General features: G+C 41.6%; 57 protein-coding genes and 2 tRNA genes (2 of these 59 cut by a window edge). 30 read left to right on the top strand and 29 right to left on the bottom strand.

The window, feature by feature from the left end; all coding sequences use genetic code 11:
• The 3 genes in view from ABIN91_RS06055 to ABIN91_RS06065 are tightly spaced (at most 31 nt apart) and all read left to right on the top strand, a layout consistent with a single transcriptional unit that may run on beyond the window.
• Positions 1 to 60: the final stretch of a hypothetical protein gene (locus tag ABIN91_RS06055; protein ID WP_348049523.1), read on the top strand. The gene continues 177 nt to the left of window position 1, outside the view; the window shows 60 of its 237 coding nt (coding positions 178-237); its start codon lies off the left edge, out of view; it ends in the stop codon at positions 58 to 60.
• Between the two features lie 31 nt (positions 61 to 91).
• On the top strand, positions 92 to 787 hold the full coding sequence (locus ABIN91_RS06060; protein ID WP_348049525.1) for a Crp/Fnr family transcriptional regulator: 696 nt from the start codon (positions 92 to 94) through the stop codon (positions 785 to 787).
• Between the two features lie 29 nt (positions 788 to 816).
• Positions 817 to 1,101, top strand: coding sequence for a 2Fe-2S iron-sulfur cluster-binding protein (locus tag ABIN91_RS06065; protein WP_348049527.1), 285 nt, complete (start codon positions 817 to 819; stop codon positions 1,099 to 1,101).
• 123 nt (positions 1,102 to 1,224) lie between these two features.
• Here ABIN91_RS06065 and ABIN91_RS06070 read toward each other — a convergent pair whose 3' ends face one another.
• The 4 genes from ABIN91_RS06070 to ABIN91_RS06085 form a co-directional block, all read right to left on the bottom strand.
• Positions 1,225 to 1,911 (bottom strand): N-acetylmuramoyl-L-alanine amidase, encoded by a 687-nt coding sequence (locus tag ABIN91_RS06070; RefSeq protein WP_348049529.1) that lies wholly within the window; start codon positions 1,909 to 1,911, stop codon positions 1,225 to 1,227.
• Positions 1,912 to 2,006: 95 nt separating this feature from the next.
• Complete coding sequence (locus ABIN91_RS06075) at positions 2,007 to 2,195, bottom strand: hypothetical protein (RefSeq protein ID WP_348049531.1); 189 nt, start codon at positions 2,193 to 2,195, stop codon at positions 2,007 to 2,009.
• A 152-nt stretch (positions 2,196 to 2,347) separates the two neighbouring features.
• Positions 2,348 to 2,418: transfer RNA gene (locus ABIN91_RS06080), tRNA-Cys, on the bottom strand.
• Positions 2,419 to 2,426: 8 nt separating this feature from the next.
• The gene (locus ABIN91_RS06085; protein WP_348049533.1) at positions 2,427 to 3,065 is read right to left on the bottom strand and encodes a redoxin domain-containing protein; all 639 of its coding nucleotides are present in this window, start codon (positions 3,063 to 3,065) and stop codon (positions 2,427 to 2,429) included.
• A 418-nt stretch (positions 3,066 to 3,483) separates the two neighbouring features.
• Between ABIN91_RS06085 and ABIN91_RS06090 the strand changes: the two genes are divergently transcribed.
• From ABIN91_RS06090 to ABIN91_RS06100, 3 genes are read left to right on the top strand one after another with little or no spacing between them, the layout of a single operon-like run.
• Positions 3,484 to 4,119 (top strand): RNA polymerase sigma-70 factor, encoded by a 636-nt coding sequence (locus tag ABIN91_RS06090; RefSeq protein ID WP_348049535.1) that lies wholly within the window; start codon positions 3,484 to 3,486, stop codon positions 4,117 to 4,119.
• 49 nt (positions 4,120 to 4,168) lie between these two features.
• Entirely contained in the window at positions 4,169 to 5,143 is a 975-nt protein-coding gene (locus tag ABIN91_RS06095) for a FecR family protein (protein ID WP_348049537.1), read from the top strand.
• An 18-nt stretch (positions 5,144 to 5,161) separates the two neighbouring features.
• On the top strand, positions 5,162 to 7,792 hold the full coding sequence (locus ABIN91_RS06100; RefSeq protein ID WP_348049539.1) for a TonB-dependent receptor: 2,631 nt from the start codon (positions 5,162 to 5,164) through the stop codon (positions 7,790 to 7,792).
• Between the two features lie 148 nt (positions 7,793 to 7,940).
• On the opposite strand, the gene ABIN91_RS06105 is transcribed toward ABIN91_RS06100, so the two are convergent.
• The 11 genes from ABIN91_RS06105 to kdsA all read right to left on the bottom strand — a co-directional run bounded on the left by ABIN91_RS06105 (position 7,941) and on the right by kdsA (position 21,557).
• A complete protein-coding gene (locus ABIN91_RS06105; protein ID WP_348049541.1) occupies positions 7,941 to 10,364 on the bottom strand; it encodes a glycoside hydrolase family 3 N-terminal domain-containing protein in 2,424 nt (807 codons plus the stop codon).
• A 661-nt stretch (positions 10,365 to 11,025) separates the two neighbouring features.
• A complete protein-coding gene (locus tag ABIN91_RS06110; RefSeq protein WP_348049543.1) occupies positions 11,026 to 11,640 on the bottom strand; it encodes a YdeI/OmpD-associated family protein in 615 nt (204 codons plus the stop codon).
• Between the two features lie 11 nt (positions 11,641 to 11,651).
• Entirely contained in the window at positions 11,652 to 12,059 is a 408-nt protein-coding gene (locus ABIN91_RS06115; protein WP_348049545.1) for a VOC family protein, read from the bottom strand.
• A gap of 80 nt (positions 12,060 to 12,139) precedes the next feature.
• On the bottom strand, positions 12,140 to 13,042 hold the full coding sequence (locus tag ABIN91_RS06120; protein WP_348049547.1) for an AraC family transcriptional regulator: 903 nt from the start codon (positions 13,040 to 13,042) through the stop codon (positions 12,140 to 12,142).
• A gap of 231 nt (positions 13,043 to 13,273) precedes the next feature.
• Positions 13,274 to 13,356, bottom strand: a tRNA-Leu gene (locus ABIN91_RS06125).
• Positions 13,357 to 13,450: 94 nt separating this feature from the next.
• Entirely contained in the window at positions 13,451 to 14,236 is a 786-nt protein-coding gene (locus ABIN91_RS06130) for a helical backbone metal receptor (RefSeq protein WP_348049549.1), read from the bottom strand.
• 15 nt (positions 14,237 to 14,251) lie between these two features.
• A complete protein-coding gene (locus ABIN91_RS06135) occupies positions 14,252 to 15,655 on the bottom strand; it encodes an undecaprenyl-phosphate glucose phosphotransferase (RefSeq protein ID WP_348049551.1) in 1,404 nt (467 codons plus the stop codon).
• A gap of 173 nt (positions 15,656 to 15,828) precedes the next feature.
• Positions 15,829 to 18,288, bottom strand: coding sequence for an SLBB domain-containing protein (locus ABIN91_RS06140; protein ID WP_348049553.1), 2,460 nt, complete (start codon positions 18,286 to 18,288; stop codon positions 15,829 to 15,831).
• Positions 18,289 to 18,426: 138 nt separating this feature from the next.
• Positions 18,427 to 19,725 carry a nucleotide sugar dehydrogenase gene (locus ABIN91_RS06145; protein ID WP_348049555.1) on the bottom strand — a complete coding sequence of 433 codons (1,299 nt, stop codon included), beginning with the start codon at positions 19,723 to 19,725 and terminating at the stop codon, positions 18,427 to 18,429.
• 120 nt (positions 19,726 to 19,845) lie between these two features.
• Positions 19,846 to 20,781: a KpsF/GutQ family sugar-phosphate isomerase gene (locus ABIN91_RS06150; RefSeq protein ID WP_348049557.1), complete on the bottom strand. Its 936-nt coding sequence runs from the start codon at positions 20,779 to 20,781 to the stop codon at positions 19,846 to 19,848.
• Entirely contained in the window at positions 20,781 to 21,557 is a 777-nt protein-coding gene (kdsA, locus tag ABIN91_RS06155; RefSeq protein WP_348049559.1) for a 3-deoxy-8-phosphooctulonate synthase, read from the bottom strand. The genes ABIN91_RS06150 and kdsA overlap by 1 nt, the downstream gene beginning before the upstream one ends.
• A gap of 747 nt (positions 21,558 to 22,304) precedes the next feature.
• On the opposite strand from kdsA, the gene ABIN91_RS06160 reads away from it, so the two are divergent.
• Both ABIN91_RS06160 and ABIN91_RS06165 read left to right on the top strand, forming a co-directional pair.
• A complete protein-coding gene (locus ABIN91_RS06160; protein ID WP_348049560.1) occupies positions 22,305 to 23,195 on the top strand; it encodes a right-handed parallel beta-helix repeat-containing protein in 891 nt (296 codons plus the stop codon).
• Positions 23,196 to 23,375: 180 nt separating this feature from the next.
• On the top strand, positions 23,376 to 24,083 hold the full coding sequence (locus tag ABIN91_RS06165) for a hypothetical protein (RefSeq protein ID WP_348049562.1): 708 nt from the start codon (positions 23,376 to 23,378) through the stop codon (positions 24,081 to 24,083).
• 55 nt (positions 24,084 to 24,138) lie between these two features.
• On the opposite strand, the gene ABIN91_RS06170 is transcribed toward ABIN91_RS06165, so the two are convergent.
• Entirely contained in the window at positions 24,139 to 25,419 is a 1,281-nt protein-coding gene (locus ABIN91_RS06170; protein ID WP_348049564.1) for a pitrilysin family protein, read from the bottom strand.
• Between the two features lies 1 nt (position 25,420).
• Positions 25,421 to 26,656 carry a pitrilysin family protein gene (locus ABIN91_RS06175; RefSeq protein WP_348049566.1) on the bottom strand — a complete coding sequence of 412 codons (1,236 nt, stop codon included), beginning with the start codon at positions 26,654 to 26,656 and terminating at the stop codon, positions 25,421 to 25,423.
• Positions 26,657 to 26,853: 197 nt separating this feature from the next.
• Between ABIN91_RS06175 and ABIN91_RS06180 the strand changes: the two genes are divergently transcribed.
• Both ABIN91_RS06180 and ABIN91_RS06185 read left to right on the top strand, forming a co-directional pair.
• Positions 26,854 to 27,699: a universal stress protein gene (locus ABIN91_RS06180; RefSeq protein WP_348049567.1), complete on the top strand. Its 846-nt coding sequence runs from the start codon at positions 26,854 to 26,856 to the stop codon at positions 27,697 to 27,699.
• A 136-nt stretch (positions 27,700 to 27,835) separates the two neighbouring features.
• Entirely contained in the window at positions 27,836 to 29,197 is a 1,362-nt protein-coding gene (locus ABIN91_RS06185; protein WP_348049569.1) for a pyridoxal-phosphate dependent enzyme, read from the top strand.
• 65 nt (positions 29,198 to 29,262) lie between these two features.
• Here the strand turns inward: ABIN91_RS06185 and ABIN91_RS06190 are convergent, their stop codons facing one another.
• Both ABIN91_RS06190 and ABIN91_RS06195 read right to left on the bottom strand, forming a co-directional pair.
• Positions 29,263 to 29,679 (bottom strand): hypothetical protein, encoded by a 417-nt coding sequence (locus ABIN91_RS06190; protein WP_348049571.1) that lies wholly within the window; start codon positions 29,677 to 29,679, stop codon positions 29,263 to 29,265.
• A 230-nt stretch (positions 29,680 to 29,909) separates the two neighbouring features.
• Entirely contained in the window at positions 29,910 to 30,380 is a 471-nt protein-coding gene (locus ABIN91_RS06195) for an Lrp/AsnC family transcriptional regulator (RefSeq protein ID WP_348049573.1), read from the bottom strand.
• A 127-nt stretch (positions 30,381 to 30,507) separates the two neighbouring features.
• Between ABIN91_RS06195 and ABIN91_RS06200 the strand changes: the two genes are divergently transcribed.
• The 4 genes from ABIN91_RS06200 to smpB all read left to right on the top strand — a co-directional run bounded on the left by ABIN91_RS06200 (position 30,508) and on the right by smpB (position 34,184).
• On the top strand, positions 30,508 to 31,164 hold the full coding sequence (locus ABIN91_RS06200) for a metal-dependent transcriptional regulator (protein ID WP_348049575.1): 657 nt from the start codon (positions 30,508 to 30,510) through the stop codon (positions 31,162 to 31,164).
• Positions 31,161 to 33,065, top strand: coding sequence for an Nramp family divalent metal transporter (locus ABIN91_RS06205; RefSeq protein ID WP_348049577.1), 1,905 nt, complete (start codon positions 31,161 to 31,163; stop codon positions 33,063 to 33,065). Before ABIN91_RS06200 ends, ABIN91_RS06205 begins: the two co-directional genes overlap by 4 nt.
• Positions 33,066 to 33,093: 28 nt before the next feature.
• A complete protein-coding gene (locus ABIN91_RS06210; protein ID WP_348049579.1) occupies positions 33,094 to 33,663 on the top strand; it encodes a hypothetical protein in 570 nt (189 codons plus the stop codon).
• Between the two features lie 68 nt (positions 33,664 to 33,731).
• A complete protein-coding gene (smpB, locus tag ABIN91_RS06215; protein WP_348049581.1) occupies positions 33,732 to 34,184 on the top strand; it encodes an SsrA-binding protein SmpB in 453 nt (150 codons plus the stop codon).
• Between the two features lie 87 nt (positions 34,185 to 34,271).
• Here smpB and ABIN91_RS06220 read toward each other — a convergent pair whose 3' ends face one another.
• The 4 genes from ABIN91_RS06220 to ABIN91_RS06235 all read right to left on the bottom strand — a co-directional run bounded on the left by ABIN91_RS06220 (position 34,272) and on the right by ABIN91_RS06235 (position 38,748).
• Entirely contained in the window at positions 34,272 to 34,928 is a 657-nt protein-coding gene (locus ABIN91_RS06220) for a protein-L-isoaspartate(D-aspartate) O-methyltransferase (protein WP_348049583.1), read from the bottom strand.
• A 209-nt stretch (positions 34,929 to 35,137) separates the two neighbouring features.
• A complete protein-coding gene (locus tag ABIN91_RS06225; protein ID WP_348049585.1) occupies positions 35,138 to 35,740 on the bottom strand; it encodes a YhcH/YjgK/YiaL family protein in 603 nt (200 codons plus the stop codon).
• Between the two features lie 138 nt (positions 35,741 to 35,878).
• The gene (gene priA / locus ABIN91_RS06230; protein WP_348049587.1) at positions 35,879 to 38,362 is read right to left on the bottom strand and encodes a primosomal protein N'; all 2,484 of its coding nucleotides are present in this window, start codon (positions 38,360 to 38,362) and stop codon (positions 35,879 to 35,881) included.
• Positions 38,362 to 38,748, bottom strand: coding sequence for a DUF423 domain-containing protein (locus tag ABIN91_RS06235; RefSeq protein WP_348049588.1), 387 nt, complete (start codon positions 38,746 to 38,748; stop codon positions 38,362 to 38,364). The genes priA and ABIN91_RS06235 overlap by 1 nt, the downstream gene beginning before the upstream one ends.
• Positions 38,749 to 38,919: 171 nt before the next feature.
• Between ABIN91_RS06235 and ABIN91_RS06240 the strand changes: the two genes are divergently transcribed.
• From ABIN91_RS06240 to ABIN91_RS06265, 6 genes are all read left to right on the top strand, one after another.
• Positions 38,920 to 40,524, top strand: a complete 1,605-nt coding sequence (locus tag ABIN91_RS06240; protein ID WP_348049590.1) for a hypothetical protein — start codon at positions 38,920 to 38,922, stop codon at positions 40,522 to 40,524.
• A gap of 149 nt (positions 40,525 to 40,673) precedes the next feature.
• Positions 40,674 to 41,165 (top strand): HAD family hydrolase, encoded by a 492-nt coding sequence (locus ABIN91_RS06245; RefSeq protein WP_348049592.1) that lies wholly within the window; start codon positions 40,674 to 40,676, stop codon positions 41,163 to 41,165.
• A 314-nt stretch (positions 41,166 to 41,479) separates the two neighbouring features.
• The gene (locus ABIN91_RS06250) at positions 41,480 to 41,827 is read left to right on the top strand and encodes a YciI family protein (protein WP_348049594.1); all 348 of its coding nucleotides are present in this window, start codon (positions 41,480 to 41,482) and stop codon (positions 41,825 to 41,827) included.
• 79 nt (positions 41,828 to 41,906) lie between these two features.
• Positions 41,907 to 42,257: a YciI family protein gene (locus ABIN91_RS06255; RefSeq protein ID WP_348049596.1), complete on the top strand. Its 351-nt coding sequence runs from the start codon at positions 41,907 to 41,909 to the stop codon at positions 42,255 to 42,257.
• 184 nt (positions 42,258 to 42,441) lie between these two features.
• Positions 42,442 to 43,677: a sigma-70 family RNA polymerase sigma factor gene (locus ABIN91_RS06260; RefSeq protein WP_348049598.1), complete on the top strand. Its 1,236-nt coding sequence runs from the start codon at positions 42,442 to 42,444 to the stop codon at positions 43,675 to 43,677.
• A gap of 217 nt (positions 43,678 to 43,894) precedes the next feature.
• Entirely contained in the window at positions 43,895 to 44,626 is a 732-nt protein-coding gene (locus ABIN91_RS06265) for a hypothetical protein (RefSeq protein WP_348049600.1), read from the top strand.
• A gap of 104 nt (positions 44,627 to 44,730) precedes the next feature.
• On the opposite strand, the gene ABIN91_RS06270 is transcribed toward ABIN91_RS06265, so the two are convergent.
• Positions 44,731 to 46,638 carry a DUF294 nucleotidyltransferase-like domain-containing protein gene (locus ABIN91_RS06270; RefSeq protein ID WP_348049602.1) on the bottom strand — a complete coding sequence of 636 codons (1,908 nt, stop codon included), beginning with the start codon at positions 46,636 to 46,638 and terminating at the stop codon, positions 44,731 to 44,733.
• Positions 46,635 to 47,336, bottom strand: a complete 702-nt coding sequence (locus tag ABIN91_RS06275; RefSeq protein ID WP_348049604.1) for a 3'-5' exonuclease — start codon at positions 47,334 to 47,336, stop codon at positions 46,635 to 46,637. Before ABIN91_RS06275 ends, ABIN91_RS06270 begins: the two co-directional genes overlap by 4 nt.
• Positions 47,337 to 47,455: 119 nt before the next feature.
• On the opposite strand from ABIN91_RS06275, the gene ABIN91_RS06280 reads away from it, so the two are divergent.
• The 9 genes from ABIN91_RS06280 (at position 47,456) to ABIN91_RS06320 (ending at position 54,086) form a co-directional block, all read left to right on the top strand.
• Positions 47,456 to 47,794: a metalloregulator ArsR/SmtB family transcription factor gene (locus ABIN91_RS06280; RefSeq protein ID WP_348049606.1), complete on the top strand. Its 339-nt coding sequence runs from the start codon at positions 47,456 to 47,458 to the stop codon at positions 47,792 to 47,794.
• Between the two features lie 8 nt (positions 47,795 to 47,802).
• On the top strand, positions 47,803 to 48,369 hold the full coding sequence (locus tag ABIN91_RS06285) for a DUF6428 family protein (RefSeq protein ID WP_348049608.1): 567 nt from the start codon (positions 47,803 to 47,805) through the stop codon (positions 48,367 to 48,369).
• A 69-nt stretch (positions 48,370 to 48,438) separates the two neighbouring features.
• Positions 48,439 to 48,879, top strand: a complete 441-nt coding sequence (locus ABIN91_RS06290; protein WP_348049610.1) for an arsenate reductase ArsC — start codon at positions 48,439 to 48,441, stop codon at positions 48,877 to 48,879.
• Entirely contained in the window at positions 48,876 to 49,958 is a 1,083-nt protein-coding gene (gene arsB / locus ABIN91_RS06295) for an ACR3 family arsenite efflux transporter (RefSeq protein ID WP_348049614.1), read from the top strand. The genes ABIN91_RS06290 and arsB overlap by 4 nt, the downstream gene beginning before the upstream one ends.
• Positions 49,955 to 50,671 (top strand): metallophosphoesterase family protein, encoded by a 717-nt coding sequence (locus tag ABIN91_RS06300; protein WP_348049616.1) that lies wholly within the window; start codon positions 49,955 to 49,957, stop codon positions 50,669 to 50,671. Before arsB ends, ABIN91_RS06300 begins: the two co-directional genes overlap by 4 nt.
• Positions 50,672 to 50,710: 39 nt before the next feature.
• Positions 50,711 to 50,920 (top strand): hypothetical protein, encoded by a 210-nt coding sequence (locus ABIN91_RS06305; RefSeq protein ID WP_348049618.1) that lies wholly within the window; start codon positions 50,711 to 50,713, stop codon positions 50,918 to 50,920.
• Positions 50,921 to 51,181: 261 nt separating this feature from the next.
• The gene (locus tag ABIN91_RS06310) at positions 51,182 to 52,393 is read left to right on the top strand and encodes a hypothetical protein (protein WP_348049620.1); all 1,212 of its coding nucleotides are present in this window, start codon (positions 51,182 to 51,184) and stop codon (positions 52,391 to 52,393) included.
• Positions 52,394 to 52,562: 169 nt separating this feature from the next.
• Positions 52,563 to 52,778, top strand: coding sequence for a cysteine-rich CWC family protein (locus tag ABIN91_RS06315; protein WP_348049622.1), 216 nt, complete (start codon positions 52,563 to 52,565; stop codon positions 52,776 to 52,778).
• 81 nt (positions 52,779 to 52,859) lie between these two features.
• Positions 52,860 to 54,086 (top strand): multidrug effflux MFS transporter, encoded by a 1,227-nt coding sequence (locus ABIN91_RS06320; RefSeq protein WP_348049623.1) that lies wholly within the window; start codon positions 52,860 to 52,862, stop codon positions 54,084 to 54,086.
• Positions 54,087 to 54,273: 187 nt separating this feature from the next.
• Here ABIN91_RS06320 and ABIN91_RS06325 read toward each other — a convergent pair whose 3' ends face one another.
• From ABIN91_RS06325 to ABIN91_RS06335, 3 genes are read right to left on the bottom strand one after another with little or no spacing between them, the layout of a single operon-like run.
• Positions 54,274 to 55,065: a molybdopterin-dependent oxidoreductase gene (locus ABIN91_RS06325; RefSeq protein ID WP_348049625.1), complete on the bottom strand. Its 792-nt coding sequence runs from the start codon at positions 55,063 to 55,065 to the stop codon at positions 54,274 to 54,276.
• Positions 55,049 to 55,747 carry a cytochrome b/b6 domain-containing protein gene (locus tag ABIN91_RS06330; protein WP_348049627.1) on the bottom strand — a complete coding sequence of 233 codons (699 nt, stop codon included), beginning with the start codon at positions 55,745 to 55,747 and terminating at the stop codon, positions 55,049 to 55,051. Before ABIN91_RS06330 ends, ABIN91_RS06325 begins: the two co-directional genes overlap by 17 nt.
• Positions 55,748 to 55,772: 25 nt before the next feature.
• Positions 55,773 to 56,597: a DUF1223 domain-containing protein gene (locus tag ABIN91_RS06335; protein ID WP_348049629.1), complete on the bottom strand. Its 825-nt coding sequence runs from the start codon at positions 56,595 to 56,597 to the stop codon at positions 55,773 to 55,775.
• Between the two features lie 48 nt (positions 56,598 to 56,645).
• Between ABIN91_RS06335 and ABIN91_RS06340 the strand changes: the two genes are divergently transcribed.
• On the top strand, positions 56,646 to 57,143 hold the full coding sequence (locus ABIN91_RS06340; protein ID WP_348049631.1) for a DUF3347 domain-containing protein: 498 nt from the start codon (positions 56,646 to 56,648) through the stop codon (positions 57,141 to 57,143).
• Between the two features lie 91 nt (positions 57,144 to 57,234).
• Here ABIN91_RS06340 and ABIN91_RS06345 read toward each other — a convergent pair whose 3' ends face one another.
• Positions 57,235 to 57,671, bottom strand: partial view of an NAD(P)/FAD-dependent oxidoreductase gene (locus ABIN91_RS06345; RefSeq protein ID WP_348049632.1) — the 3' portion only. Its footprint extends 913 nt past the window's final position; only the last 437 of its 1,350 coding nucleotides appear in the window; its start codon lies off the right edge, out of view — the gene reads right to left on this strand; its stop codon occupies positions 57,235 to 57,237.

Consider the following 57,671-nt stretch of genomic DNA (forward strand, 5'->3'; position numbering starts at 1 on the left):
ATTTTAGGAATTTTAGTTTATACAACTACCGATTTACCTAAAGGGCAAAGGTTTTCATAATTTAGCCTGTAAATTAAGCTGTATAAAAACTGTGATTGTTAAAACTAAGTTTACGTGCGATGTTGCCACCTGCTTTTTGTGTACCTTTTGTTTAAACGATTGGAAACCGGCTATTGCAGCCAATAAGCAAAATTTTAAAGTAAAAAAAGGTCAGCAGATATTTAAGGAAGGCGACCCCGTAACCGGTATTTACTTTGTTTACGATGGTAGTGTTAAAGTGCACAAAAAATGGGACAAAGAAAAAGAGCTCATTATAAGATTTGCCCATAAGGGCGATATTTTGGGACACCTTGGTTTAGAGAGTAACCATGTATACCCGGTTTCGGCCACCGCGCTTGAAACAAGTACCGTTTGCTTTATAAACATGGATTTTTTTGAGGCATCCCTTAATGTAAACAACGGTTTTGCCATCAAACTGATACGTTTTTTTGCCAACGAACTGCAAAACTCAGAAAAGCGGATGCGTAACCTTGCCCACATGCCCGTAAAAGGACGTGTGGCCCAGGCTATTATTACGCTCAAAAATCAGTTCGGCATAACGCACGATGGTTATATTGACATTGAACTGGCCCGACAGGACCTGGCTTCCTTTTCGGGAGTAGCTTACGAATCATTATTCCGCACCATTAATGATTTTGTAGGCGATGGCATTATCGAAGTTGCCGGTAAAGGCATCATGATAAAAAATGAGGATCTGCTTTTGCGGGCAGTTGAAGATAGCTATTAGCCTATAAAAACAAGCCGAAGAATTGTGATATGAGTATCGAAAAAAACACTATTCTACTTGTTGTTTACTATCGGGATGAATCTTATCCTATACAAACCTATCCCAATGAGTGTTATAGTTTAATGACACTCATTTCTGATAAACTGGCTATCCTCGGTTTTGGTTTATGCTGCGGGATGGGCAGTTGCGGTACTTGCTTAGTACAGATAAGCGATCAATACACCACCCTCAAAAAAAATGTGCTGGCCTGCGATATCCGTGTAAACGACAATCTGGCCAATACACATATTATCATACCAGATAATGGTTACTGATTACTATGGGGGCAGAAAGCTGTGCCAGCAAAAAAGTACCTATTGCCATAACAATATCACATGTAAAAACAACAAATCCGCTTCAAAATTAACGAAAGCGGATCTATTGTTTCTATATCTTAGTTAGCTTGTGGCCAACGATTCCAGCAAAGCAATTAACTCAGGTTGCGGATGGCAATCTTGTTTATCAGTTGGTTTGCGGTATGATGTATGTGTCCAGATGCCCGGTTCGCTGCCTATGGCTTTCTTGCTCACATCCCACATATCGGTATGGTAAACTTTAGGCACGGCGTAAGTATTGCACAGGTAAAGCAGCAATTCTTTTACCGATGCCAGTTGCGCTGGCGAATACTTTTCAAATGCCACATATCCCCTGAATGGTGGATCATAGATCTGAACATCGCTATCAGGTACTACAACACCTGCATAACTCACCCATTTGCCATTCTTTTTGGTTAAACCACCCCAACTGGTAATTTCAATACCTACGCTTTGTTTATGCAGTGTATCGCAACGGGTACCATAATCGGTAAAACCAAAGGTTTTAATAAAGGCGGCAGGTATCCCTAAATGGGCGGCATAATATTTAGAACCAAATGCCTGAACAATAACGCCATCTTTACCAATAACAAAGGCCGTTGCCACCTTGTCTGGCTGTGTTTTCCAATAATCAATATTCCCCTTAGCTGATGGGCCGCTCGCCGTATGATGAATCACCACTTGCTTTTTAGGAAACTCTACCTTATGATACTGATCTTCGGCCAGTGGGTACTGCACAATCTTACTGATATCCATTGTTGTATTTTTCATAAATATAATATTTAGAAAGCATATCTTATAAACCTAATGGGATATTTTTATTGACAATTATCGCCGATCATCTCATATTACATTCAATTAAACATTTATTTAAAATCTGGTATCGGGAAAATATAACCACCAAATAACAGGTACGACCATAACAATGTCCAAAAGATATTGAATATCTGCGCGCCAATAAAAGTGTATGCCGGGCGACCACCTTGCAATTTAACCAGATCGGCAAATTTGGCTTCCGGAAATTGAGATTCTGCTCCGTTTGATACTTCTGTCACAGTCGGCTTATATAGCTTTGTTAATGCCGATACTGTTAACTGCCATACAAATGCGAGCTGCACAAAATGAGCACAGTAAGAGCGCAAAATACCCTGCGTAATAGCCGATGACCAAGCACCATATGATAAATGAGGTTAAAAAAACACAATAGAGGTCACAGGCGGATTTGAACCGCCGTTGAAGGTTTTGCAGACCTTTGCCTAACCACTCGGCCATGTGACCGGTTTTGATCAGGCCGACTTGCGATCGCTAACGTAGTGCGCTGCTTCGTAAACAGCTGTCAAAATGTCGTCAGCAGCAAAGGGGCTTTCAAAATCGTAGTCAATATGGTCGTAGAGTATATTTTTTGAAGCGTTAAGCACGTAAGTGGCTAACAAGGGTACATTCTCGTCAACACCGCTAAAACGATTCCATACCGGGCTGGCTTCATCATACACCCTGAACTGTTTGGCTATCTCGTTATTCAAATCAAAATAGAAGGTTAACGACAGGTTATGCTCCCAGGCTAATTTGTTTAACAATGTTTCTTTTTGCGGACTGATCACGATCAATTGGCCCCCAGTGGCTTTAACTTCGTGCTGCAATTCGTTTAAGGATAACAATTGCTTGATGCCGTGCTGGCCCCAATGCTGCGAGTAAAAAGCGATAACAACTGGTTTACTTTTCAGCTTAGAGAAAGGGATCAACCCGTGCGAATCGGCACCGTTGGTGTATTGTTGCCATCTTCCAAAATCTTTTGAGAATGAAAAGTCGGGAATAAAGTTACCCGCTTTAACCGGGCTTAATGGCTTATAGGGTTTGAAAACGAAATCGTTTTCAAGTAAGATCTCTAATGAATCGAAATATGGGTATTTAGTTTTAAGTGACATTTTAATATGGAATAAAAAGAAAAATTGAATGGTTAATGTTTGTGCGGGGTATTAATTACAACAGCCACACATACCATAAATTATTTCGTGGTATTCAACCTGCCAGTTTTGGCTTCCTCTCTTCGTCTTATTAAACCTGTTTGTTTTCACTGTAGTAGTTTTATAGTATCAAGCATTAATTAAATGCTTATCGCGATACAAACATATAAAATATTCTATTAAATCCATAGACATTATAGAAATATGTTTATATTTTTTATAATTATCTGATTATTAATATATTAACTTCGATTAAAAACATCGATCAGATAATCAATTTGGTGTAAATGCACCGCTCAAAATAAATTACAGCAGGGTAAGTAAATCATTAGCCAAAGGTGTCCTATGTTTGCAGTACATTGCTTGCGTATACTAATTGATGGTTCCACTCAAAAAATCCATAGCCGTTTTATTCCTTGAGATACAGGGTGGTAACAAGCATGCCTTCGACGAATTATTTACTGCATATCATAAGCGGCTCATCGCCTTCGCAAGGCAATATGTTAACGATCAAAGCACAGCGCAAGAAATTGCCTCGGGTGTATTTGTGAACCTTTGGTTAAAGCGCGCTACCTTAAACGAGGTTAAAAAGCCGGAAGTTTACCTATATGTAGCGGTTAAAAACGCGGCACTTAATCATTTACGATCATCAAAAAAACGAAACCTTGTTATTGTTGAGGATAACGAGGAAACTGCCGTAGCAACCGGGCATCATTCCGGCAAACAAAACGAACTTGATCATAAAGAACTACAAGCCGAACTGCAACTGGCTATAGCGGCATTGCCTGAGCAGCGCCGCATTATTTTCAAAATGGTGAAAGAAGATGGTTTAAAATGCCGCGAAGTTGCCGAAATACTGGGCATATCAACCCGCACGGTTGAGAGCCAGCTTTATAAAGCCGTAAAATTTTTAGCCGACAGGCTGAGTATCTATTTAGGATACAACCCTCAAAAGTCTGGCTCAGGAAGATCGATATCCCCCGGCACACTCCTCAATTTATTTATTACCCTTTAGTAAGTAATTGCTCCACAAGGGGTGTCCTTACAACAATAACTGACAGATAATGAACAGGCAAAACTTTTTAGAACTATTAACCTTGAAAATTTCGGGCGAACTTTCGGCACCGCAACAGCAGCAATTTGATGAAGCTTTGGCATCAAACAAAGAGTATCAGCTTATTGCCGATGGGCTATTGTATGATGCTCCGCAAGAAGTTGCAGAGCCGGAGCAACTCCAATCAATATGGGATAATATCGCGATAGCCGAAAACGAGCCGGAGAAAAAATTCAGGTATAGTTTTCCTGTAAAATACTTTGTCAGGATAGCAGTTGCCGTAGTTATTATGATCAGCGCGGGTATCCTTTGGCAAAAGTATCATGCTGCAACTGCTCCAACTCAATCACTATCTATCAACGCGGCTAACCACAAACTTTATCAAACATTGGATGATGGTACAACCATTTATTTAAACAACCGATCTGTTATTCATTACAACGCTGATTTTGGTAAGGCCAAACGCGAGATCAGTTTACAGGGTGAAGCTTTTTTTGATGTGACTAAAAATGCAGATGTTCCCTTATTTATTCATGTGGGTGCCATCACCATCGAAGTTAAGGGTACAGCTTTTAATGTTTTGGAACATAGGGAACAAAAGCAGGTTGAGATAGCACTTATCCGTGGTAAAATTGAGGTAAGCGGTACGCCGGGGCAAGATAAAAACATTCCATTGAACCCGCATCAAAAGATGATCGTTTCGGCAACATCTTATCAAATACTGGCTTTAGATACCATAAAACAAGCTGCCACTTTGCAATGGACGCGCGATAGCCTGGTATTTAAAAAAGAAAAGCTGATTAACCTTGTAATACTGTTAGAAAGGAAATACCAGGTTAAAATTGAGATCCACAACGAAAAGCTGAAACTCAAGCAGTTTAGCGGCGTGATCAAAAATGAGCAACTTACCGAAGCTTTGGACGCGCTTAAACTCTCCTACCCTTTCAATTACGCCATTAGCAACAAAACCGTTATCATTAAATAAGCAGGCCTATATATGAAAATGAAAATTATTTACTTGCTTGTGTTGCTAACCCTATGTACGTACACTGCATTCGCGCAATCACAAAAAATAACTATCTCGGCGGTTAATATACCTATCAAAACCGTTTTCGACCAGATCCAGGCTAAAAGCGATTATTACATTTTATACAGCGATGAGGTTGTACCCGATTCGATGAAAGTGTCTATCCAGGCAGATAAGCTGGCGGTTTCGGCAATACTGGATCAAATTTTATCGGGCAAAAACCTTACTTACAGCGTTTCCCGTAAGGGAATGATCGTGATAGCGGCATCAAAAAATGCGGGAAACTCAAAAACAAAGGGTACCAATATCGAAACATCCATTAATGGGCATGTGAATAATCAAAATGGTGTGCCTTGTTCATACACTACCGTAGCACTGGCCAAAAACACACAGGTATTATCGGGATGTATCACAGATAATAACGGCAATTTTCATATGGTGTATCCTTTTAAAACGAACGAAACCTATCAGCTTAAAATTACCGCTTTGGGCTTTAAAGCATGGAGCCAAACTTTTGTTTATCCCGATACAGCCTTCACTAAAAACATCCGGCTAACCGAAGAAAGTCACACCCTAAATACGGTAAGCATAGTGGCCGAGCGTCCCTTAGTAACCCGCAAAGCCGACCGCTATATTGTGAATGTGGAAGGTAGCTTTTTGGCCAATGGATTTTCGGGGCTGGAAGTGCTACAAAAATCCCCGGGCATTTGGGTGAATAGCGATGGCAGCATCCGTATTAAAGGCAATCAATCTGTAATGGTGATGATAAACGATGTGGTGCAGCGCATGTCTACCGATGATTTGGCCGAATATCTGCGGGCTTTGAAATCCGAGTCGATCAGTAAGATAGAGGTGATATCAAACCCACCATCCGAGTTTGAGGCTTCGGGTACCGGGGGTATTATTCATATCCAGTTAAAAAAATCACGGTCGGATGGGATGCTGACTAACTTATACGCCCAATACCGTCAGCAAAATAAAAGGCCGTTCATATCCTCTGGTGGGTTGATCGATTCAAAGATCAAGAACTTTTACCTTTTCGGGAACGCGTTTGTAACCAGCGACGAAAGTACTTACGTTGGCACTTATCATATCATTTACCCCGGCAACAATATCTATGATAGCTACACCATCCGCAATAATCATAATGAGCGTTTACAATACAGGCTGGGTATGGCTTATGATCTGCCAAAAAATCAATCCATCAGTCTGCAAACTACAGGAAACGTTAGTAAGCTGGAGCAATCTTTTGATACTGATATTGGTTTTAACAACCTTTCGGGATATACTACTTCGGGCTGGTTACGTAAACCTGTATTGAATGCCAGTACTTTTAATTATGTATGGAAAATAGATAGCCTGGGATCAATGCTCAAGGTGATAAGTGATTATGCCTACAGCGAAAAAACAGAGCAGAACCTATTTACCGGCGCATATAACGACCCTACAAAAAACTCTATTTTCAGGACAAATACACCTAACACAACCAACATCTTCAGCTTTCAAACTGACTATACCAAGGCGCTGAAAAACAAAACCGAGTTTAAAGCAGGCGTGAAGTACGCGGGGGCCAATCGTAACAACGAATTGCTGAACGAAGATTACCTAAATAACAACTGGGTAGTGAATCAGCCGGGCAGTAATCAGTTTCTTTACGATGAGCATTTGTATATGGCTTATACATCGTTTGAAAAAACACTTAATAAAACCAGCATTAAAGCAGGTTTACGAGCTGAAGAAACATCTATTGATGGTAACTCGCTCACATCGAACGAACAGTTTACCCGCAACTATTTAAATTTGTTCCCATCGTTGTTTATCAACCATGTTTTTGATGCCAAGAAAAACGAAGCCGTGTATTTTAGTTATTCACGGCGCTTGCAAAGGCCATCGTACAAAGAGCTTAACCCCTATCGTTTACAGGTAGATAACTTTATTGTATCTATAGGCAATCCCGATCTGCAACCACAATACACGCATAGTTTTGAGCTTGGCGCCGATTTTTTTAAGGGCTGGTCGGCAAACGTATATTTCTCGGCTACTACAAATACCATAGCTCAGTTTGCACAACCTATTCAAAATAATGTGCTGGAATATCAAACCCGTAACTTTAGCAACAGTACCGAATACGGAACTAATTTGAACATACCCATCAGGGTAAACTCATGGTGGAACATGAACAACAGTGTTTCGCTTTACCACTTATCCTATCTGTACAATAACATCCGCAATACCCAAACCACTTTTTCTGCCAAAACGGCACAAACGCTGGTATTTAAAAAACTATTTAATTTGGATGTGTATACCGAGTACCGTTCGCCCTATGTTAATGGCAACACCGAATTTACCTATGTTTTATATACCGAGGTTGGCCTGTCCCGCAAAATAATGAACAACAAAGGCCGCATACAACTTTATTTTGATGATATATTTAATGTATTTAAAGAACAGGAATATACCAATTACAACAACACTCAAATTTATTTTTACCAAAAAAGGCCTACCCGTACAGCCAGTATTCAGTTTAGTTACAGCATTACATCGGGTAAAAAATTCACCAATAAAAAGGTAGATCAAAGCAATACGGAAGAAAAAAACAGGTTATAAACCTGACCAAATAAAATAGGCCCGGCTTAAATGAGCCAGACCTTTTTAAAGGCCATTTTTTTGAACGTTCTTTTCATGTTTTTTGTTTTGGTGTAACAAATTCAAGTTTGGACGTTCAGAACAACAGCCTTTGAACAACAGCGATCGGTTATTCGTAACTTTTTACAGTAAACTCTTTCTTCAATTTCAAATCGGTTGATGAAGCGCCTACCATTACACGAAATTTCCCGGGTTCAACCGTCCAATTCATGTTCTTATCCAGTAATGCCAGATCATCCGGATGGAGAGTAAACTTTACCGTTTTAGTTTCGCCGGCTTCAAGCGTTACGCGTTCAAATCCCCGCAGATCATAATCATAAGTAATTACGCTGCTCACTTCGTCTTTAAGGTATAATTGTACCACTTCGTCGCCTTTGCGTTTTCCGCTGTTGCGGATATCTACCGATACCTGTACATCTGCATTGGGGTAATAAGTGTCTTTATCGATCTTTAAATTGCTATACTCAAATGTGGTATAGCTTAATCCAAATCCAAAATGATATAAGGCCCCATTCACGCTGCTTTTGCCATAACCGTTATCACCACTACTGGCCTGCCCCGCCTGCGATGCCGGTTTGAACGGGAAATTATATTCTATCTGCCCCACACTTTTAGGGAATGTAATGGTCAATTTACCACCGGGATTATTATCGCCAAACAACGTTTCGGCTATGATCTTTCCGCTTTGCGGGCCCGGGAACCAGGCTTCCAGAATGGCTGGTACATATCGGTTCTCCCAATTAATAGTTAGAGGCTGACCATTGATCATTACCATTACTATTGGTTTACCGGTAGCTTGTAAAGCCTGCAACAATTGTAATTGCCTGCCCGGCAGGTTTAAACCCGTGCGGGATAAGCCCTCGCCTACCTGTTTCTCGCTCTCTCCAACTACAGCGATAATGACATCGGATTGTTTGGCTTTGGCTACGGCACTATCAATACCCGCTTGCTCGGTTTGACTTAGCGGGGTGAGAATGATCTCACTTTCGGGCCAGGTAGGATCGGTAACATCACAGCCTTTTGCGTAAGTTACCTTGGCTTTATTGCCTTTACTATTTAAGTAATTGTTGATGCCTTCTAATACCGAGATAACCGGATTGTTGGATGGCCCATAACGGCTGGTGGTATAACGGGTTTCAGTAGCCATTGGGCCACATATCAGGATGTTTTTAAATTTAGCATTAGCAGCATCTAAGGGTAACAGGTTGTTATCGTTTTTTAATAGCACCATCGACTGGCGGTTGATCTCTACAGCTGTTGCTTCGCTGGCTTTGGTATGCACTAATTTATTGGCGGCCAATGTATCGGTAACATAAGGGTGATCAAACATGCCCAATTTAAACTTAACCCGTAGCACCTCGGCAACGCGCTCATCCAATACCTTCATTGATACATTGCCTTCCTTAACCAGTTCCCGTAAGGGGAAAATATAATCGCCAGGCATGGTAAAGTTAGTGCGTACGTTTAGGCCTGCTTCAATGGCTTGTTTAACGGCTCCTTTATAGTCGTCGGCCACGTGGTGTTTTTTGTAGATGAATTCGAGCGCTTCGCTATCAGATACTACGTATCCTGTAAAGCCATATTGCTGGCGTAGCAGCTCGGTCAAAAAGTAATGACTACCGGTAATAGGCACGCCATCCCAATCATTATAACTACTCATCACACCCAGCGGGTGCGCTTCTTCAATAACTCTGCGGAACGGGTATAAATACATTTGATGCATTTCGCGGGGCGCAACATGCGGATCGGTGCGGGCATCACCATCACGGCCGCCTTTGGGTACGCTGTAAACCGCATAGTGTTTTAAAGTGGATGCTACGCCCTGCTCCTGAACACCTAAAACCATTTGCTTGCCTAATTCGGCAATCATAAAAGGATTTTCGCCGTAACATTCAGGTACACGCCCCCAGCGCTGATCGCGGGCCGGGTCCAGTATAGGGGTGTAAACGTTGGTATAGCCTAAGGCTTTGGCTTCGGCACCAATAATATCGCCCATTTGCCTTACTAAAGCCCTGTTCCAGGTACTACCAATGCCAATTGGAGCGGGGAATGGAGTAGCCCTGTCATGGCACAAACCGTGAATGCCTTCGTTGGTAAAATCGACCGGTATACCGAGACGGGTTTCCTCAACAAACCATTTTTGCACCGTATTGATGGCCCAGGCATGTTTGCTGAACGGATAGGAATAGGCTGTTTTGGCTTTGCTATTATAAGCCAGGCTGTTCAACTCTTCGTCAATATTGGCGATGCCGTCTTTCCAGACCTGGTTTTTCCACGATGAATTCGGCAACTCATCTTTTAATACCCGGCCGTAGCCATACAGGGTAGACGTTTGGCAGGTCTTCTCGTCCAGGGTCATCTGCGACAGTAGGTCGGCTACCCGGGCTTCAATGGGCTGGGATGGGTCTTCAAATACATCCTTCTTCCCATTCTTGTTAAAGTCTACCCAGCCTTTATGATAGATGGATCCAGGTTGACCTGAACAAACTTTTGCCAGGCACAAGGCAATTATAATAATGCTCGTTTTTTTCATATCAGCTCAAAAATCCACATACAATTTCAAATTGGCAATACATTTATTGGCTATTTAATATTATTTATCAGCTGATCTGTCAACTCAAAATTACCTCGAACCTGATATCATCGGACTAGGAGCCGATCATCACCTAAAAAGCGCCTGATTTTGTGCCACCATATCGCGCCCCCCCAACTGCCTATCCATGTGTACCTGCTCTTATCCTGAAGAATGGGTTACGATAGGATTTGTATCAATCCATCACGCTAAGTGATGTACCTAAAACGGATGGCAGGTTGCCGGGCATGTAGCAACCTGCATGGCAATAATGCCAAAGCGCAAAAACACACAGCTACACCCCACTATTTCATAACCAATACAGACCCGGATATTTTTATTTATAATGTGCAGATGCACACAAACATATGCATTGAACATCAAGAAGTCTATAAAACCTCTCTGATACTAAAAAGCCGCTAACTTACAAGTAGCGGCTTTTAAAAATGTGCATTATATGGGACTATAATAGAACACATTGAATATATTTTATTGATTATCAAACAAATAAGAAAAACAGAAAGGTAGACCGCATATTTCGTTTATTAAGTAAAATATGATTGGATATTGTGTGCCTTGAAAGCTGATAACTTAAAAATAATTTGCATAGCCACTCTGAAACCTATTTTTGATGCTTCCAAAACCGGCCTTTTCCCTCGGCAATCCACTCTAAAGCTTCAATCATTCTTTTTTGCCGGGTTTCATCTGTCTTTGCATCGGTAATCCAGATAATATATTCTTTACGAAAAGAGTTGGACTTACTTTCAAAAACTTGTTTTGCCTGAATGTTGCCGTTTAATGCGGCCTGGAGGTAATCGGGTGTCTCCAATACTTTTGGTTTGTCTACTGCTGGTTTTTCCCGCTCTATCTTTATGCCCTTTTCATTTAATTGCGCAGCATCTTTAACCATCACTATAAAATCCTCATCACTTGGCAAATCACTTAGCTTGCTAATTTTGCCCAGGAACCTGTTAATTGGTTTAACATCTTTGCCGGCCGCTAAACGTGAGTCACTCATCAGTTCGCCTTTTAGAAAAGTAAAAGAGCAGTGCGATTTGTAAGCTGCCATTACACACATATGGTCGCCCTTGTAATCAAAATGAGGGATGCCCCATTTAATTGCCTCTTCCACACCGGGGCAATTTTCCTGTATAAGCCTGCGCCAATGCTCAAGAATAGGCTTGGCAAAATCTGCTGCGTTAGTGATGTAAAGATCTACCGCTGAATTATGATTCATAATTTTAATTATTAGGATTGCGGGAATTGACTCATATCTACGTAGGCCATTTCCCATTTGTGACCATCCAAATCTGCAAAACTGTGCTGGTACATAAAGCCATCATCTTTCGGTTCGGTATAAATCCTGCCGCCTATCGATTCAGCTTTGCTTATAAATTGTTTTACCTCATCGGCCGAACTGGCATCGAGCGCGATCAGTACTTCAGTTTCACGATGCGCGTCGCATACTTCGGTATCAATAAAAGATTTGAAATAGCTTTCAGTAAGCAACATTACAAAAATGCTTTCGCTTACGATCATACAACCGGCTTTTTCGTCGGTAAACTGCGGGTTGAAGGAAAAACCTAAGTTTTGGAAGAAAGCTATAGATTTTACCAGGTTTTTTACTGGAAGATTGATAAATACTTTAGTTGGCATAAGATTAATAATTTCAGCAAAGAAACATAGCCCGGCGCAAAATCAATCGGTTAAAAACTTGGATTCAAAGGTCAATTTAATCACTTGCGACGTTCGCGAAAAGCTGATGGAGATAGTCCAACTTGTTTTTTAAAGAACTTGCCAAAATTGGTTGGGTCCGAAAAGTTGAGCTGATAGGCAATTTCAGCGATTTTAAAATTGGTATATAATATAAGTGATTTTGCCTCTTTGGCCAAACGTTCTGCAATAAAAGTTAATGCGTTCCTACCCGACTCCTGTTTAACGGTTTGGGAAAGATAATTAGCCGTAACAGATAGCAGGCCCGCATACTCTTTTACAGTGCGTTTATGGATGTAATGATTATCGATCAATTGGATAAACTTACTCAACAGTATTTGTTGCGTGGTATCCAACCGCACACTCTCCCTGCTTTCCATGGCAAAGTCTTCCAAATGGTGTAATAAACCAAGTAATTTCAATCGCGCTTCTATATGCTGGCTTTTAGCCGATCTTTCATAGGCAGTGAAAACCTCTTCAAATTGAAGCGCCAGCTGGTTAAATATAGCGTGATTAAACTTAAAAAGATTGGTGTGCAGCAGATCAAACAGTGGGAACTGTTGGTGAAAACCGGGCTTATAAAAGGAGAAAGCATCAGGCTTAAAATAGATCAAATAACCCGCCAGTGCATTATTGTGTGCAAAGCTGTAAACAAGGTTGGGGGAATGGAACACAAGATACGAATCAGGATCCCGAATACTTCCATCGCCATAATTAACCTCAATTTTTCCAGAATTAAACAGCAGCGCGAAAAAGTAAAAAGAACGTTTGAACGGTGGCCTGTAAACCGACAATTCTTCTTGGTCGAGCGGCTTTAACCGCAGGCAATAAAAATCAGGGCAACTCGTCCTGTCGGGCCAAGGTATGGATGCCAGGAAGTCATTAATCTCTGTGTAATAAGGAAGAGCGGTTTTTATTTTTTTCATTAGATGTCCTCAATGTACAGCCTAAAATAGCAAACGAAAATGTTTTGACGTACCGTTCATTCAATAATCTTTTGGTATCGTCTTTCGCTGATATCTTGAATTGGATAGCATAAGGAAATATAAACGTGGGACTCGAACACAAAAAGTGCTTGAATTTTATTAAAATGCACTTTCCAAAAATATCTAAAAATAAAACCCTCTCTAAATTGCTTTAAAGAGGGTTCTCTCATGTGGTGCGGGAGAAGGGACTCGAACCCCCACGCTTTCGCGCCAGATCCTAAGTCTGGTGCGGCTACCAATTACGCCACTCCCGCGTTTTTTTGGTTTTTTAAAGGATTGCAAAGGTAACTTAAAAACCCGGAATTTAAAATACTATTTTTAATTATTATGCAATAGCGTTTAAATCAGTTAATTATTTAAAGCTGTAATTAGTTGCTCAAAGTAATCAGCGGCTTTTAGTAAGCGGCTACCATACCATGAGAACATTTCGCCATCAACCAATATTACTTTACTCTGCGGGCATAACGTGCTTATAAAGTCGGCATGCTTTTGTTTAAATGGATAGGGTTCTGAGGATAGCATGATCACATCCGCTTCATTTAAATCATGGATGGTAACTACGGGGTAACGATCTGTATTAATTATATTTTGCCACCCGCAGCGCTGTAGCATATCATTAATAAAAGTATCTACTCCTGCAACCATGTATGGTTTTTGCCATATCAGGTAAGCTACCTTTAATGTTTTGGCTGCTTTATGCAATGCATTAAACCTCTGTGCCATTTGCTGCGTTATAACAGCCGATTCTATTTTACGGTTAACTAGTTCACCAATACAGGTAATCATCTCTAAAGCCCCCCGCAAATCGCTTATATCACTTATCCAAACAGGAAACTCCTGCATTAAAGTTTCTATTTGTACCTGTTCGTTTTCTTCTTTATTACCGATGATCAAATCGGGTTTCAGGTTTCTTATCTTATCAAGATAAAGTTTTTTTGTACCGCCAATTTTAGTTTTGGATTTAATTTTACCGGATGGATACTTACAAAATTTAGTAATCCCAATAATCTCAGCACCTAAGCCCATATCAAATAACAATTCGGTTTGCGATGGTACTAAAGATATGATACGTTTTGGCGGAAAGTTTACGCTTATTTGCCGCGATAACTGATCAGTAAAATTTTGTTGAGACATTTGCCTGCAGGAAAATTAAAAAGCCTGCTTATCACCTTTTATAGATAGCCAAAACGTCAAAATGATGATTTTGATATCTAATATGAACGACCAGTTTTCCAGATACCATACATCGGCTTCTACACGCTCAAGCATGGCATCAATAGTTTTAGTTTCGCCACGTAAGCCGTTTACCTGTGCCCAACCGGTAATACCGGGTTTCAAAAAATGGCGCACCATAAACCTATCAATCAGTTGTGAATATTGCTCGGTATGACTTATCATATGTGGGCGTGGACCTACGATTGACATGTTACCTATCAGCACATTAAAAAACTGCGGCAGTTCATCAATACTGGTTTTACGTAAAAACCGGCCAACACGTGTTATCCGGGCATCAGTACGAGTAGCTTGCACTTTGTCCGAATTGCTATTAACGCTCATACTCCTGAACTTGTAACAATAAAAGGGGTTGTTGTCGCGTCCGGACCGAAGCTGAACAAATAATATTGGTCCTTGGCTCTCTAACTTAATAATGATAGACAATATTGGGTATAGCCAGCTAAAAATAAATACAATAACAAATAACGAAAATAAAATATCAAAGCCGCGTTTAACACCACGGTTTAACATATTTTCGAGCGGCTCGGATCTGATAGAAATGATTGGAATATTACCAAAACTTTGAAGATAGGTTGGCTTTTTAATATATTCGTGATACTCCGGAACTATTTTAAAACGGATCAAGTTACGATCGGCATCAATCATTAAGCGTTCAATAATATCATGCTCAGAGTAAGGCAAGGCGCAATAAATCTCATCAACTTTATTGTTGAGCACATACTCCATACAGTAATCTGTGTTGCCTAAGTATAAATGCTTTTCGGATACCCGTGATTGTTCGTCGTCAAAAAAACCAAGCAGGTCATATCCACGGAAGGGGTTATTTCTAAAATAGGTTCGCAATTCGTTACCGGCGCGGCCTGCTCCAACTATAATAACCTTTCGTGAATCATTAAGCATGGCCCTATCGCTGCGGCGGATAGTTAAAAAGATAAGCTTCCAGAACGCCAGCATGGTTCCGAACAATATGATCGAGTAAAACAGGTATTCGCGGGTAATAAAATAAGCTTTGGTACCAATTACAATTAATATAGTAACGCAAATAAGGCACACAAACAACAGATAGGTTTGAAAAACGCTGCGATAAGTTTTGATAGAGTCTTTATTCAACACCTGCTCGTATAAGCCGGTTATATTGGCCGATAATAACCATATCAAATTAAAAACCAGTACAACTGGTAAATATTGTTTATTGTTTATCCATACGATGAGGGAATCATCCAATATTAGATAGGCGGCTACCATTGATACATTAAGCACTAAGTAATCAACAGTGAGGTTTATTGCCTTAAAAAATGTTGCGTACCTGTGAACCATACTCTTAACAAGGATATTATTATCAACCAACTAAATTAGCACTTATTTGCAATTCATCAAAAATATAATCGCTAAGCGAAGGTAGTTTCACGTTTTTTATACCTAAGAAACAAATTATATAATCTGACCATGTAAGTTAAATACATATTTGGTATTGAACTGCTCAACAGTTATTAACGACGGGTAATACTTATAATACCGATCAAGACTGCGGCTATAGATGCCAAGGCTCCTGTTACAGTTCCAAATTCGGCTAAAGAAACTCCCTTTTTTGTCGGTTTTCTAGGAATTATAATTTCACTCCCTGCCTTAACTTCGGGATAGGAGTGAATGAATAAGAAATTATGAGTTGACTTGACCGATCCGTTTGCATATACAACATAGGCTCTTTTTTTTAATGCTTCGGGAGAAAATCCGCCTGCATTGTCAACAAAATCGTTTAGAGATTTTGATTTGGTATATACAACCGCATTTGGAAACAATACTTCGCCATTAACTCTTACCAATTGCTGCTCTTTAGGTATCCGTAAAACATCACCTTCTTCTAATATTAGATCAAACCTTGAACCTGGTTTTTCCAATATCTTTTTCAAATCAATACCAACAAGGCTATTTCTAAACTGCTCATCTACGTTGGTAGTTGAATCTTTTAATGTTCTTTTTATATGTTGTGCCCGGGCAACTTTTTCTTGTTGTAAAGCTGCGGGATCAATTTTTTCCTTTTCGGCATTTATACCCAATGTATTGGGACGATTTAATGTACCCGATTCTACATCGGCAAATATAGTTACCCCCCCAGCACGCTTAACCAGATCTGATATTTTTTCATCTTTATTACGTATGATATAAGGCCCCGGATACAGCACTTCACCCTCTACTCTAACTGTACGTTGTTTTTCATAACCGGGTGAAGAGTATATTGATACTACATCAAACGGTTGTAGAATAAATGGCTTTTTGTTTACTTTAAAATCCGGATCAATATCAATAATAGAGATATTGGCCGTAGGCGAATTTTTTTGATTAGGATCGGCATTATTAATACGACGGGCCACTTCGATGCGGTTAGGGCTTGCCGATTGAGTAAAACCACCGGCCTGAACTACAAGATCTTCTACAGACATATTGTCTGCATAAGCGAATTGCCCGCCTTGACGCACCTCACCATTAATACTAACTGTATATTGGTCGCGCAGATCAAAAATTGATGGGATAGTAACCACATCTTCCTTTTTCAATATAATATCCGGAACGGTACTCTTTACAATTCCCCTAACATCAAAAGAAACAAGTTCTGTTGTGTTATCACTTCTTAAACGGCTGATAAACCCGCGCGAAGCAAAAGCATCTCGTTTTAACCCTGCGGCCTTAGCTATTAATTGTGATAACATTAAGCCCTTTTCTAATTCAAAGATCCCAGGTCTTGTTACGGCACCATAAATAGAGACCCTGTTTTGATAAGAATCTAAAATACGATCAACAGTATAATTATCACCACGTAATGGTATATAGTTGCCAAAATCGGCAGATTTTATGTCGACAACCTTTTTTTCCTGATCAGTTAACTGAACAACCTTTATGGTTGAAGTATAAGCCGATTCGGTAAAACCACCTGCAAAGCCAATTACATCTTTAAGTGTTTCGCCAGGCAAAACTTCAAATATAGCCGGAGTTTTAACCTGGCCGGTTAACGAAACTTGCACTTTGTAAGTTGGTACGCGTACTATATCACCGTCTTGCAAACGGATATCATCTTTTTTACTTCCCGTAAGTTTAAAATCGTAGACATCTAATTTGCGGATCACACTATTATCCCTTATCACTTCTATTTCCCTCAGTGAACCATTTCTATTAGGACCACCCGATAAATAAAGCGCATTGAAAACGGTTGATAATGATGATAAAGTAATTGTGCCCGGCTTAACAATTTCGCCCACCATATACACCTTAATGCTGCGAATGTTACCAAGAGATACCGAAACATTAGTTCCGTGATCTATTGCATAATTGGCAGCTTTTAATTTTGATTTGATCATACCAGTAGCTTGCTCAATAGTTTTACCGCCAATATTAACAACACCAACTGTGGGTATTTGTATTTTACCATCTGGGCTAACATTTAGCTTCCAATTGGCTAACGAATTACCATACACATCTATAACAATTTGATCATCAGGTCCAACTACATAGTTTTGAGGTGTTGCAATACGCAAACTAGGTTCAAAAGTTAAATTAGAATTATTAAATAATTCTGACCCGAATACTATTGGCCCGCGAGGCTGATTTACACCACCTCCTGATCCTTTTTTATCTTTTTCAGTATCATCCGATATATCCTCACCATTTATTTTGCGTTTTGCCTCGTCATCGGCCATATTAACGTCTTTTGCTGTACGGATAATACTAATACGATTTTGTAGCTTATTAGCCTCACTCTCGGGCATACCTTTTGCAATAGCAGCCTGGCGTATTTGCTCATCACTCATACCAGATGCCTTGGCCTTTTGCACCATATCCCTAAGTTGGGCATCACTCACATCATCCGATTTTGTTGGAACTGTAGTTAAAGGGGTTGTGGTGGTTGAAGTTGACCCTGTTGATGTAGTTTGTGCATTTGCTATTTTAATACTCATTAAAAAAATGCATATGAATATCGCTATAGCTCCTCTAAAAAAATATCTCATTTTAATTATTTGTTTGGCTAATTTTATTAGCTTTTTATTAAATTTATACAAAATTACAAATTAAAACGGGCTGTTATAATTATAATGTTACAATCGCCCGTCGGTAATGTTTACTGCTAACATGCCTTTAATATCATATATAACAGATCGTTTTTCTTTTTTCAATTTATCAAAATCCAAATCTTTAAATTGGTTGTGGGGCACAGCCAATACTATGGCATCATACTGGTTATGGTAATTAAGCGCTGCTATTATATCAATGCCATACTCAAGCTGCACTTCTGTAGGGTTAGCCCATGGGTCGTATATATGGTAATCGGCTTCAAAATCTTTTAACTGGTTTACAATATCAATAACCCGCGTGTTGCGTACATCAGTACAATTTTCTTTAAATGTAAAACCTAAAACTAATATTTTGGAGTTTTTAACAGCGATATCATTTTTGATCATCAGCTTAACCACTTCTAAAGCCACATATTTACCCATGCCATCGTTCAAACGGCGGCCTGCTAAAATAATTTCGGGGTGGTAACCCAACTCCTGTGCTTTTTGTGCCAAATAGTACGGATCAACACCTGTACAATGCCCGCCAACTAAACCCGGCTTAAAATTTAAAAAGTTCCATTTGGTACCTGCGGCAGCTAAAACATCATGGCTATCAATACCCATCAGGTTAAATATTTTTGACAACTCGTTCACAAAAGCAATGTTAATATCCCGTTGCGAGTTTTCTATTACTTTGCAAGCTTCGGCAACTTTAATACTGGGTGCCTTGTGTGTTCCGGCAGTTATGATAGATTGGTAAAGGCCATCAATAAAATCGGCAGCCTCTGGGGTTGAACCCGATGTTACTTTTAGGATATTAGTTAAGTGATGCACTTTATCGCCCGGATTAATACGCTCTGGCGAGTATCCTGCGAAAAAATCTTCGTTAAATTTCAATCCCGATACCTGCTCTAATATGGGTACGCAGACCTCTTCCGTACAGCCCGGGTAAACAGTTGATTCATAAATAACCACATCGCCCTTTTTCAAAAAACCGGCAACAGTTTGGGTTGCTTTGATAATTAAGCTCAGATCGGGACGGTTATGTTTATCAGTTGGGGTTGGTACTACTATAATGTAAATATTGCTATCGGCAATGCTGTTAAAATCCGTTGAACAGTACAGCCCTTTATCAGGATCATTTGCGTTTAAAACCGATGTTAGTTTGGAATTTTCAATTTCGAGAGTACTGTCGATACCGCTATTCACCTCATCAACACGCCTTTTCTTTAGGTCGAAACCTGTTACGGGGTATTTTGTTGCAAATTCAACAGCCAAAGGCAATCCTACGTATCCTAAGCCAATAATAGCTATTTTTTTTCTTTGAGGGGTGTTAAACATTTTATAGATAGAGGCACCTTTTTATGGGTGCATGCAAATATATCCAATTTGTTAATATGTAACCATACTTTGGGCTTAAACGATTAAATTGGGATTTGGTTTGATTGATATCGAAATATATTACGCGTTGTATATCTGGTATACTCCCGTAATACAATGCTCTGTTGCCGAGCCTATCAAAACTGTAGCTATCCGTTTTTCGCGCATTAATTGCTCAACCTGGCTCAAATACTCTTCACCATCAACAATAATTGGGCTTTTTGTCATCATACCGGGGATGTGTAATTGTGTGGTATCAGCATTAGCTACCAAGGCCCGGCGCAAGTCGCCATCGGTAACAACCCCTTCTATCCTTTCCGAATCACCAATAATTACCATACCCAACCGGCCTTCGCTCATTTTAAGAACCAGATCTGTAAAAGACGCGTTTATATTAATGAATGGCAGATTATCGGTACGCATAAAATCTTTAACACGGGTTAAAAGCTTTTTACCCAGGCTACCTCCCGGATGAAACCTTGCAAAATCGGCAGGTTGAAACCCTCTTACTTCCATTAATGCTACAGCAACTGCATCGCCCATAACCAGAGCAGCGGTTGTTGATGAGGTTGGCGCCAGTTTTAACGGACAAGCCTCGCTCTTGATAGCTATATTTAAATGATGTGTACAATTTTTCGCTATGGTTGAGTTAGGGTCGCCAGTCATGGCAATTAACTCATTACCGTTCCATTTTAAGTATGGGATGATCTTTAACAATTCGTCTGTTTCGCCGGAGTAGGATATCAGCATTACAATATCATCCGCTCCTATCATACCCAAATCGCCATGAAAAGCCTCGCCGGGATGCAAAAAGAAACTTGATGTGCCAGTGCTTGACAGTGTTGCCGATATTTTTTTACCGATCAAGCCCGATTTGCCTATCCCGGTAACAATAAGCTTGCCCTTACCTTCCAGTATAGTTTCAATCACATCGCTAAAGCTATCGTCAATTAACTCAACTACGTGCTGCAGCGATTCTATCTCTACATTAAAAACCCGTTTTGCTATATCTTTCATTACCGTATTAATGGTGCGATAACAGATTCCAATTCATGCAGTTTTACCTGGTTAGGGCCATCGCTCCAGGCATTATCCGGATCGGGATGGGTTTCTATAAAGTAACCATCGGCACCAAACGCTTTAGCGGCAAGGGCCATCATAGGTACAAAGGTACGATCGCCACCTGTTTTGCCACCTGCGCCACCTGGGCGCTGTACCGAATGCGTGCAATCCATACAAACCGGGTGGCCAAACTGCTTCATATCGTGTACATTCCTAAAATCTACTGCTAAGTTGTTGTAACCAAACATGTTACCACGCTCGGTTAAAATTACTTGTTTGTTGCCCGAATCAATTACCTTTTGCGCCGGGTAAAACATATCCTGACCAGATAAGAACTGCGCTTTTTTTACATTTACAATTTTACCGGTTTCGGCAGCAGCAACCAACAAATCGGTTTGTCGGCATAAAAAGGCAGGAATCTGTAAAATATCAACTACCTGGCCTGCAATAGCTGCCTGGTAAGGCTCGTGAATATCGGTAGTTAAAGGCAGGTTAAAACGTTCTTTTACCATAGCAAGCATCTCCAAACCCTTTTCGAGGCCTGGCCCGCGTTGCGAGTGGATAGATGTACGATTAGCCTTATCAAACGATGATTTGAAAACTACGGGTACATTATACTTTTGGCCAAGGGTTGCAACCTGCTCGGCAACTGTGTATAATAGATCCTGGCTTTCCATTACGCATGGACCTAAGATGAAAAAAGTGTTACTGCTTATCTGATCAAACAACATAGGGTAGTAATTAGATACCGCAAAGATGAAAATTATTGCCGGATTGTAAGCGGAAATAGTTTAAACCGATCGTCCAACTCAAAAAAATCAAACCTTCCCCAAACTACGACTTTCGTTAATAATTCGATATTTAATTTCACCCGATTATGAAAGCACAGTATAAAAATTATGTCTTTATAAAAAAAGACCATACAAATATGCATTTATGAGTTATTAACATATTGATAATCTTGATGATGTGGAAAAAATAATGTGTTAAAATTCGTTAAAAAATTAGTCTGGTAACTCTATAGATTATATATTTGGTCAATTGTTAATTTATCAATTTTAAACCACTCGTTCTTTATGGTAAATAATGAGGTCAGTTATAAAAACATGGAAAGCTCTTGCTTTCCATGTTTTTTTGTTTAACCCTATACTGCCTTCTTCAGCTATCCGCTTTTCGCCCTACCTAAACAAGTTTGCCTATCCCTGGCAATATTTTATCTAAGCATCAATTTTTTAGTACTCAAGAACAACAAGACGCGCGTTTGTATCAAAATGTTACCACTGTTTAAATACCAATTCTGCAAATATACCACGCAGACAAATTAATAAATATTTATTTAATATTCAATATGTTACCGCAATCGTTCCCGGCAACGATTGCACAGTTTTATATCTATAAATATTTTTATTGTTAAAATATTAAATTGATAATTGACGCATAATCTAACCAATTAGTACTTATTATTAACCTTTGAGAAAATGAAAAAATTATTAGGATTTTTTATGCTTTCGTGCGCGCTTTTAAGTTGCCAAAAAAGCAGCAATGTAACTCCCGCGCAAAGCGAGGAAGTTGCGGTGTTAAACGCGCCGGGTGTAAATTCACAATCATTTGCAAGCACAACGGTAACTACCGAAGCGGCCCTGAAAACCGCTGTTGCCAATGCCCATGCTGGTGATGTGATTACCATTAGCGGAACCATTAATTTAACCAGCACACTACAATTGCTGGTTAGCGGAACATCAAGTTCGAAGATCAACCTTTCGGGCGGTACGCTTAATTGCTCGGGTATATCATCGGGCTGGGGTGTAAAAGTTAATGGCAGCTATTGGAACATCCAAAATATCACTATAAAAAATGCACCAAGCTGCGGTATTGTTTTCCAATCAGGTGGCTATAATTACGCCTATAAAATAATCTCGACCGGGAATAAAGATTCGGGCATACAGGTTTACAATGGCGCTCATGATGATAATATTACCTATTGCACTTCATCCGAAAACTATGATACAGCCGCTGGTGGTGAAAATGCTGATGGTTTTGCCTGTAAGCTATCTGCCGGTAAAAACAATAAGTTTGACCACTGTACGGCTTATCATAACTCTGACGATGGTTGGGATCTTTATGGCCAGCCGTATACAGTAACTATCACTAATTGCACATCAACCAACAACGGTTACGGTGGCTCGGGAGATGGTAATGGCTTTAAGTTGGGTAGCGCGGGCCAGGTTGTGGCTCATACTGTTACCAATTGCACATCAAGCAATAATACCAAGTCTGGCTATGATGGTAATGGAAATACCGGCCATATTACCACCACCGGTAGCGGAGGCAGTGGCAATGGGTATGCTTTATTTTACCGTATTTACTAATTAACCAAATTATTTAACTGTATTAATGGTTAGTTATGCAAAAGGAGTTGCCTTTAAACAGGTCAACTTCTTTTGTGTGTAAGTGCAGCAACATGTGTTAATGCTTGTTAATTTTTGCTTTTAGCATACAACAATTTGTACCTTTCGGCTGTTTACACTTCATTAACCTTAACTGCTTTAATGCTACGTTACTTTTTTATATTAACCATACTATCATCAATAATTTGCTTTGAAGCTAAAGCGCAGGGTACTTTAATGGGCCGTATTTATGAGTATAATACGCACATCCATTTACAATCTATAAAAGTTACCAATTTAAACAGCAGGCAATACACCCTTAGCGATACTGCCGGGATATTCTATATTTATGCCAAACCCGGCGATCTGTTGGTATTTAAAGGCTATGCTTACCAGCCTGATACGGTATCTATAGTTAATAAAAATCATATGGAAGTTTTTTTGGTGCCCGAAGGCAAAACGCTGAAGGAAGTTAACGTTGCCGGAACAGCAGCTGAAACTAAATTAGGTAGCCTTAAAGACCCTACTTTAACCGGCGCTCCGGTAACTTACCAACGCAATGCCGATGGCTCATATAAAGGCGGTATTGCTTTACGATTTGGCTATGGTAAGGATAAAAAAGCCATCCGCAGCAAACAGCTTACGGATGAGGAAATTGCCGATGAACAGATTGATGATGCCTTTAACGAAAAAACCGTTAGCCAAACCATACCCTTGCGAGGACAGGAGCTTAAGGATTTTATTTTGATGTACCGCCCGGCACGCGAAGTTTTTAAGGCGCGCGGTTTTAACATGACCATATACCTTAACGATAACTATAAAAAGTATATGGCCTTACCAGCGGATAAGCGTAAACCAAACGGACCGTAAATAAAATTTACGGTTTCAGATTTACGATTATTATCCCGATTAAAGTATCTGGAGCTTAGTTCATTTTACCAACAATAACCTTACAAAACTTGTCGAAATCAAAGTATTGGTTGGCTAATATTAGAATTTGTTGTGGTGTGATGCTTCGGATAATTTCGGTATAACGATCATAATATTCAAAATCCAATCCCGAAAAGTAAACGTTTTTGAATTTATCAGCATGCGAAAATACATTCTCAAGGCTACCCAGCAGCGAGCCGAGCATGTAGTTTTTAACCAGCGAAAGTTCTTCATCGCTTATCAATTCTGTTTTCAGAATGTTGATCTCTTTTTCGATCTCGGTCATGGTGGCATTGGTTACATCCGCGCCAACTTCGGTAGCTATAAAAATGGAACCACTATGCTTCATGGATGACGTAGCCGAACCTATGCCGTAAGTGTAACCTTTATCCTCGCGAATATTATTCATCAACCTTGAGCTAAAGTACCCACCCAAAATGGTGTTTACAATTTGCAAAGCCGGAAAATCGGGATGAGCGCGGTTGATGGTTGGCGTACCCATACGAATAGCTGATTGCAATGCATCGGGCTTTTCAATATAGGTAAATAAATCGCCCTTGCTGTGGATTGCTGGTTGGCTTGTATCTGCCGGGGTATCGCTATTTGCCCAGTCTTTATCAAATAAATGAGTTATCGTTTTCAGGGTATCATCATCAACCTTGCCCGCTACTATAAGGGTGCAATTATTGGGCTGGTACATTTGTTTAAAATGCGCCAGCATATCGTTACGATCAAGCTGGGCATAATCCAAGGCATCCGGACTAAGACCATACATGGTATTGCCAAACATGGCATTGTTAAAAGCGCGGCGGGCTACAAAATCATTTTTTTGCAGGCTCACCTGCAATTTTTGCTGCTGGTTACGGATAAAAGTTTGCAGTTCCTTTTCGGGAAATATGGAGTTGGTTAAAATATCTTTAATAACCGGCAGTGTGCTGGCTAAGTGCTTATTTAAACAATACAAACTTACCTGCGATTGATCATAACCGTAATCGATCTGGAAAAAGGCGCCGTAATAATCAACAGCATCCGCAATTTGGGCTGCCGACATAGTTTTGGTGCCTTCGGTAAGCATGGTGTTTACGGCCACGTTTAACAATGGCTTTGCGGGGTTAAAACGCACGTTAGCAAATATCCACTCAATACGTACTAATTCTTGCTCACCAGAGTTAAACCAGTACATATTGCAGCCATTATCTAACTGCGCGTAACCCGGGGTAATTAAATTGATATGATCTATAGCCTTAAATTGGGGCGTTATGGTTCTGTCTAACATGCTATTCGGCTAAATATACCAGCGTTGATGAATTTTCTTTTCTAAATAGGGCTTGTGCCTGGTGCTGTATTTGTTGGGCTGTTATGGCAATATATCTTCCGGTTTCCAGGTTAAGCAATTCGGCATCTCCAAGAAGCTCAAAGTAAGCCAAATTCATGGCCTTATCCAGTAACGACATTTCGGAGAACACCATAGTTGATTCGGTTTTATTGCGCACTTTGGTTAATTCATCTACCGGCACCAATTCGTTTTTAATGGTTTCTAACTCTTCCCAAATGGCGGCTTCAGCTTGTTCTATGGTTACTCCTGGTAAAGGTTTGCCATCAATTATAAACATACCGGTATCAAAGCTACCCGTCATGTAAGCGTGTATATCGCTAAACAATTGCTTTTCTTTTAACAGGTTGCGGTGTAAACGAGATGAGTTACCACGGGATAAGATATCCGATATCAGATCGGTAACGTAATAGCTCTCGTCTAAACGATCTTTCATCTGGAAGGCTATATACAGCGAATTAAGCGGAACTTTAGCGGTAACAGTTGCGCGGCGTTCATCGTGCTGTTCCGGCTCTTGTGGTAAATCGCGGTTATATTTTTCACCTGCCGGGATGCTGCCAAACCATTTTTCGGCCAGTTCTTTCACCTGTTCGGTATCTACATCTCCACCTACTACCATTACGGCATTTTGCGGGTTATAGTGTTTTTTGAAGAAGGCTTTTACGTCTTCAATTTTAGCGTATTCGATATGCGAAAGCTCTTTACCTATGGTTGCCCAGCGATACGGGTGGTTTTTATAAACCATTGGCCGCAGTTTGAGCATTACTTCGCCATAAGGCTGATTTAAGTAGCGCTGTTTAAACTCTTCCATCACTACGTTGCGCTGCACTTCGAGGCTTTTTTCGCTAAAGGCAAGGTTGAGCATGCGGTCGCTCTCCAACCAAAAGGCAGTTTCGATATTTACCGACGGCAGGGTGATGTAATAGTTGGTGATATCGTTACTGGTGAAGGCGTTGTTTTCGCCACCTACACGTTGCAAAGGTTCGTCGTAATTGGGAATGTTGATCGATCCGCCAAACATCAGGTGCTCAAATAAGTGGGCGAAGCCGGTTTGCTCGGGGTTTTCGTCGCGGGCGCCAACGTCATACAAAACGTTGAGCACTGCCATTGGTGTAGTTTTATCTTCGTGAACAACAACGCGAAGGCCATTGCTGAGTGTGAAACGGTTGAATTTAACCATGTAGCTTAATATGTTTTCAAATAAAAACGGATTGCAAATGTAAAAACTTTACTGGCTTTTAGTATAAACAGCATTGACAGGAATGTTAAATTATGCAGGTGGACAATTATGTTAAGCTATTGTGAATATTTAATTAATAAATAAAAACCTTAAAACAAAGTAAAACGGGTACCTGTTATATCTACATATAATTCTCCATGAAAAACATTCTTGTGTTGATCAATCTTTCTGCCGGAGCAGAACGGATCGCTAAACTATCATTAAAAGTTGCCCAGCAGCTTAATGCTAACCTGTTGCTATGCAATGTGTTTGAGTTGCCGGTAAGCAAACCACTGGCTTATGCCGGGTACGATGATATGCACAACCATGCAGAAGAAAAGCCTTATACCAGCATTGATGAACTTGCCGACAATTTAAAAACTCACTACTATTATGAGCACCGCAATGCTACGCACCATCCTAAAATAAACCGCTTGCAAAACATTGTTTTTAACAGCGATAAAATAAAGGATATAGTTGCAGAGAACCAGGTGAACATGATTATTACCGGCACGCATGATTTGCTCGAATTAAATAATTCGGGATTGTTGTATGTGATAAACAAGGCTAACTGTCCGGTTTTGGTGATCCCCGCTGATGTAAATTTCAATACGTTGGATAGCACCGCTTATTTAACCGATCTGCGTTATTGCGATGTAGAGGTTGTGCGGTTCTTAAGAGATTTTAATGCTAAAATATTTGTAACGCATGTATCAAGCAGCGGGATACCGGATATGGAAGATGCCTACGCGCAGAGTTTATTAACTGATGCCATTGCCAACAGGGTTGGTTACAACAAGTTATTTTTGCGTAATATTAAAGGGGTAAACCGTAAAAAAGACCTTGAAGTAGTTACCACTACCGAGGCCATTCAGTTTTTCACGATAGTAAACCGCAAGCATTATGTATTGGAACGGTTTTTATCAGATACCGGTGACGCCCGCCGCAATTACCATAGTGTTCCTTTGCTTATAATGCCTTACCCTAACTGGTATCAAGCCTGAATACTAACTGAAAGCAATTTTTTAATGCCAGCTTAAATAGACTTTATTAAAATCTTTATATATCTCCTGGATAAACTTACTTTTGTTATTGTAGGTATTTGCTTTATGCACTGCCTGCATCATAAATTAAGATACCATGTGGCATAACAATATATTAGATACCATTGGCAACACGCCGCTGGTAAAGCTGAACAAAATCACCAAAGACATCCCGGCAACGGTTTTAGCAAAAATTGAAACTACTAACCCCGGTAATTCAATTAAAGACCGTATGGCACTCAAGATGATTGAGGACGCCGAAAAAAGTGGTGCCTTAAAACCCGGCGGAACTATTATAGAAGGTACATCGGGCAATACGGGTATGGGCCTGGCTATGGCTGCTATTATTAAGGGCTACAAATGTATTTTTACCACTACGGATAAGCAATCGAAAGAGAAAGTTGATGCCTTGCGCGCCTTTGGTGCTGAGGTAATTGTTTGCCCAACCAATGTTGACCCGGAGGATGCACGATCATACTATTCCGTATCATCACGCCTGGTTAGGGAAACGCCAAATTCGTGGAAACCTAACCAGTACGATAACTTATCAAACTCGCAGGCGCACTATGAGCAAACCGGCCCCGAAATATGGAAACAAACCGAAGGCAAAATAACGCATTTGGTTGTGGGCGTGGGCACCGGCGGCACCATATCGGGTACAGCCAAGTACTTAAAAGAGCAAAACCCGAATGTTAAGGTTTTAGGCATTGATACTTATGGATCGGTGTTTAAGAAATATAAAGAAACTGGTATTTTTGATAAGAACGAGATATACCCCTATATAACCGAAGGTATTGGCGAAGACTTTTTACCGCAGAACGTCGATTTTACTTTAATAGATCATTTTGAAAAAGTAACCGATAAGGATGCCGCCTTAATGACCCGCGAAATCACCTTAAAAGAGGGCATTTTTGCAGGTAACTCATCAGGATCGGCAATTGCTGGTGTTTTACAAATGCGCCATATGTTTAAAGAGGGCGATGTTGTGGTAGTGATATTCCCGGATCATGGCTCGCGCTACGTGGGTAAGATGTTTAACGAGGACTGGTTGCGCGAACGCGGTTTCCTTGCTGATGAAAAACAAACAGCCCGCACCATTTTGTCTAAAAAAGAAAAGCAGGAGATTATTACTATAGATTGCGAAAAAACGATCTTGGAAGCTATTAATACTATTAAATCACTTAACATATCGCAAATACCGGTAACCCAAAAAGGTATGGTGATAGGTAAAATTACTGAAAGTGATATTTTGGATGCCTTATTAGAAAACCCGGCATTGCGCTCACAACCATTGAAAAGCATCGCTACTGCGCCTTTCCCATTTGTTGACTTGAATACGGGTATCAATAAAATATCATCGCTCATCAATAAAGATAATACTGCTGTTTTGGTTGAGGACGATAAGGGGAATATTGAGATCATTACGCAGTACGATATTATAAATGCGATAAGCGGGTGATAAAAAAAGCGTACAAGAATAATTCCTGTACGCTTTCAGATCAACAAATTCTATTTACAAGCAAATTATGGGGTTACGGTAACCGATAGGTTTTCGTAATCCCAATATAACCTCACATTGTCTGGGTTACCATCCGGCACATCGGAAGTATTTACATAATTGGTATTGGCATAAAGGGTATGTGTACCTGTATAGGTCCATTGTATGGTTATATAGTCTCCATATTGCATATCAAAGCCCTGGTCAATAACAGTGTATGGAGAATCGGATGACCAGTATACATCATAACATGGGGTATCCAGTTCGTGTGTAAAGGCATAATCGGCATAGTAGGTTACAGAGGTAGCAACAACAGGTGCGGCATCACCGTCTATTTGCGCCTTTGCATTGTTTGTAAATAACACCAACACAATTAGGGCAGTTGCATATTTTACAACGTGCTTAATTTGAACAACATTCAATAACTGTTTTAAATTTTTCATAATAATAGGTTTTTGATTAATAACTGTTTAAGCTGATCTGCTACATAAAATAACGTGCTATTAATTATAATAAAGTTGGTATTATTATCTTATCAATAAGTTATCTTGACATGTTTTAATATCATATTTAAACCAATAACCAAAAAACACAATTAAAAAAAGCCACTCCGAAACAATCGAAATGGCTTTTTAAATATGCAAAACAGCTATCCCTTTTAGGGGCTGGGAGACTAATATTCTAAAGGCACGGTAGGTTCCTTTTTACTGGTGCTCATGATCATCATGGTTTGGAAGGTTTTAACTACCGTGATCTTGCTGATCTTATCCATGATCAATTGCTCGTATGCCTTGATATCGCGCACGTAAACTTTTAATAAAAAATCGCACTGGCCGGTTACGTGGTGGCACTCGGTTACTTCTTTAATGGCCTTTATCTCATCAACAAAAACCTGGATGGTGTTGTTCTTGTGAAAATCCAACGAAACCTGGATAAAAGTTTTGATGCCTAAACCCAATTTTTCTTCGTCAACCAAAGCGTGGTAGCTTTTGATATACTCTGCGTTTTCAAGTTTACGCACACGCTCTAAAGTAGGCGCGGGCGATAGCCCTATCTCGCTCGAAAGTTGCAAATTGGTTATTCTTCCATTCTCTTGAAGGATCTTTAGAATCTGTAGGTCTAATTTATCTATTTCAGCTGCCATAATGGTTACAAATATAAATTTTTGGCTCAAACAAAATAATATTTTTTCAAATTGATATAAAAGCAATATAAATTCTTTTTTAATTATAAATTTAGACAGGTCTAAATTTATAATTAGATTTGTTTAAATGAACTCATACACAGAAGAAAACTACCTCAAAGCCATATACCATTTATCGATAAACGGCAACGAAAGTGTGAGTACCAACAGCATCGCGGCGGTAATGAACACTAAGGCAGCGTCGGTAACAGATATGTTGAAGAAACTGTTTGAAAAAAAACTGATCAATTACGCGCGCTACCAGGGAGTAAGTTTAACCGACGAGGGCAAGACCATAGCCGTGAGCATAGTGCGTAAACACCGTTTATGGGAGTTTTTTTTGGTAGAGAAGCTACAATTTAAATGGGACGAGGTACATGACGTGGCCGAAGAATTAGAGCACATTACGAGTGCTGAACTGGTGGACAGGTTGGATAAATTTTTAGGCTTCCCGAAATATGATCCGCATGGCGACCCGATACCCGATGTTAATGGGCGTTTTAACACAAACGAGTTAAAACCTATATCAGAACTTCTGGTTAATGGTGGGGGCATTATTATGGGTGTGCGCGAACACATGCCGCAGTTTTTACAATACCTCGAAAAAATGAAGTTAACTATAGGAAACCATATTAAAGTAATTGAAGTGGTTGAATACGATCAGTCGGTAATAATACAGCTGAATACCGAAGATACCTTTGGCATTAGCAGAGATGTAGCGAAAAACATTTTAGTAAGAATATGAGCGAGAAACAAGGAGCATCATTAGGAAACGTTCATAGCACAGTTGAAACCCAGGGCAAGGTTGGCTGGAAACGCATAATGGCCTTTTTAGGTCCGGCATATTTAGTTAGCGTGGGCTATATGGACCCGGGCAACTGGGCTACCGATTTAGCCGGGGGCAGCGAATTTGGTTACAAGCTGATATGGGTTTTATTGTTATCAAACCTTATCGCTTTATTACTACAATCGTTAAGTACCCGTTTGGGGATTGTACGCGGATTGGATCTGGCGCAAGCCTCAAAAAAAACCTATCCCCGTTTTGTAAACTTTTGCCTTTATATACTGGCCCAGATCGCCATTATAGCCTGCGACCTGGCCGAGATCATCGGGATGGCGATTGGTTTGCAATTGCTGTTTCATCTGCCCTTGCTTTGGGGCGTATCACTCACCATTACCGATACCGTTTTGTTGCTGTTTTTGATGAACAAAGGAATGCGCAAGCTGGAAGCGTTCATTATTTCGATGATCTTTATTATCGGCGTTGCCTTTTTGGTAGAGATGTTTATTGTAGAACCCAACTTTGGCGATATTGCCAAGGGATTTATACCCAGTAACCTGTTTGGGCACGATGTGGCCAGTAAAAAAATGCTTTATATTGCCATTGGTATTATTGGCGCTACAGTTATGCCGCATAACTTATACCTGCACTCGTCATTAGTGCAAACCCGTAAGATAGAGCGGACTGACGAGGGTATTAAAAATGCCATCCGCTTTAATTTTATTGATACCAGCATCGCGTTAAACCTGGCTTTTTTTGTAAACGCGGCCATATTGATATTGGCGGCAAGCGCCTTTTACCGGAATGGTTATTTTGAGGTAGCCGAAATACAGGATGCATATAAATTATTAGAACATATATTTGGCGCCCTAGCACCTGCGCTATTCGCCATCGCCTTGATCGCATCCGGACAAAGCTCTACCATTACGGGTACCCTTGCCGGCCAAATTATTATGGAGGGCCACATTAACCTACGGATACAACCCTGGTTACGTCGCCTTTTAACCCGTTTGCTGGCTATTTTACCGGCGGTGCTAACCATAGTCTACTTTGGCGACGAAGCGCTTGGCAGCCTGATCATACTGAGCCAGGTTGTGCTGAGTTTACAGCTCGGTTTCGCGGTTATCCCGCTGATCCATTTTACATCAGACAAGATGCGTATGGGGAAATTCGCAATCGGCACTAAAGTAAAAATACTGGCATGGTTAAGCGCGGCTATTATTGTATCACTAAATATTAAACTGGTTGTTGAACAGATATTTGACTGGATCAAACTTTACCCCAATGCCCAGATCTGGATATATGCTACCGTAGTACCGCTTACACTTGGAATTATCGCTTTGCTATTGTATGTTTTTTTAAAACCTATATTGAAACTTCCCGAAGAGAAACCGGTACGCGTTCCGCACGGATTGGCAACATCAATAACAAATTTGGATGTTACTTCATACAAACACATTGGGGTTACGATAGATTTTTCGAGTAACGACCGGGATTCTATCCGCCATGCTATTATGCAGGGTGGTAAAGGTGCCGAGTACACTTTAATACACATTGTTGAAACAGCAGCTGCAAACTATCACGGCACCGAAGTAATGGACCACGAAACACAAAGCGATGAAGAAAATCTGGATAAATATGTAAAAGCGCTTGACTTATTAGATTATAAATCGACAGCTAAAATTGGTTACGGTAATGCAGCTAACGCCATTGCTCAGATTGTAAATGATGAGCATATTGATTTTATGGTAATGGGCGCACACGGCCATAAGGCCTTAAAAGATATTATATTCGGTACTACGGTTGACAAGGTTAGGCACAGGGTTAACGTACCGATATTGATTGTGAAGCCGGGGACGAAGTAGGATTAAACATTGCGTACTTTAGCTATCAATGTACTACATTAATAACCATCCTTATCTTATTTTCTTATTTTTTAGCTTTCCATTAACAGGTTGGTTGATAAGCAGGTTACCTAATAAAGTAATTTGGGTAATGTTAGCATTGTTCACCATTTTGGTTATACCTGTAATATTGGGATATAGCTATAATGATGATACAAACAATGCTAAGTTTCTATATATCGCTTCCTCTTGCGGATATGCACTTATATTTAAAAGGCGGCAACTTAATTTTGCAAGTTGTTTAACAGCTTCGGCTATATGCTTTGCATTATTTGGATTTATCGCTTTTATGGGTGTAATGTTTGGTTCGGTTGTGGTTAAAGACAAATGGAACATAAATGACTACCAAATTAAATATATAGAAGAACGTGGATTTTCAGGTGGTCCTTTAATGCGATATGAGCTAAATAAATATACAAAATACTCCATTTTAATAAAAAACGTTGACAACAAAATTGACACGGACAGCGTTAAAACCTGCACAATAAAATTTGAAGAGGTAGGTTTAACTTTTGATAAATGCCAACCAGATTCGCTGTATCTAACAGTAAAAAAGTAAAAGCAACTATTGATTATTTAACACTCCCATAATTTCCGCATATTTGCAGCCGCAGAGAGAAAAAGATCATGAGTCAGGATAACCTATATATTAAGAATAAAAAAGCCTATTTTGAATTTACCATACTGGATAAATACGAGGCCGGCATTAAGTTGCTGGGCACCGAAATTAAATCCATACGTGATGCCAAAGCTAACCTGACCGACGCTTTCTGCACTTTTATTGATAACCAGCTTTACGTGCGTAACCTGCACATTGCCGAGTATTCGCATGGTTCGTTCTACAACCACGAACAAAAACGCGACAGGGTGTTACTTCTTCACAAAAAAGAACTCAAAAAACTAAAAACCCGCACCGAGGAAAAGGGATTTACCATTGTACCGTTAGCTTTGTTTATTAGCGAGCGTGGTTTTGCCAAGCTGGAAATTGGTTTGGCGCAAGGTAAAAAAACGTTTGATAAACGCGAAACTTTGAAAGAGCGGGATAGTAAGATTGAGATGGATAGGGCCTTGAAGAGATAGGGAATCAGAACCAGGAATCAAGATGCAAGAATCAGGGCTTCCTTTGAACTGTCTTGGTTCTTGAGTCTAACTTATTGATTCTCTGCGTTACCACGCTTTATCCCCTACTAGGGGTACAAACCTGAAGGTATCTAATACTATTTTTTCGTAGTCGGTTTCACTTACTTTGAGTACGGTTACCATTTGTTGGGATTTTTCGTCGCCAACGGGGATAACGAGAATACCTCCAATAGATAGTTGTTTGAGTAGATCTTCGGGAACAAAGGGTGCTCCGGCTGTTACGATGATCTTTTGATAGGGTGCATGTTTGGCTATTCCTTTTGAGCCATCGCCACAGAAGAAATGCGCCTTATAGCCTATATGTGGTAACACCTGTTTGGTACGCTGGTATAGTTTTTCCTGGCGTTCTATGGTATATACTTCGGCACCTAAGTCCACCAGCACACAGCATTGATAACCGCAGCCGGTGCCTATTTCTAAAACTTTATCGCCTTTACGGATGTGTAATAATTCAGTTTGATAGGCTACAGTGTAAGGTTGTGAAATAGTTTGACCTTCGCCTATCGGGAAAGCGATATCTTTATAAGCCTGGTTCCAGAAGGTTTCGTCGAAGAAATAATGGCGGGGTACTTTGCCGATGGATGCGAGTACATTCTCATCTTCAATACCTTTTTTACGGAGCAATTCAACTAACCTTTTGCGTGCGCCTTTTTCTTTGTAATTATCAATAAACTTGTGAGCCATTATAAACACAAAGTTATTATAAAGGTGATTATTTGAGGGGTAATTTGATGGATTGTGGAAAGAAGTTTTGGGGCTGAAAATCAATAAAAAACACGCGATTGCGAACGATAGGGAGAAATCTTTTGCGCATGCCTTGCCTACAACAGACTTGTCGCGCGCAAAGGATCTCTCAGTCGTCCTTTCTTCGAAATGACCAGGAAGTTTAGATTTTATTCTACATACCTGATCTTCAAAACTATCTTTTTATCGTGATCGGCACCATCAACTTTGATGTTCGGGCGGTGAGCATCGGCTGGGAAGAACAGGTAAAATGTGCCGGGTACAGCGGTATATTGTTTGCCATCAGCTTCGTAATGGGCAACGTCTTTAGCTTCGTTGTAAGGTTCGGTAACTTTAGCGGTGGCTACGGGGTTAGCGGCTATACCCTCGGCGCCCTGAATTACATATTGCAGATCGATGTATTTTTTGTGTGATTCCCAGGCGGTTTTTTCGTAGGGCTTTGTTGGGTTATCAGTAACCGAAGCAAATACATTTTCGCCATCAATAGGGTATTTACCCACGGGCAGTTTATCCAGATCGGTATTTTTGAGATAGGCAAAGGCTTTATCCCAAACGGCTTTGTTGAGTTTGTATTGGCGGGCAAATTCGGCGGCATTGGTTGATGGGGCGGGTACCAGTTTTAAACCGTCGAGGTATTCATGGCCGTCGAACCATTTTTGAGTTTTCGCGTCGGGTTTGGCTTGTGCCGATGCGTTTAGGTTTGTTGATAGTAAAGCACCTATACATAGTGCTGACAGGAGTAATTTTTTCATATTGGTTTATTGGTGTGGTAAAGATAGAAATTGCCGGGAGAAAAGTTAAGTAACGATGTTGCTAAAAAGCAGATTGTATCAGGCTATGGCTATGCCTCCATGCGGTTGCTTCGTGCATCGCAATGATTCAGTTTATAATTAATACGGATCAACATCGGGCTGTACAATGCATCCCTTACTTAGTTTGGTGGTTTGGAATTGCAGCAATACCTCGGTTAAAATAGTTTTTACCTTGGCTATAGATACCGTATCCTTTTCAAACTTGAGGGTGATGGTACGGATGTAGTAGTTGCGTATGCGGTTGATCAGCGGCGTTTCGGGGCCGAGTACACGGTCGCCGAAGTGCTTGCGAAGCTCGTTGCCTAAATATTCTGATTGGATGTAGAGTTGCTCGGGTATTTTATGTTTGATATCGAGCTGTATGATGCGGTAGTATGGTGGGTATTTGAAGGCTTTGCGCTCAATCATTTCTATCTCGTACAACTCCTTATAATCATTACGGATCACCTGGCCTATTACACGGTGGGTGGGATCGTAAGTTTGAATTACAACTTTACCTTGCTTGCCCCGACGACCTGCCCGGCCGCTCACCTGCGCCAATAACTGGAAGCTGCGTTCGTTGGCGCGATAGTCAGGGTATTTTAACAGGCTATCGGCGCTGATGATACCTATTACGGTAATATCCGGAAAGTCTAATCCTTTAGCTACCATTTGAGTTCCTACCAAAATATCTATCTTTTTCTCTTCAATATCATTCAATATACTTTGAAAAGCATTTTTGGAGCGGGTGGTATCCAGGTCCATACGGGCAATTTTTGCATCGGGTAGCAGGATACTTAACTCATCTTCCACCTTTTCGGTTCCGAAACCTTTTTGCTCTAAATGCGCAGAGCCACAGGCGGGGCAGATAGATGGTGAATCTTCGCGGTAACCACAGTAATGGCAATGTAGTTTGCCGCTGCTTTTATGGTAAGTAAGTGTTACATCGCAGTTAATGCATTTGGGCGTATATGCACAGGTTTTGCAAATGACCACCGGGGCATAACCGCGGCGGTTTTGAAACAGGATCACCTGTTCTTTTTTACCTAAAGCCTGTTCTATATCCAGCATCAGCACACTGGTAAAGTGCGATTGCATGGTTTTTTGTTTGGTTTCGGTAGCTATGCTGACTACCTGTATTTCGGGGAGTTCTACTCCGCCAAAGCGGTCGGTTAGTTCGGCCAGTCCGTACTTGTCGGTTTGAGCGTTGTAATAGGATTCAAACGAGGGTGTGGCAGAACCTAACAGTACTTTAGCAGTGTGTAAGTGTCCCAGGAAAATAGATGCGTCACGCGCGTTATAGCGTGGTGCTGGATCGTATTGTTTGTAGGAGCTTTCGTGCTCTTCGTCAACAATGATCAAACCTAAATTCTCGAAAGGAAGAAATACGGATGATCTCGCGCCAAGCACAATGCGGTAATCGCCGTTTAAAACCTTTTGCCAAACCTCAACCCGTTCGTTATCGTTAAAGCGGGAATGGTACACCCCAATATGATTGCCAAAATGGTGACGCAGGCGTTCTACTATATGGGTGGTTAGAGCGATCTCTGGTAACAAATAAAGCACCTGCCTGCCAGTTGCCAGCATTTGCTCAATGAGGCGGATATAGATCTGTGTTTTGCCCGATGAGGTTACACCGTGTAGCAATACCACATCTTTTTGAACAAATTGCTCATTGATACTTTTTAATGCACCGCGCTGGGAATCGCTTAATACAAAGTTTTCGTCAAGTTCTTCTTCATCAATAGATAAGCGGCTCACCACACGTTCATCGGCAATGAAGACATCTTTCTCTATCAATGCTTTTATGGCGGCGGCCCCTGCTCCGCTGGCTTCGGTAAGTTCAGTTTTGGTGATGTGCTTTTGCTTGCGCGATAGCTGGATATAGGCTAAAAGCGCATCTGATTGTTTGGGCGCGCGCTCTAATATCGCGAAAAGCTCTTTCATCAAATCCTGGTTTTGATAAACCGGGTTGAGGGTGATGAAGGTACGGCGGCGGGGTTTGTATTTATCGCTCACCTCTTCGGATATGTGGATGATATTTTTTTCGAACAAGATCCGCAACAGCGGCATAACTGTTTTTTGGCCGAGTAATTTTACAATATCGCTAACGCTGAGTTCGGGTTGAATTTCGAGGGCATCTATAATGAGATACTCTTTATCATTCAGCAGTGCTTTGTCGTACTCAAACTCTTTGTTCAATACAATTTTAGTTTCGCTGGCCAGTTTGAGGGCCGCTGGCAGGGCGGCGTTCATTATTTCGCCTATGGTGCAGAGGTAGTATTCGGCCAGCCATTTCCAGAAGGATAGTTGCTTTTCGTTCACAACGGGCCTGTCGTCCAAAATATCGATGAGGTATTTAGCTTCGTATTTTTCGGGAGCCTGATCGCTTACGGAATAGATGATAGCGGTATATAACTTACTTTTGCCAAATTGCACTACTACGCGTTTGCCGATCTCGACCGAGTTATTTAGCTCAAAAGGAACCCTGTACGTATAGTTTTTAGCGATAGCCAAAGGCAATATCACCTCAACAAATAGCGTTTCTCTATCGTGAAATACTGGTTCGGCAAAATCGAGCATTATTTATTTTTATAGCCTGCAATTGCTAATGTAACCCATCCGACGATAAATAGCAAGCCGCCAAGTGGGGTAACCGGCCCGAAAACATGGATCCAGCTCCAGCCTAACAAATCGCGGCAAGCTAATAGGTACAGCGACCCCGAAAACAGGATGATACCAAAAGTAAACAGGTAATAAGTTGTTATAACCATATTATTTTTAAACCTTGTGAGCGTGGCTAAAAACAAAAGGGCAAAAACATGGTAAAACTGGTATTGTACGGCAGTGTGCCAAACTTCGAGTTGTTTTGGGCTAAGTACCGACTGTAAGGCATGCGCGCCAAAAGCGCCTGCAATAACGGCCAGCAGTCCAAAAAAGGCAGCTGTTACGATGATTTGTTTGTTCATGAGGGAATTTGGTGGCGCTAAGTTAACAAGTTGAAAAAGAAATTACGGTTAGCCGTGATGAAAAATCTAAATTTGAAAGATTAATACAATAGAATGAGAGCATCATGAGCTTCAACTGACAAAATCAACCAATGCTCATGATAACCTCATCACTTTAAAAAAATAACACAGATGAGAAACATCATCATGACGATCATCCTGCTGGTTGTGGCAGTGGGCATATCGGTTATGTATTTTAAAAACCTGAACTCGCCGGGGCAGCGCCCCGGCAAGGTAATGGGTAATATCCCCAGTGATGCGGCCTTGATATTCGAGTATAAGAATGATGAGGGTTTTTATGACATTTTTAATAATAACACCTTACTGACTACGCTAATAGGCAACGATAAATCTGCAGAACTGGCCAATTTAAAAGCCAATGTATTGGATAACCCGCTATTGCAACCTTTATTTGAGGGGCAGAGTTTATTTATATCGGTACACCCACAAACTACTACAAACGACATTGATTTTTTATTGACCACATCCGGTAACGGTAATGTAGGCGAAGTATTTGAACAGGTTGCTGCTCAAAAGAATGGCAAGGTATTGATACATGATATGCCGCTGGCGGCTGGCAAAAAAGGCTTTACCATTTACCTGAATGATATTAAACGTAAGTTTTATTTGCTGATGAATGACGATAATACCTTTTCGGCAAGTTTTTCGCAGAGTTTGGTTGAAGCAGCGGCTAAGTATCGTAACGAGCATCACGAACATTTTTTTGTGCAGTTATCCGATCAGCAAAACGCTAACTCTATCGCTAATTTGTATGTGAACTACAGGCAACTGCAACCCTTTTTTGATCAGTTATTTAAGAATAAGAATACTGATATTTTCAGGAGTTTCAGGCTGCTATTCGCCATTGGTGCGTTCAGTTTAAATTACAAGAGTGACGCCCTGATGTTTAACGGCATTAGCCATATTAATGATAAAGAGCCCAAGAGTTACCTGGATATTTACCGTTTTCAGCAGCCGATGGAGAACAAATTGAAGAGCATTTTCCCGGCGAGTTTGGCCTATAGCTTGAATTTCGCGGTAAGCGACCCGCTTAAGTTTGAACAAGATTTGCTACAATGGCAGCACGAAGCAGGTTATGATAAAGACAAGAAACCCATTTTTGATAAAATTAAAAAGGAAACCAGCATTGACTTATCATCTGAATTCATTAAATTATTGGGTAATGAATTTGCCGTAATTACCACCCGCTACCAGGAAAAGATAGCGTTGATCCAGATCAAAAACGGTTTGAATCTGCGCCCATTTATGGTAAACATTAGCCATATGATTACCGATGATATGGGCCAGTTTAATTATGATAAATTGCCGTTCTATTTGCTTGGCGACGCGTTCAGCATTTTCCGCAGACCGTATTTTATGATAGCGGATAATTACCTGATCATTTGCAATTCACAATCGGGGATGCAGGAGTACTATAAAAATTATACGGCTGGTAATTTTATGAGTAAGAATGATGAGTATAGCCGTTTTGATAATTTGCAGGCCGAGCGCAGTAACGTATCGTTTTTTGTTAACTTCAAAAATGCATCGCAGATATTGAAAGAGGATTTGAAACCAGAGTACGCTAAAGCTTTCGCCGATAAGGGTAAGGGATGGAACAATTATTACGCGGCCGCTTACCAGTTTACAGCATCCGAAAAAGACTTTTATACCAACTTTTACATGCGGCAACGGATGGTGGATAGTGCGAAGGTGGATACCGCGGTAAGGAGGTAAGTTTCTTTTCGATTGGTGAACGGGTAGCCCCCTACCGGGGCATAATTCCATTAGATTTATATTTCCCCGCTGGGGCAGATCTTTTGATTGATATCCCTTTATCTCCCTCAAACAATTTTCCTTACTTTTGCGCTTCAAACAAATAACACATGCCAGGTAAAAATAAAGCTGTTTTTTTAGATCGTGATGGGGTACTGAATAAAGAATTGGGTGATTATGTTACCCGCGTTGAGGACTTTGTAGTGCTTGATAATTTTGAAACGCTCAAAACTTTACAGGATCGTGGTTACTTGTTAATTGTAGCTACCAACCAGGGCGGCCTTGCCAAAGGATGGTATACCGAAGATGAACTGGCTAAAATGCATGCGCACCTGCGTAGTGTTTATAAAGCACATGGTGTTGAGTTTACCGATATTTTTTACTGCCCGCACCACCCGCAATTTACCGGCGATTGTGATTGCCGCAAACCTAAACCGGGATTGCTGTTGCAAGGCATCGAGAAACATGATATTGACCCTTCCCTATCCTACTTTATTGGCGACCGTGAACGGGATGTTGTTGCAGGTACCGCTGCCGGAGTTAAGGGTATTTTGATTGATAGCGACCAGCCAATTAGTGATGTGCTGGGTATGATAGCGTAAAGTTAGAATCAAGCTAAGATTTATAATATTTAGTTTCGGGGATTGCAAATATTGCAAACCTCCTAAAGCAGAGTCCTGGATTACAAATCCGGACTAACAAAAGGGTCACGAAGCAATGGTGAACTTTGCATAACCGCTTTGTATAGCCGTTCAACTTCGGTGTGATTGCTTCGTTCCTCAAAATGACGCTTTTTTATTTTGATTCCTGATTCCTGATTCTTCTTTTTACATTTATTTCAAAATAAACCATCCCATTGTCCAATCCTGTAAAAGTCGATCGTCATTAGGGTATAAACATTACAAAATCAGAAACCATGACAGAATTTAGCTTGATCTTCCGTAACCAGCAAAACCCCGATGTACAGTTTTCGCCCGAGCAAATGCAGGGCATTTTAAACCAATGGCGCGATTGGATTGGTGGTATTGCCGCCCAAAACAAACTGGCTAACCCCGGTAACCGTTTAGATTTTGAAGGAGCGGTACTCACATCGCCAACCGTAATTACCGATGGCCCTTATGCCGAAACCAAAGAGATTGTGAGCGGCTTTATCATAGTTAATGCCCAAAACCTGGCCGAAGCTGTTGAAATGGCCAAAGGCTGCCCCGTATTTAGCGCCGGTGGCAGTGTTGAGGTAAGGAGTATTATACCGATGCAAAAGTAATTGTAAATTAATTTGGCGGCCTTGTCCGATAATTAAAAAGCTGATCGTAATTAGGTTATAAACATTAAAACTTACAACTATGAACGAATTTACAATGATCTTCAGATCAGACCCGGCATTGAGCGCAAACGTTACTGCCGACCAATGGAAACAACGCCTTGAGGTATGGGGCAACTGGATGGGCGGTATTGCCGCGCAAAACAAACTGGTAAGCAGCGGCAACCGTTTAGGCGATGAAGGCGCGGTTTTAAAATCGACAACGATAGTTACCGATGGCCCTTACGCCGAAACCAAAGAGTTAATAGGCGGTTACATAGTAGTTAGAGCCGCCGATCTGGCCGAGGCTATTGAGTTGGCCAAAGGTTGCCCAATGCTAACTGGTAATGGCGGCAGCGTTGAGGTACGCAGTATTATACCCATGCAAATGTAAACTAACAATTAACCACAGAGGGCACAGAGAAGCCCGATGTTATTAAGTTGAGAGATTTTTACTTAATGAATATCGAACACTGAACACTAAATGTCGAATTTTGAAGTAATTCGGTGTTGGACATTCGAAATTCAGTATTCGATATTATTATTTTCTCTTTGTGAACTCTGTGGTTAAATTAACTATGCAAACCCAAAACGAGCTTATCCCCCATTTGTTCCGTACCGAATACAGTAAAATTACAGCTGTATTGGCTAAACTGTTTGGTTTTGAACATATTGAGATAGCCGAAGACCTGGTGAGCGATACCTTTATGCTTGCCGCCGAAACCTGGGGATTAAAAGGTTTGCCCGAAAACCCTACCGCCTGGCTGTACACCGTAGCCAAAAACAAGGCGAAGGATTACTTAAAGCGCCATACGCTTTTCAACGATAAGATAACGGCCGAGATCAGGCGCAACCAATCCGAATTATTTGAGATCGATATCGACCTTTCGGGGAAGAACATTGCTGATAGTCAGCTGCAAATGATGTTTGCCATTTGCCAGCCCTGCATCCCGCCCGAAGCGCAGATAGGCCTATCGCTCCGCATCCTCTGCGGTTTTGGCATCGAGGAGATAGCCGACGCCTTCCTCTCTAACAAAGAAACCATCAACAAGCGCCTTTTCAGGGCTAAAGAGAAACTGCGGACCGAGCAGGTTAAGATAGAGTTCCCCAAACCGGCAGATATCAGCAGAAGGCTCCAAAACGTATTGACTACGCTCTACCTTTTGTTTAACGAAGGCTACCATTCGGCATCTAAAAATAAGGCACTGCAAAAAGATCTTTGTTTAGAGGCTATGCGCCTCACCTATCTGCTCACTCAAAACCCCGGTACCAACCTGCCTTTTGTTAATGCTTTGCTTGCGCTGATGTGTTTCCACGCTTCGCGTTTTGAGGCCCGCACCAATACCGATGGTGAAATTATACTTTATGAAGATCAGGATACTACACTGTGGGATAATGAATTAATAACCCGTGGCGAGCATTACCTAAACCAGGCATCGCGCGGAAGCGAACTCAGCAAATACCACCTTGAAGCCGCTATAGCCTACTGGCACACCAACAAAACCAACAGCCCCCAAAAGTGGGAAAGCATTTTGCAGTACTACAATCAGCTGCTTATGCTGGAGTATTCGCCCATAGCGGCGTTAAACCGTACCTATGCCCTATCTAAAGCATTGGGCAAACCGGCAGCCATTATTGAAGCCGAGAAACTTGGCCTTAATAATAACCACCTGTATTATTGCCTGCTGGGTAATTTGTATACCAATGTGGATGATGCGATGGCTGTTGAACACCTGAAAACAGCGTTAAAACTGGCAAAATCTGCCGATGACAAGCGGGTTATTGAGAAACAGATTTCGGAGTTGGAGAGGTAATATCAATAAGTATATTTATTTAGAGCGTCAGAGTGAAATCTACTGCATCTCCCCCTAACAACTCAATATCAATCCATTATAGATAATTAGCATTTTCATCTGTTATATTACCACGTTGATAAATAATTGTCAAATTAGTGTTACATTCTCAATTATATTTTTATATTTGTTTACTAATTATCCAGATACGATTAAACCCCTTTTAAAAGAATCATTGATGAAGAGTATTGTTTTGCGCTTTAGTGTTGTGGCTGCGATGCTATGTTTAATGTTTGCTGCGTGCAAAAAGGCTGAAGTTTCGGCTACCGCTACGGATCCCGAGTTAACCTTCGCCCTTATTCCGGATAACCCGGTGGTTACATTTGCTGCTACCCAGGCAGGCGGTGTTGCTTTAACAAGTATAGCGCCAAGCAAGCAAGCGTTTTCGTGGTATGCAGGTACCGGCAATATCACACGTTTCAGACTAAACGCCAAGCGTGGCGGCCTTGCTGCGGAGTATTCATCGGGCAGTTTAAGTAATATCAATCTATTTTCGCTTAACTCGCTGTTAAGCACCATCAGCATCCCAAAAGGTGATTATACCGATGTTAGGGCAACTGTTATATTTAGTCAGGTTACCGCCCCGCCATACCCTATTGTACTATTAGGCACCTATACTACAGGCAGCGGCACCAATATCCCCGTTGAGTTTGATTTGAACGATAACCTGGAGATAAACGTAAACATAGCCAATATTATAGCCGACGGCAGTAAAGATTTTACCGCCAACATAGCTATGCACCTTAACATGTTTTTAAACAGCGTTTCTCCATCTGAGATTGACAATACCACCCGCACCACAAACGGCAGCATATTGATCAGCAAAACCATCAATACAACGTTATACAACAAAATTAAAGGCAACATGCTAGCGTGCAGCGGCGCTACGCTGGCTAATAAACCGAAGTAATTATTTTAGGGAAGATGGGATAGGTAAGATGGAAGATGTGATCATTAGATACATCTTCCATCTTACCTGATACCTTTTACATCTCTCTTCCCACATCTTCCATCTTATCCCAACAAGCTTCCTGTAAATTCCATCCGTATCCGGGCCTGGAAACCTTCTATCGTTTTGAATATCTCGGTTAAGGTTACGCGCTCTATTTTGGTGAGCGTTTCGGGGTCTATGTAGTTATTCGGCGCGGTTTTATCCTGGATGATCTGGGTGGCTTGCTTACGCAGGCGCAGGCTCATTAAAAAGTAGTAGGATTGGATCAGTTCGTGATAGGCGGCTTCGGTGAAAATGCCTTTATCTTTTAGCGCCTTTAACCTTTCGCCTGTGTTTACATCAAAAATGTGGTTTTTAAGCGCGTATACGCGCGCCAGATCCACAATGGGTGTCATAGCCTTCTTGATATCGAAAACCTCTTGCGAGCCCTTGGTGAACGTTCTGATGCGTTTAAAAAAGGTAAGTGGTGGTTCGTACTGTAATGCGTTTTTGGCCATGTGGAAGAAAAGCTTTTCCATCGGGTTCTCCAGTTCCTTATCTAAAAACTCTTTTAGCTCGGTCATGATGGATTCTTCGCCGTAAATATGGCGGCAATCAAAAAAGGTTGAGAATTTCACCACACTCTCCGGCACCGATTCGGCCATCCAGCTCAGGTAATTGCGTTTCCAGTACGATAGCGAGTGCGTCCACTCCGGGTTCATGGCCATAAAACCACCCTCGCAGTACACAAAGCCAATAAAATTAAGCTTATCGGATACGCGCTTGGCAAATTCTAAAAAATATTCGCGCACTTCTTCGCGGTGCTCGTTAGCTTTATCTTCGTAGATGATGGCATTATCCTGGTCGGTTTTAAAGGTTTGCTCTTTGCGGCCCTCGCTGCCCAGCACCATAAATACAAATTTAGCGGGTGGTTTGCCCACTTCCTCTATCACACTCTCGATCACCTTTATCGCGATGGTATCGGCAACGGTGGTGATCACCTGGTTCACAATTTCGGCATGCACACCACGGCCCAAAAGCTGGGTTGCCATTTGCGGAACGGTTTCCCATTTACGCTTCAACTCGCTTACAGAAATAGCCAGCTTAACCGACTGGATAAACACCAGCGGTGATTGCGCCTGATCGCTCAGTAGCTTGGTCCTGCTGATGAACCCTACAAAGGCATCATCCTTTTTAATGAGCAGGTAACGTGTTTTGGTACGAAACATCATCAATATAGCCTCGTAAACGTAAGCTTCAGTATTGATTGAGATAATAGGATTATCCATCACATTACTAACCTGTTGATGGGCATCTAACAGCTGCGCCACTACATTATCCCGCAAGGTAATATCGGTAACGTAGCCTATAATATCTTCGGCAGCGTTGCGCACAAAAATACAACTGATCTTGTGCTGGGCCATCATGCGGGCGGCCTCAAAAATAGGCGTATCATCGCGGCAAGCTACAATATCGCGGTACTCAATGCTTTCAATTTTGCGGGAGTATAATTGCTCGGACGCAATATAGCTTTCCTCGAAAGTGGCGGGCCGTTTAAAAAAATGCGAGAACTCGTCGTTCAGCATCAGCTTGCCAAACTCGGATGTGAAGTATTGGAAAAACTCATCGTAAGCCTTGCACAGCGCCCTAAACTCTTTACGGTGCAAAAAGTAAATACGCGTACCCTTTTTGGCAATTACCGTGCGGATGGATTGCTTGCGATTAACCAGCATTGATATGCCGCCGAAGCAAAAACCGGTTCTATAATATTCCAAAAGGCGTTTAGTATGCGCGCTATCGTAAAAAAAGGACTCGTACTCGCCATCAACAATCAGCTCTACACCACGCAGTTTGGTAATTTCCTGCTGGTATATCACGGTGTCTTTTTTGTAGTTAATCTCTTGCAGTTGCTCGGCAACTTCTTCCAAAACATGCTCGGGGAGCAGGTTAAATGGGGTTACTGTTTTTAAAAATTCTACCCGGTTGTTCATAGCCAGTAAGCAATTAAAAGGGTGATTATCAGTAAAAATAAGATGGACAGGCCGCAGCCACGTTTTGATACAGGCAGTTTACGCTTTTCGCGATCAATGCGTTGTTTTTCGATAGCCTGATCGCTCACAATGCCGGTGCGCAGCATCTCAAAAAAGCATTCGGCGGTAGCTTCGGCATCAACCATGGCATTGTGCTGGTTATCAAGCGGTTTGTTAAACAGCGTGCCATACAACTGCCCTAAACGCAAATACTCTACCTGCGATGTGCGGATGTAGTGCCTGCTGCCCAGCATGGTACAGTACTGCGGCAAGCTTGCCATGGGGTTATTTAAAACGCCCAGGCGATAAAAATCAACCCCGGTGATATTGTAGTCCAGCTCCATATAATGGCCCACTACCATGGGCTTATATTGCTCCAGATCGGCGTTAAGCAGGCCCATTACATATGCGCGGCGCTCACCTTTGTCGTCCAAAAATTCGCGGGTAATGCCATGTATCTTGTACGCTTCGGGATTAATTTCAAAGTCGCGATCGCGGATGTAGTGGTCCTCACGCTTTAGCTCTACCCCATCGCGGTTGAATACTATCCACGATACCTGCACGGCATAGGGCCAGTTGGCATTGTTGGAGTAGGGTTGCGTCCAGTCTTTAGGTAAACCCGATGTTTCGGTATCGATGAAGAGGAGATGATCTTGCACGGAATAAAAATAGGAAAAATTCTTAGAGTGTCATTGACACAACTTTTAATCCCAAATCAAAAAATTCTTGCAAATCCCAATCTTATCATCGTATATTTGCGATATATAATTTAACAATTATGGCGATCAATAAAAAAGAAGCTTTTACCGATACCGACCAGCACCTGGCCGATTTATGCAAAGCCATGGCCCACCCCGCCCGCATAGCCATACTACGCGTATTGGCCGAGCGCAGCACCTGCATTTGCGGCGAGATTGTGGATGTAATGCCATTGGCCCAGGCCACCGTTTCGCAACACTTAAAAGAGTTGCTGAACGCCGGGTTAATTAAGGGAACGGTTGACGGAAAAAAATCGTGCTACTGCATTAACTGGGAAACCTTTAAAAACTTTAACCTGGCCTTTAATACCCTTAGCGGGGATATGGAGCAAGCCGCCTTAAACCAAAACTGCTGCTAAATTTTACCATGATGAATAACCAAGAAGCCATGAACTGGCAAAATTTTAAAAACGCACTGGTTCAAAACCCAGACTTAATTCTTCAGTTTCAATATGCCGAAAGCCTTTGGGTTGATGCCTCATACCATATCACCGAAATTAAGCAGGCCCCCATCACATCGGTTGATTGCGGCGGTGTGCTGAATAGCTGGACAGAGGTAATTGTTCAGCTATGGGAACCGGCCGCTAAAAGTACCGAACGGGCCATGCAAGTGAGCAAGGCATTGAGTATTGTAAAGGTGGTTGAAAGCAAATTACAGCTTAACCCTTTGGGCACAGTGAAGATAGAATTTGGCAATTCGCAATTTGATACCCGCCAAATGTACCCTGCCGAAATTATTGCCGCTGGCGAAAATTTGGTGGTGAATTTAACACCCGATTTTACGCAGTGCAAAGCCATCAACCGTGGTGGAAGTTGCGGCACAACGGAGAGCGGAGAGGAGTGCTGCGCACCTGCCGCTACCGAAAAACCCAAAATACAACTGGTAAACTTAGCTGCCGCAGCAAGCTGTAGTACTGGTTCAGGTTGTTGCTAATAACATTTTGAATAATAATTAGATATAAATTAAAACTTTCAATATTGAAAGTTAATAAACCCGCTAAAAATGCCTGCTTCTAACGTTCCAAACATTCTTGTACTGTGTACCGGCAATAGCTGCCGCAGCCAAATAGCTCACGGCTACCTGCAACATTTCGCCGGTGATAAAGCAACCATTTACAGTGCCGGAATTGAGACACATGGCGTAAACCCTAAAGCCATACAAGTGATGGCCGAAGACCATATCGATATTTCAAAACATACCTCAAACAATGTGGATGAGTATGCGAATATCTCTTTCGATTTTGTGATAACCGTATGCGACAATGCCAACGAAGCCTGCCCCTTTTTACCGGGCAAGTTTGAACGTTTCCACCAGAACTTTCCTGATCCCGCCAAGGCAACCGGAACACCGGATGAAGTACTAAACGAGTTTAGACGAGTGCGCGAAATGATCAAGGTTTACAGTGCCAATTTTATAGCCGAACACTTATCCGCCAAAGCATGAGCGCTAACAACTGTACTCCCGTGGCCGAGCGCAAAAAATTAGGTTTCTTAGATCGCTACCTTACTCTTTGGATATTTTTAGCCATGGCCATTGGCGTGGCAACGGGTTATTTTATCCCATCATCGGCTGGGTTTATCAATTCCTTTTCGAGCGGTACAACTAATGTTCCGCTGGCTATTGGGTTGATATTGATGATGTACCCACCCCTGGTTAAAGTGAAGTATGAAAACATGGGCGAGGTTTTTAAAGACATCAAAGTACTAAGCGCATCGTTGGTGCTCAACTGGATCATAGGCCCCATCCTGATGTTTGTTTTAGCCATTACCTTTTTACAGGCCTACCCCGAATACATGGTTGGGTTAATATTGATTGGCCTTGCCCGCTGCATAGCTATGGTTGTGGTATGGAACGAGCTTGCCGAAGGTAACCGTGAGTATGCTGCTGGTTTAATAGCGCTCAACAGCATTTTCCAGGTGTTGCTGTACAGCGTGTATGCTTATATTTTTATTACTGTCCTCCCTCCTATTTTCGGGTTTAAGGGCTTGGTGGTTAATATTACCATCATCCAGATAGCTAAAAGCGTGGGTATTTATTTAGGGATACCATTCGCGGCAGGTATCATCAGCCGTTATGCTTTGATCAAATTGAAGGGCGAAGAATGGTTCCAAACCAAATATGTACCCTTTATTTCGCCCATTACACTGGTAGCTTTACTGTTTACCATTGTGGTGATGTTTAGCCTTAAAGGCGATCTGATTGTTCACATCCCGATGGATGTTTTACGCATAGCCATACCGCTGGTGGTTTATTTTACAATTATGTTTTTGTTGAGTTTCTTCATCGGCAAATACTTTGGTGCCGATTACGCTAAAAGTACATCTATCGCCTTTACGGCAACTGGCAACAACTTTGAGCTGGCTATTGCCGTTGGTATAGGCGTTTTCGGCATTAATAGCGGCGAGGCTTTTGCGGGGGTAATTGGTCCGCTTGTTGAGGTACCTGCTTTAATAGCTTTGGTTAATGTGGCCTTTTGGCTGCGTAAAAAGTATTTTAATAACCTTGCAATAGCCACAAAATGAAGATAGCCCTGTTTAGCGATATCCACGCCAACCTGCCCGCTTTTGAAGCCATGCTGAAAGATATGGACAGCCGCCACCCCGATGCCATTTATTGCCTTGGCGATTTAATAGGCTACAACATTTGGCCCAATGAGGTGATTGCCGAAATACGCAAACGAGGCATAGCTACACTAATGGGCAATCATGATTTAAAAGTTAAAGACTTAAAAACCAGCATCGCCGAAACATCGGGTAAAAACTATGCCTATCATCTGGTTGATACAGCGCATTTAGATTACCTAGCCACATTACCCTCGCACATCCGACTGGAATATCCCGATCTTAATATTTTGATGGTGCATGGCAGCCCGGCAAAAGTGGATGAATATGTGCTGGAAGATATGGACCAAACACTGGTACTCAACTTAATGCTGCAAGCCGGAGCCGATGTTTTAATTGGTGGGCACTCGCACAAACCCTATCATCGTATTATTGCCGATGGGGATCACTACCGCCATGTGATCAATACCGGCTCGGTAGGCAAGCCTAAAGATGGTAACCCCAAGGGCTGTTACGTGTTGCTTACGCTGAACGCAGGCAGCAGTAGGATGGATAAAGACAGTATTGAAGTAGAGTTTATCCGCTTTGAATACGATATTGAAAAAGCAGCCAACGCGATATTGAACAGCCCACTACCCCATGAATTGGCGGACATGTTGGTACAAGCTTATTAACAATTATATAACAGAACATTACCCGTTTACCATTGTTGTATGGCTAAGCAAATCTGCTTTAAAAAAAACCAAACCATGGAAACGTCAACAATTATAGAGATCGTTATCGCGATCGTATTAGCCATTGCCTTCATCTTGTTTTTGATTAGACGAAACGTTGCCGATGAGCAGGATATTAACCCCGAACTAACCGATGCTTTGGAAGATGAAAAGGAAGATATCAAAAAGAACAACGAGCGCAAAGAATAGCTATTTGCATTTATACTAAGGGTTGTTATAAACTTCACCCAAATTTCATGTTGCAATTTTAATTTGCAGCCATTAACCTAATGATTGAATGACAGAAGGATGGACGGATTGAATAGCTAAAAGGCACCGATTATCCAACTCAATCATTCCATCCTTTAATCATTATTAAACCATTGTAACAACATTTTGTCAAACCCGGTACTTAATTAATTGATACTTGTTGTTAGCATTGCAAATGCAGAAAATAACCCAGATTAAACCTTGATCCGCAATTTTATAACCGTATGTCTGCTTTTGTGCAGTACAGTCGCGTATAGCAAAGTTATTTTGCCTTGCGGCGATACTACACAAACCGCCGATTCGACCCAACAAAAGGATGTGGGCGATCTATTGCATACCCTCTTCAGTAAAAAAGCCGATAACAGCGCGCCAGATAAACCCAAAAAGATCAACCTATCCATTGTGCCAACTTTGGGTTATACGCTCTCTACGGGCTTTGCAGCGGGCCTGAGTAGCGTGACAACTTTTTATACCCAAAGCAACCACAAGGGCCAGGAATCGGTAATAAACGCGCAGGCGTTTTATGATTCGCATAGTCAGCAAACTTTCATCACACAATCAAACATCTGGGCCTTTAACGATCAGATCAAATTTGTGACCGATTTGCGCGCCACCAAATACCCCGATGTAACTTACGGCCTCGGCAATGCCAGTACCCAACTCCAAGCCGATAATATCGATTTTAATTACATCCGTTTTTATCAAACCATCCTGAAAAAGGTAAGCAAAAACTTTTACGCAGGTGGCGGCTACAATCTGGATTATCACTACAACATTACCGAAGACGGCAACATTGATAACACCGTATCCGCCTTTAAACGCTACGGCGAAAGTTCATCATCCCGATCGTCGGGTATTAACCTCACTGCACTATTCGATAGCCGCACTAACCCGGTTAACTCGCTTGGTGGTTTTTATGCCAATGCCGTTTACCGCGATAACTTTAAGGCCCTGGGCAGCGATGCGCCATGGACCTCCATCCAACTCGACCTGCGCAAGTACTTCCGCCTGTCAAAAAACAACAATAACGTACTGGCTTTCTGGAGCTATACCTGGCTTACCCTAAGCGGAAAACAACCCTATTTAGACTTACCCGCCGTAGGCAACGACACCTACAACAACACCGGCCGGGGTTACGCTATCGACCGTTTCCGCGGCAAAAACATGCTGTACCTCGAAGGTGAGTTTCGCTTCGGCGTCACCAAAAACGGACTGCTTGGCGGCGTAGTTTTCGCTAACGCGGAAAGTTACCCGCGCAGCGTGATAGCCAATATTCCTAAACTATTACCCGCCGGTGGCGCAGGTATCCGTCTCAAAATAAATAAACACTCAAACACCAATCTGGGTATTGACTATGGTATTGGTACCGATAATTCGCACGGGGTGTTTGTGAATTTGGGGGAAGTGTTTTGATTTGGGATTCTAAAACTGTGTCATTGCTGTAAGGGTACGAAGCAATCGCGAACTCTACAAGGCGAATATGTATAGCCGCTCTGCCTCCGTGCGATTGCTTCGTACCTCGCAATGACATATTGGAATAATTTGACACTCATTCTACCATCCATTCCCTACCTTTGTGCCAATGGAAGCCGCACAATCATCTAAGCACGAAATTATCCGCTGTGAGCGGTGTAATACCGCATTTGAGTGCAAGGCCAATAAATTTAGCCAATGCCAGTGCAGCACTGTGCAGCTTACCATTAATGAAGTGCAGTACGTAAGCGAACTTTATGATGGCTGCCTTTGTGCCAGTTGCCTGCGTATTTTGCAACAAGAATACATTGCCGAGCTTGGCTAAAAACTACATTTTATTCATAATAACAAACATAATGGCGACCTTTGCCGCCGTTCGGGATTAGCATCAATCCCACCATCACGCATGACTAAAAAAGAATACTTCTTCCGCATACTCATATTAGGTTTTTTAACAGCGCTTGGTCCGTTCTCCATTGATATGTACCTGCCCAGTTTTGATGCCATAGCCACCGACCTGCATACCACCAGCAGCCAGGTAGCCCTTTCATTAAGCAGTTTTTTTGTGGGTTTAGCAGCCGGGCAATTACTATACGGCCCGTTGTTAGATCGTTTCGGACGTAAAAGGCCTTTATATGTAGGTTTAGCGGTTTATATTATCGCATCAATAGGTTGCATGGCCGCGCATAACGTTCAAATGCTCATCTGGCTGCGCTTATTACAAGCCATTGGCAGTTGCGCCGCCGCGGTGGCATCTGTAGCCATGGTGCGCGATCTGTTCCGTGTTGAAGATAATGCCAAGGTGTTTTCGTTGCTGATGCTGGTTGTGGGCCTGTCGCCTTTGCTGGCCCCTGTTGCGGGTGGTGCCATTACCGGAATGTTTGGCTGGCAGTTCATCTTCATTACCCTTGCGGGGATCTCTGTTTTGATATTGATAGCCGTAATATTTGCCCTGCCAGATGGTTATAAGCCCGATACCACCTTATCCCTAAAGCCCTGGCCCATTTTGCTTAACTTTTGGCACGTGTTAAAAGTGCCGCAGTTTTATACCTACGCCTTTACCGGAGCTATCGCCTTTTCCGGATTATTTGCTTACGTATCGGGTGCGCCCTTAGTACTAATGGGCATTTTCCACATGAACAAAAACATGTTCAGCATAACCTTTGCCAGTATGGCCGCCGGTTTGGTAGGCTTTAGTCAGGTTAATAGCCTGGTTATGAGATACTATAAAAGCGAACAGATACTCAAAACAGCACTCATTGTACAAACCATTTCCGGGGTAATATTTGTGATCGCTTCTGTAGCTGGCTTGTTAGGTTTGGCGGGTAACCTGTTTTTCATCTTCATATTTTTAAGCTGTTTGGGCTTTATCAGCTCCAATGCATCAGCCTTAACACTGGCACCATTTAGCCGCAACGCGGGTACAGCATCATCATTAATGGGTGCCTTACAGTTGGGTATAGGCGCGTTAACATCATTCGCGGTAAGCATATTGGACGATAATACCCCGGTTCCCTTAGCGGGCATAATGGGCGCAACATCGGTAATAGCACTGGTTATTTTACTGGTGGGCAGGCGGATAATCAAACACAAGGTTGAAGTGAGCGAAGACTCAGGTGTTGTGATGCATTGAGGTATACAATGATTGAAGGATTGAATGGGCCTTTATAGTGACAATACCTGAATTGAATAATTAACATTTTTTTAATTATTCAATCTTTCTATTCTTCAATTACTCAATCCTTCAATCCTTCAGTCATTCAATCCTTCAATCATTATAACTATTCAATCCTTCAGTCATTCAATCCTTCAATCATTAATTACAGCCCCGAGTAATAATCATAGCCGTGCTCGGCCCAATAATCTGGCGGACGGGTGTTGCTGAAGGTAATCGTCGATATCCGTTTCAAATTCTTAATACCATATTTTACCGGGATAATTAAACGCAACGGCGCACCGTGATCCATGGGTACGGGCTTGTCGTTCATTTCGTAGGCTAAAATGGTTTGGGGGTGCATGGCGCTATCCATATCCAGACCCACGTAGTATTGCTTATCGGGGGTTGCCATGCCTACGTAGTCCATTTGAGCAAGCTTGTCTAATTTGTAATGGGCCACAAAATCGGTAAATTTTACGCCTGCCCAGTGTTGTATCTGGTCCCAACCCTCAACGCATTTAAAATCGAATACGATCTCGGTTTTGGGTAAAGCTTTTAACTCATCAAGGGTAACATTTAATATATCGCCGGGGGCACGTTGTATTTGCAATGTCCAGGCGGCAATATCAAATTCAGTTTCTAAACCAATATCGCTATTCTGGCGCACGTTTTTAGCGGCCAGTTCTTTAGGATAAGTGCGCACCAAATGGTTACGACTAAATAAACGCCTAAAAAACAACTCGTTTTGATTAAGCGCCCTGCGTAAAGGCTTGTGGGCTACACCGGTAATGGTTTTAGGCTCAATGGCCGATGTATACAGCTTGCGCCAGCCAAAATAAGTTGCCCCGCTTAACGCGATAAAACTACCAAAAGCGATAAAGCTACGGCGTTTGATCTGTTGATCACTCAGCATTTTTTCGGGCATTTCTATGTGTTTGTTAATGGGCTTCTTCATGGTTGTTAGCTAAATCGTTAACAATTTTGTCTTCTTTAACGGTTTCAAAACCGGTAATAACCGATTGAAAGTTGCGCCATCCGGCCAATATTACCTGTACTATGTGGATCAAAAAAAACAAACAATAACCAATAGTAAGCGCAAAATGAATAATGCGTGCAAAATGGTAACCGCCACATAACCAGCACACCCAATAAAACTGAACAGGTTTATAAATAGCCAGCCCGCTTACCAGCGAACCAAAGCCCATCACAATTATCGCGGTATAGGCTATCCGCTGGGCAGCGTTGTATTTGCCTTGCGGCGGGGTGCTTTTGCGGATATGTAAATCGTGCAGTAGCACCAGCCAGGCTTCTTTAAACGATTTCCTTTCGGGTACCAATGCCCGCCATTCGCCCGATATGATGGTGTAAAGCACATATAAAAAGCCATTAAGCGCAAAAAACCACATCAATAAAAAGTGAAAGGCCATACCCTCGGCCAAACGGCGGCTAATGTGGAAGTAATTATAAAAACCTTCGGGGAAGAAATGGAATACCAGGTTATTGCCAATTTGTATCTTATAAGTATCACTGGCCCAATAAATAAGCATCCCGCTCCATATCATTACGGCCAGCACCGGGAAATTTATCCAATGGAACCAGCGCATGGCAAGTGAATGTTTCTCTCTTATCTTTTTCATCCTTTTTATAATGAGCTTAAACGCCTTAATTCATAATTCTTTGTGCCGATAATACCTCGCCCGTGGCTATATTTTGTACAAAACCAATAACCTGCCAGGTTTGAGTGCTAAACCCTGCAGGCAGCTTAATATTTTCGGTACTGTTGGTTTTGTTGAGTTTGATGCTTTCCAGATAGCGCACAATGTTTACATGGTTGAGAACGTGGCCGCCGTTCTCGCCGCTTTTCACATTGCTCCTGGCATTGTTTTGCACAAAAGCTATTAGCAAGGCGCGGTTAGCCGTGTTTTTAGTTTGATATTGCAGACTCAAAATACTATTGCTAAAATGGACATCGCTCAAAGCAACAGGCTCAATACCGGTTTGCCGCAAGCCAGCCTGTATAGCAATGCGTAACGAATTTTCTGATGATCCTACAAACTCCCGCTTGCCGTTCACTACAATTTGGGGTGTATACACATCAGCGTGCAGGTAAGTAGCATATTTGCGTTGCCTCTCGGAGTATTCGGCTTTGCTAAACTCATCGCGCCAGCCTAAATGGTTCCAATAATCAACATGGTAGCCTAAAACGTATACGGCTTTGTTTTTATCTTCTTTAATAATGCGCGAAACTAATTCATCGGCAGGCGGGCAGCTTGAGCAGCCTTCGCTGGTGAATAATTCTACCAACGCAAAGCCATTTTCGGGTATGGATTTTTTGTTTTCCCTGCTTTTAAAGGCATATATCCCCAACAGGGTTAGTGCTGCAAAAGCAAGCACGGGTAATATTTTATTGAGTTTCATGGTTTGGTTTTTAGGGCTTAGTCGTGCGTGCCATAATATCCTTACAATAATACTGTTAAATATAACCATTCGTTTCTAATTAAGCATCTGCTATATTTACATCACAAAATCAACATCATGAAAAGCATTAAATTTTTATTTATAGCCTTATTAATAACCGCATCAGCTAAAGCACAAACTACGCTTAGCGGCAGTGTAAACAAAGTATTAACCGCTTATATAAATCTTAAAAACGCCCTGGTTGCCGATAACAGCAAACTGGCTAATGACCGCGGCAAGGAGTTTACCGCCGCTTTAAAAGAGGTTAACCCGGCACAAATGAATGATAAACAAAAAACGACCTGGAAAGCCTACGGTGAAAAACTAAGGTTTGACGGCGAGCATATCAGCGAATCGGACAAGTTAGCTCATCAGCGTGAACATTTCACCAGCCTGTCTAAAAACATGATAGCTGTTACCAAAGCCTTAAAACTGAACAGCACCATTGTTTACGAGCAATACTGCCCCATGAAAAAAGCCAGTTGGTTAAGCGAAACCGCCGCCATACGCAATCCCTTTTATGGTAAAGACATGGAAGATTGCGGTAGCGTGAAAGAAACTATAAAAGCGAATTAAAATAAGAATCAAGACTCAAGAATCAAGATATAAAAAACACTCTTCCAATACAAATTGGCGATAATTTGGAAAAAGGTCTTGATTCTTGAGTCTAGCCTCTTGATCCTATTCCATCAGCTACCTCTTTCCCGCTTGCCAGTGCGGCTTCAACGGTTCCCATTTCGGGGCCATCGTACATAAATTCTCCTGTAAAGTAAATTGTATCTTGAACGGGTTGGGCCAATAACTTGCGGGCCTCATTAGTAAATATGGTTGCGTAACTGTATGATCCGCGGATGAAGGGATCGGCGGGCCAGTTTACAACCTGATGCGCGGTTAGCTTTGCGCGAAGGCTGGCAACCGGCATATCATAAATATTTGATAGCGATAACAGACCCAAATTCAGGATATACTCATCATCGGCATTTTTAAGGTTTTCGGCTGCTGGTCCGCCCAGCCAACCGGTTAGCAGCGGTATGGTATGCGGGCGCTGGGTCCACCAGGTAGGTATGGTTTCGGTGCTAAACAGGTAGCTCATTTCTTTTACAT

This window comes from Mucilaginibacter sp. (assembly GCF_039921305.1).
Taxonomy (GTDB): Bacteria; Bacteroidota; Bacteroidia; order Sphingobacteriales; family Sphingobacteriaceae; genus Mucilaginibacter.

What these genes read in the sequence shown, in the direction of transcription:
- ABIN91_RS06255 (WP_348049596.1), top strand. Translation starts at nt 41,907, where the DNA reads ATGAACGAATTTACAATGATCTTCAGATCAGACCCGGCATTGAGCGCA.
- ABIN91_RS06210 (WP_348049579.1), top strand. Translation starts at nt 33,094, where the DNA reads ATGTACTACATTAATAACCATCCTTATCTTATTTTCTTATTTTTTAGC.
- ABIN91_RS06105 (WP_348049541.1), bottom strand. Translation starts at nt 10,364, where the DNA reads ATGAAAAAAACGAGCATTATTATAATTGCCTTGTGCCTGGCAAAAGTT.
- ABIN91_RS06180 (WP_348049567.1), top strand. Translation starts at nt 26,854, where the DNA reads ATGAAAAACATTCTTGTGTTGATCAATCTTTCTGCCGGAGCAGAACGG.
- ABIN91_RS06115 (WP_348049545.1), bottom strand. Translation starts at nt 12,059, where the DNA reads ATGCCAACTAAAGTATTTATCAATCTTCCAGTAAAAAACCTGGTAAAA.
- ABIN91_RS06095 (WP_348049537.1), top strand. Translation starts at nt 4,169, where the DNA reads ATGAACAGGCAAAACTTTTTAGAACTATTAACCTTGAAAATTTCGGGC.
- ABIN91_RS06330 (WP_348049627.1), bottom strand. Translation starts at nt 55,747, where the DNA reads ATGAAAAAGATAAGAGAGAAACATTCACTTGCCATGCGCTGGTTCCAT.
- ABIN91_RS06300 (WP_348049616.1), top strand. Translation starts at nt 49,955, where the DNA reads ATGAAGATAGCCCTGTTTAGCGATATCCACGCCAACCTGCCCGCTTTT.
- ABIN91_RS06200 (WP_348049575.1), top strand. Translation starts at nt 30,508, where the DNA reads ATGAACTCATACACAGAAGAAAACTACCTCAAAGCCATATACCATTTA.
- ABIN91_RS06120 (WP_348049547.1), bottom strand. Translation starts at nt 13,042, where the DNA reads ATGAAAAAAATAAAAACCGCTCTTCCTTATTACACAGAGATTAATGAC.
- kdsA (WP_348049559.1), bottom strand. Translation starts at nt 21,557, where the DNA reads ATGTTGTTTGATCAGATAAGCAGTAACACTTTTTTCATCTTAGGTCCA.
- ABIN91_RS06250 (WP_348049594.1), top strand. Translation starts at nt 41,480, where the DNA reads ATGACAGAATTTAGCTTGATCTTCCGTAACCAGCAAAACCCCGATGTA.
- ABIN91_RS06270 (WP_348049602.1), bottom strand. Translation starts at nt 46,638, where the DNA reads ATGAACAACCGGGTAGAATTTTTAAAAACAGTAACCCCATTTAACCTG.
- ABIN91_RS06070 (WP_348049529.1), bottom strand. Translation starts at nt 1,911, where the DNA reads ATGAAAAATACAACAATGGATATCAGTAAGATTGTGCAGTACCCACTG.
- ABIN91_RS06190 (WP_348049571.1), bottom strand. Translation starts at nt 29,679, where the DNA reads ATGAAAAATTTAAAACAGTTATTGAATGTTGTTCAAATTAAGCACGTT.
- ABIN91_RS06305 (WP_348049618.1), top strand. Translation starts at nt 50,711, where the DNA reads ATGGCTAAGCAAATCTGCTTTAAAAAAAACCAAACCATGGAAACGTCA.
- ABIN91_RS06175 (WP_348049566.1), bottom strand. Translation starts at nt 26,656, where the DNA reads ATGGTTAAATTCAACCGTTTCACACTCAGCAATGGCCTTCGCGTTGTT.
- ABIN91_RS06100 (WP_348049539.1), top strand. Translation starts at nt 5,162, where the DNA reads ATGAAAATTATTTACTTGCTTGTGTTGCTAACCCTATGTACGTACACT.
- ABIN91_RS06320 (WP_348049623.1), top strand. Translation starts at nt 52,860, where the DNA reads ATGACTAAAAAAGAATACTTCTTCCGCATACTCATATTAGGTTTTTTA.
- ABIN91_RS06145 (WP_348049555.1), bottom strand. Translation starts at nt 19,725, where the DNA reads ATGTTTAACACCCCTCAAAGAAAAAAAATAGCTATTATTGGCTTAGGA.
- ABIN91_RS06335 (WP_348049629.1), bottom strand. Translation starts at nt 56,597, where the DNA reads ATGGTTATATTTAACAGTATTATTGTAAGGATATTATGGCACGCACGA.
- ABIN91_RS06085 (WP_348049533.1), bottom strand. Translation starts at nt 3,065, where the DNA reads ATGTCACTTAAAACTAAATACCCATATTTCGATTCATTAGAGATCTTA.
- ABIN91_RS06130 (WP_348049549.1), bottom strand. Translation starts at nt 14,236, where the DNA reads ATGTCTCAACAAAATTTTACTGATCAGTTATCGCGGCAAATAAGCGTA.
- arsB (WP_348049614.1), top strand. Translation starts at nt 48,876, where the DNA reads ATGAGCGCTAACAACTGTACTCCCGTGGCCGAGCGCAAAAAATTAGGT.
- ABIN91_RS06160 (WP_348049560.1), top strand. Translation starts at nt 22,305, where the DNA reads ATGAAAAAATTATTAGGATTTTTTATGCTTTCGTGCGCGCTTTTAAGT.
- smpB (WP_348049581.1), top strand. Translation starts at nt 33,732, where the DNA reads ATGAGTCAGGATAACCTATATATTAAGAATAAAAAAGCCTATTTTGAA.
- ABIN91_RS06290 (WP_348049610.1), top strand. Translation starts at nt 48,439, where the DNA reads ATGCCTGCTTCTAACGTTCCAAACATTCTTGTACTGTGTACCGGCAAT.
- ABIN91_RS06325 (WP_348049625.1), bottom strand. Translation starts at nt 55,065, where the DNA reads ATGAAGAAGCCCATTAACAAACACATAGAAATGCCCGAAAAAATGCTG.
- ABIN91_RS06265 (WP_348049600.1), top strand. Translation starts at nt 43,895, where the DNA reads ATGAAGAGTATTGTTTTGCGCTTTAGTGTTGTGGCTGCGATGCTATGT.
- ABIN91_RS06315 (WP_348049622.1), top strand. Translation starts at nt 52,563, where the DNA reads ATGGAAGCCGCACAATCATCTAAGCACGAAATTATCCGCTGTGAGCGG.
- ABIN91_RS06170 (WP_348049564.1), bottom strand. Translation starts at nt 25,419, where the DNA reads ATGTTAGACAGAACCATAACGCCCCAATTTAAGGCTATAGATCATATC.
- ABIN91_RS06185 (WP_348049569.1), top strand. Translation starts at nt 27,836, where the DNA reads ATGTGGCATAACAATATATTAGATACCATTGGCAACACGCCGCTGGTA.
- ABIN91_RS06285 (WP_348049608.1), top strand. Translation starts at nt 47,803, where the DNA reads ATGATGAATAACCAAGAAGCCATGAACTGGCAAAATTTTAAAAACGCA.
- ABIN91_RS06110 (WP_348049543.1), bottom strand. Translation starts at nt 11,640, where the DNA reads ATGAATCATAATTCAGCGGTAGATCTTTACATCACTAACGCAGCAGAT.
- ABIN91_RS06065 (WP_348049527.1), top strand. Translation starts at nt 817, where the DNA reads ATGAGTATCGAAAAAAACACTATTCTACTTGTTGTTTACTATCGGGAT.
- ABIN91_RS06195 (WP_348049573.1), bottom strand. Translation starts at nt 30,380, where the DNA reads ATGGCAGCTGAAATAGATAAATTAGACCTACAGATTCTAAAGATCCTT.
- ABIN91_RS06225 (WP_348049585.1), bottom strand. Translation starts at nt 35,740, where the DNA reads ATGAAAAAATTACTCCTGTCAGCACTATGTATAGGTGCTTTACTATCA.
- ABIN91_RS06235 (WP_348049588.1), bottom strand. Translation starts at nt 38,748, where the DNA reads ATGAACAAACAAATCATCGTAACAGCTGCCTTTTTTGGACTGCTGGCC.
- ABIN91_RS06245 (WP_348049592.1), top strand. Translation starts at nt 40,674, where the DNA reads ATGCCAGGTAAAAATAAAGCTGTTTTTTTAGATCGTGATGGGGTACTG.
- ABIN91_RS06135 (WP_348049551.1), bottom strand. Translation starts at nt 15,655, where the DNA reads ATGGTTCACAGGTACGCAACATTTTTTAAGGCAATAAACCTCACTGTT.
- ABIN91_RS06090 (WP_348049535.1), top strand. Translation starts at nt 3,484, where the DNA reads ATGGTTCCACTCAAAAAATCCATAGCCGTTTTATTCCTTGAGATACAG.
- ABIN91_RS06165 (WP_348049562.1), top strand. Translation starts at nt 23,376, where the DNA reads ATGCTACGTTACTTTTTTATATTAACCATACTATCATCAATAATTTGC.
- ABIN91_RS06205 (WP_348049577.1), top strand. Translation starts at nt 31,161, where the DNA reads ATGAGCGAGAAACAAGGAGCATCATTAGGAAACGTTCATAGCACAGTT.
- ABIN91_RS06260 (WP_348049598.1), top strand. Translation starts at nt 42,442, where the DNA reads ATGCAAACCCAAAACGAGCTTATCCCCCATTTGTTCCGTACCGAATAC.
- ABIN91_RS06240 (WP_348049590.1), top strand. Translation starts at nt 38,920, where the DNA reads ATGAGAAACATCATCATGACGATCATCCTGCTGGTTGTGGCAGTGGGC.
- ABIN91_RS06150 (WP_348049557.1), bottom strand. Translation starts at nt 20,781, where the DNA reads ATGAAAGATATAGCAAAACGGGTTTTTAATGTAGAGATAGAATCGCTG.
- ABIN91_RS06220 (WP_348049583.1), bottom strand. Translation starts at nt 34,928, where the DNA reads ATGGCTCACAAGTTTATTGATAATTACAAAGAAAAAGGCGCACGCAAA.
- ABIN91_RS06280 (WP_348049606.1), top strand. Translation starts at nt 47,456, where the DNA reads ATGGCGATCAATAAAAAAGAAGCTTTTACCGATACCGACCAGCACCTG.
- ABIN91_RS06140 (WP_348049553.1), bottom strand. Translation starts at nt 18,288, where the DNA reads ATGAGTATTAAAATAGCAAATGCACAAACTACATCAACAGGGTCAACT.
- ABIN91_RS06340 (WP_348049631.1), top strand. Translation starts at nt 56,646, where the DNA reads ATGAAAAGCATTAAATTTTTATTTATAGCCTTATTAATAACCGCATCA.
- priA (WP_348049587.1), bottom strand. Translation starts at nt 38,362, where the DNA reads ATGCTCGATTTTGCCGAACCAGTATTTCACGATAGAGAAACGCTATTT.